This is a genomic window from Yoonia sp., assembly GCF_017854565.1.
GTDB lineage: Bacteria > Pseudomonadota > Alphaproteobacteria > Rhodobacterales > Rhodobacteraceae > Yoonia.
Genome location: NZ_JAFMHJ010000022.1, coordinates 1 through 55,241, shown reverse-complemented (window position 1 = coordinate 55,241; position 55,241 = coordinate 1). Strand labels below are relative to the sequence as shown.

General features: G+C 60.2%; 52 protein-coding genes, 1 tRNA gene and 1 rRNA gene. 22 read left to right on the top strand and 32 right to left on the bottom strand.

The window, feature by feature from the left end:
• The 5 genes from QZ196_RS10505 to QZ196_RS10485 all read right to left on the bottom strand — a co-directional run.
• Nucleotides 1-853, bottom strand: a 16S ribosomal RNA gene (locus QZ196_RS10505); the annotation flags it as partial.
• Between the two features lie 669 nt (nt 854-1,522).
• Entirely contained in the window at nt 1,523-2,164 is a 642-nt protein-coding gene (gene msrQ, locus QZ196_RS10500; RefSeq protein ID WP_296426177.1) for a protein-methionine-sulfoxide reductase heme-binding subunit MsrQ, read from the bottom strand.
• Between the two features lie 4 nt (nt 2,165-2,168).
• Nucleotides 2,169-3,098 (bottom strand): protein-methionine-sulfoxide reductase catalytic subunit MsrP, encoded by a 930-nt coding sequence (gene msrP, locus QZ196_RS10495; protein ID WP_296426174.1) that lies wholly within the window; start codon nt 3,096-3,098, stop codon nt 2,169-2,171.
• Nucleotides 3,099-3,268: 170 nt separating this feature from the next.
• On the bottom strand, nt 3,269-4,084 hold the full coding sequence (locus tag QZ196_RS10490; protein WP_296426172.1) for a hypothetical protein: 816 nt from the start codon (nt 4,082-4,084) through the stop codon (nt 3,269-3,271).
• 120 nt (nt 4,085-4,204) lie between these two features.
• On the bottom strand, nt 4,205-5,674 hold the full coding sequence (locus tag QZ196_RS10485; protein ID WP_296426170.1) for an FMN-binding glutamate synthase family protein: 1,470 nt from the start codon (nt 5,672-5,674) through the stop codon (nt 4,205-4,207).
• 268 nt (nt 5,675-5,942) lie between these two features.
• Between QZ196_RS10485 and QZ196_RS10480 the strand changes: the two genes are divergently transcribed.
• Both QZ196_RS10480 and QZ196_RS10475 read left to right on the top strand, forming a co-directional pair.
• The gene (locus QZ196_RS10480) at nt 5,943-6,419 is read left to right on the top strand and encodes a fasciclin domain-containing protein (protein WP_296426184.1); all 477 of its coding nucleotides are present in this window, start codon (nt 5,943-5,945) and stop codon (nt 6,417-6,419) included.
• A gap of 75 nt (nt 6,420-6,494) precedes the next feature.
• Nucleotides 6,495-6,989, top strand: a complete 495-nt coding sequence (locus QZ196_RS10475) for a fasciclin domain-containing protein (RefSeq protein WP_296426169.1) — start codon at nt 6,495-6,497, stop codon at nt 6,987-6,989.
• Nucleotides 6,990-7,045: 56 nt separating this feature from the next.
• Here QZ196_RS10475 and clpB read toward each other — a convergent pair whose 3' ends face one another.
• On the bottom strand, nt 7,046-9,661 hold the full coding sequence (clpB, locus tag QZ196_RS10470; RefSeq protein ID WP_296426167.1) for an ATP-dependent chaperone ClpB: 2,616 nt from the start codon (nt 9,659-9,661) through the stop codon (nt 7,046-7,048).
• 213 nt (nt 9,662-9,874) lie between these two features.
• Between clpB and pyrF the strand changes: the two genes are divergently transcribed.
• Nucleotides 9,875-10,564, top strand: coding sequence for an orotidine-5'-phosphate decarboxylase (gene pyrF, locus QZ196_RS10465; RefSeq protein WP_296426166.1), 690 nt, complete (start codon nt 9,875-9,877; stop codon nt 10,562-10,564).
• A 60-nt stretch (nt 10,565-10,624) separates the two neighbouring features.
• Here pyrF and QZ196_RS10460 read toward each other — a convergent pair whose 3' ends face one another.
• Nucleotides 10,625-10,909: a hypothetical protein gene (locus QZ196_RS10460; protein WP_296426165.1), complete on the bottom strand. Its 285-nt coding sequence runs from the start codon at nt 10,907-10,909 to the stop codon at nt 10,625-10,627.
• Between the two features lie 2 nt (nt 10,910-10,911).
• Entirely contained in the window at nt 10,912-11,802 is an 891-nt protein-coding gene (locus QZ196_RS10455) for an SPFH domain-containing protein (RefSeq protein ID WP_296426163.1), read from the bottom strand.
• A 200-nt stretch (nt 11,803-12,002) separates the two neighbouring features.
• Between QZ196_RS10455 and QZ196_RS10450 the strand changes: the two genes are divergently transcribed.
• The gene (locus QZ196_RS10450) at nt 12,003-13,256 is read left to right on the top strand and encodes a DNA polymerase IV (protein ID WP_296426162.1); all 1,254 of its coding nucleotides are present in this window, start codon (nt 12,003-12,005) and stop codon (nt 13,254-13,256) included.
• A 73-nt stretch (nt 13,257-13,329) separates the two neighbouring features.
• On the opposite strand, the gene QZ196_RS10445 is transcribed toward QZ196_RS10450, so the two are convergent.
• Nucleotides 13,330-14,187, bottom strand: a complete 858-nt coding sequence (locus QZ196_RS10445) for an N-formylglutamate amidohydrolase (protein WP_296426161.1) — start codon at nt 14,185-14,187, stop codon at nt 13,330-13,332.
• A gap of 163 nt (nt 14,188-14,350) precedes the next feature.
• On the opposite strand from QZ196_RS10445, the gene QZ196_RS10440 reads away from it, so the two are divergent.
• A tRNA-Val gene (locus QZ196_RS10440) sits at nt 14,351-14,425 on the top strand.
• 67 nt (nt 14,426-14,492) lie between these two features.
• Nucleotides 14,493-14,618: a type B 50S ribosomal protein L36 gene (ykgO, locus tag QZ196_RS10435; protein WP_072746485.1), complete on the top strand. Its 126-nt coding sequence runs from the start codon at nt 14,493-14,495 to the stop codon at nt 14,616-14,618.
• Nucleotides 14,619-14,757: 139 nt separating this feature from the next.
• Here ykgO and QZ196_RS10430 read toward each other — a convergent pair whose 3' ends face one another.
• The 9 genes from QZ196_RS10430 to QZ196_RS10390 all read right to left on the bottom strand — a co-directional run bounded on the left by QZ196_RS10430 (nt 14,758) and on the right by QZ196_RS10390 (nt 23,821).
• A complete protein-coding gene (locus tag QZ196_RS10430; protein ID WP_296426181.1) occupies nt 14,758-15,954 on the bottom strand; it encodes a phenylacetate--CoA ligase family protein in 1,197 nt (398 codons plus the stop codon).
• A gap of 14 nt (nt 15,955-15,968) precedes the next feature.
• Nucleotides 15,969-16,820, bottom strand: a complete 852-nt coding sequence (locus tag QZ196_RS10425) for an ABC transporter ATP-binding protein (RefSeq protein WP_296426151.1) — start codon at nt 16,818-16,820, stop codon at nt 15,969-15,971.
• A 191-nt stretch (nt 16,821-17,011) separates the two neighbouring features.
• On the bottom strand, nt 17,012-18,295 hold the full coding sequence (locus QZ196_RS10420) for an ABC transporter substrate-binding protein (RefSeq protein WP_296426150.1): 1,284 nt from the start codon (nt 18,293-18,295) through the stop codon (nt 17,012-17,014).
• A gap of 82 nt (nt 18,296-18,377) precedes the next feature.
• Nucleotides 18,378-19,454 carry a branched-chain amino acid ABC transporter permease gene (locus QZ196_RS10415; protein WP_296426149.1) on the bottom strand — a complete coding sequence of 359 codons (1,077 nt, stop codon included), beginning with the start codon at nt 19,452-19,454 and terminating at the stop codon, nt 18,378-18,380.
• The gene (locus tag QZ196_RS10410; RefSeq protein WP_296426148.1) at nt 19,454-19,708 is read right to left on the bottom strand and encodes a hypothetical protein; all 255 of its coding nucleotides are present in this window, start codon (nt 19,706-19,708) and stop codon (nt 19,454-19,456) included. Before QZ196_RS10410 ends, QZ196_RS10415 begins: the two co-directional genes overlap by 1 nt.
• A 3-nt stretch (nt 19,709-19,711) precedes the next feature.
• Entirely contained in the window at nt 19,712-20,698 is a 987-nt protein-coding gene (locus tag QZ196_RS10405; RefSeq protein WP_296426147.1) for a branched-chain amino acid ABC transporter permease, read from the bottom strand.
• 89 nt (nt 20,699-20,787) lie between these two features.
• Nucleotides 20,788-21,609 (bottom strand): ABC transporter ATP-binding protein, encoded by an 822-nt coding sequence (locus QZ196_RS10400; protein ID WP_296426146.1) that lies wholly within the window; start codon nt 21,607-21,609, stop codon nt 20,788-20,790.
• On the bottom strand, nt 21,606-21,860 hold the full coding sequence (locus QZ196_RS10395; RefSeq protein ID WP_296426145.1) for a hypothetical protein: 255 nt from the start codon (nt 21,858-21,860) through the stop codon (nt 21,606-21,608). The genes QZ196_RS10400 and QZ196_RS10395 overlap by 4 nt, the downstream gene beginning before the upstream one ends.
• Nucleotides 21,857-23,821, bottom strand: coding sequence for an AMP-binding protein (locus QZ196_RS10390; RefSeq protein WP_296426179.1), 1,965 nt, complete (start codon nt 23,819-23,821; stop codon nt 21,857-21,859). The genes QZ196_RS10395 and QZ196_RS10390 overlap by 4 nt, the downstream gene beginning before the upstream one ends.
• A 219-nt stretch (nt 23,822-24,040) precedes the next feature.
• Between QZ196_RS10390 and QZ196_RS10385 the strand changes: the two genes are divergently transcribed.
• Both QZ196_RS10385 and QZ196_RS10380 read left to right on the top strand, forming a co-directional pair.
• On the top strand, nt 24,041-25,963 hold the full coding sequence (locus QZ196_RS10385; protein ID WP_296426143.1) for a PAS-domain containing protein: 1,923 nt from the start codon (nt 24,041-24,043) through the stop codon (nt 25,961-25,963).
• Entirely contained in the window at nt 25,960-26,661 is a 702-nt protein-coding gene (locus tag QZ196_RS10380; protein WP_296426141.1) for a response regulator transcription factor, read from the top strand. The genes QZ196_RS10385 and QZ196_RS10380 overlap by 4 nt, the downstream gene beginning before the upstream one ends.
• A gap of 32 nt (nt 26,662-26,693) precedes the next feature.
• Here QZ196_RS10380 and QZ196_RS10375 read toward each other — a convergent pair whose 3' ends face one another.
• The 6 genes from QZ196_RS10375 to QZ196_RS10350 all read right to left on the bottom strand — a co-directional run bounded on the left by QZ196_RS10375 (nt 26,694) and on the right by QZ196_RS10350 (nt 32,615).
• Entirely contained in the window at nt 26,694-27,899 is a 1,206-nt protein-coding gene (locus tag QZ196_RS10375; protein WP_296426139.1) for a hydantoinase/carbamoylase family amidase, read from the bottom strand.
• 252 nt (nt 27,900-28,151) lie between these two features.
• Nucleotides 28,152-28,466, bottom strand: coding sequence for a DUF3775 domain-containing protein (locus tag QZ196_RS10370; protein ID WP_296426138.1), 315 nt, complete (start codon nt 28,464-28,466; stop codon nt 28,152-28,154).
• A 78-nt stretch (nt 28,467-28,544) separates the two neighbouring features.
• Nucleotides 28,545-29,276: an SDR family NAD(P)-dependent oxidoreductase gene (locus tag QZ196_RS10365; RefSeq protein ID WP_296426136.1), complete on the bottom strand. Its 732-nt coding sequence runs from the start codon at nt 29,274-29,276 to the stop codon at nt 28,545-28,547.
• 32 nt (nt 29,277-29,308) lie between these two features.
• Nucleotides 29,309-30,565, bottom strand: a complete 1,257-nt coding sequence (locus QZ196_RS10360; RefSeq protein WP_296426134.1) for an MFS transporter — start codon at nt 30,563-30,565, stop codon at nt 29,309-29,311.
• Nucleotides 30,562-31,326 (bottom strand): DUF1365 domain-containing protein, encoded by a 765-nt coding sequence (locus QZ196_RS10355; RefSeq protein WP_296426132.1) that lies wholly within the window; start codon nt 31,324-31,326, stop codon nt 30,562-30,564. Before QZ196_RS10355 ends, QZ196_RS10360 begins: the two co-directional genes overlap by 4 nt.
• On the bottom strand, nt 31,323-32,615 hold the full coding sequence (locus QZ196_RS10350) for an FAD-dependent oxidoreductase (RefSeq protein WP_296426130.1): 1,293 nt from the start codon (nt 32,613-32,615) through the stop codon (nt 31,323-31,325). Before QZ196_RS10350 ends, QZ196_RS10355 begins: the two co-directional genes overlap by 4 nt.
• Before the next feature lie 114 nt (nt 32,616-32,729).
• Between QZ196_RS10350 and QZ196_RS10345 the strand changes: the two genes are divergently transcribed.
• The 8 genes from QZ196_RS10345 (at nt 32,730) to QZ196_RS10310 (ending at nt 39,191) form a co-directional block, all read left to right on the top strand.
• Nucleotides 32,730-33,380: a sigma-70 family RNA polymerase sigma factor gene (locus QZ196_RS10345; RefSeq protein WP_296426127.1), complete on the top strand. Its 651-nt coding sequence runs from the start codon at nt 32,730-32,732 to the stop codon at nt 33,378-33,380.
• A gap of 6 nt (nt 33,381-33,386) precedes the next feature.
• Nucleotides 33,387-34,031, top strand: a complete 645-nt coding sequence (locus QZ196_RS10340) for a ChrR family anti-sigma-E factor (RefSeq protein ID WP_296426125.1) — start codon at nt 33,387-33,389, stop codon at nt 34,029-34,031.
• Nucleotides 34,032-34,171: 140 nt separating this feature from the next.
• Nucleotides 34,172-35,533 (top strand): homogentisate 1,2-dioxygenase, encoded by a 1,362-nt coding sequence (gene hmgA, locus QZ196_RS10335; RefSeq protein ID WP_296426124.1) that lies wholly within the window; start codon nt 34,172-34,174, stop codon nt 35,531-35,533.
• A gap of 35 nt (nt 35,534-35,568) precedes the next feature.
• The gene (locus QZ196_RS10330) at nt 35,569-36,519 is read left to right on the top strand and encodes an MBL fold metallo-hydrolase (RefSeq protein ID WP_296426122.1); all 951 of its coding nucleotides are present in this window, start codon (nt 35,569-35,571) and stop codon (nt 36,517-36,519) included.
• A gap of 12 nt (nt 36,520-36,531) precedes the next feature.
• Nucleotides 36,532-36,813: a hypothetical protein gene (locus QZ196_RS10325; RefSeq protein ID WP_296426120.1), complete on the top strand. Its 282-nt coding sequence runs from the start codon at nt 36,532-36,534 to the stop codon at nt 36,811-36,813.
• The gene (locus QZ196_RS10320) at nt 36,803-38,344 is read left to right on the top strand and encodes an FAD-dependent oxidoreductase (protein WP_296426118.1); all 1,542 of its coding nucleotides are present in this window, start codon (nt 36,803-36,805) and stop codon (nt 38,342-38,344) included. Before QZ196_RS10325 ends, QZ196_RS10320 begins: the two co-directional genes overlap by 11 nt.
• On the top strand, nt 38,341-38,544 hold the full coding sequence (locus QZ196_RS10315) for a DUF2783 domain-containing protein (protein ID WP_296426115.1): 204 nt from the start codon (nt 38,341-38,343) through the stop codon (nt 38,542-38,544). Before QZ196_RS10320 ends, QZ196_RS10315 begins: the two co-directional genes overlap by 4 nt.
• A complete protein-coding gene (locus QZ196_RS10310) occupies nt 38,541-39,191 on the top strand; it encodes an RluA family pseudouridine synthase (RefSeq protein WP_296426111.1) in 651 nt (216 codons plus the stop codon). Before QZ196_RS10315 ends, QZ196_RS10310 begins: the two co-directional genes overlap by 4 nt.
• 86 nt (nt 39,192-39,277) lie before the next feature.
• Here the strand turns inward: QZ196_RS10310 and QZ196_RS10305 are convergent, their stop codons facing one another.
• Nucleotides 39,278-40,036, bottom strand: a complete 759-nt coding sequence (locus tag QZ196_RS10305; RefSeq protein WP_296426109.1) for a hypothetical protein — start codon at nt 40,034-40,036, stop codon at nt 39,278-39,280.
• A gap of 113 nt (nt 40,037-40,149) precedes the next feature.
• Entirely contained in the window at nt 40,150-41,583 is a 1,434-nt protein-coding gene (locus QZ196_RS10300) for an aldehyde dehydrogenase family protein (protein ID WP_296426107.1), read from the bottom strand.
• 222 nt (nt 41,584-41,805) lie between these two features.
• Between QZ196_RS10300 and QZ196_RS10295 the strand changes: the two genes are divergently transcribed.
• Nucleotides 41,806-42,459, top strand: a complete 654-nt coding sequence (locus tag QZ196_RS10295; RefSeq protein ID WP_296426105.1) for a peroxiredoxin — start codon at nt 41,806-41,808, stop codon at nt 42,457-42,459.
• A gap of 333 nt (nt 42,460-42,792) precedes the next feature.
• Nucleotides 42,793-42,999, top strand: coding sequence for a cold-shock protein (locus QZ196_RS10290; RefSeq protein ID WP_296426102.1), 207 nt, complete (start codon nt 42,793-42,795; stop codon nt 42,997-42,999).
• A 91-nt stretch (nt 43,000-43,090) separates the two neighbouring features.
• On the opposite strand, the gene QZ196_RS10285 is transcribed toward QZ196_RS10290, so the two are convergent.
• The 3 genes from QZ196_RS10285 to rpsO form a co-directional block, all read right to left on the bottom strand.
• Complete coding sequence (locus QZ196_RS10285) at nt 43,091-43,711, bottom strand: L,D-transpeptidase (protein ID WP_296426100.1); 621 nt, start codon at nt 43,709-43,711, stop codon at nt 43,091-43,093.
• A 162-nt stretch (nt 43,712-43,873) separates the two neighbouring features.
• Nucleotides 43,874-46,006: a polyribonucleotide nucleotidyltransferase gene (pnp, locus tag QZ196_RS10280; protein WP_296426098.1), complete on the bottom strand. Its 2,133-nt coding sequence runs from the start codon at nt 46,004-46,006 to the stop codon at nt 43,874-43,876.
• A 240-nt stretch (nt 46,007-46,246) separates the two neighbouring features.
• The gene (gene rpsO / locus QZ196_RS10275; RefSeq protein WP_296426096.1) at nt 46,247-46,516 is read right to left on the bottom strand and encodes a 30S ribosomal protein S15; all 270 of its coding nucleotides are present in this window, start codon (nt 46,514-46,516) and stop codon (nt 46,247-46,249) included.
• 393 nt (nt 46,517-46,909) lie between these two features.
• Between rpsO and QZ196_RS10270 the strand changes: the two genes are divergently transcribed.
• The gene (locus QZ196_RS10270) at nt 46,910-48,397 is read left to right on the top strand and encodes a calcium-binding protein (protein ID WP_296426094.1); all 1,488 of its coding nucleotides are present in this window, start codon (nt 46,910-46,912) and stop codon (nt 48,395-48,397) included.
• A gap of 63 nt (nt 48,398-48,460) precedes the next feature.
• On the opposite strand, the gene QZ196_RS10265 is transcribed toward QZ196_RS10270, so the two are convergent.
• Nucleotides 48,461-49,354, bottom strand: a complete 894-nt coding sequence (locus tag QZ196_RS10265) for an alpha/beta hydrolase (protein ID WP_296426092.1) — start codon at nt 49,352-49,354, stop codon at nt 48,461-48,463.
• Nucleotides 49,355-49,400: 46 nt separating this feature from the next.
• Nucleotides 49,401-49,913 carry a DUF1643 domain-containing protein gene (locus tag QZ196_RS10260; RefSeq protein ID WP_296426090.1) on the bottom strand — a complete coding sequence of 171 codons (513 nt, stop codon included), beginning with the start codon at nt 49,911-49,913 and terminating at the stop codon, nt 49,401-49,403.
• A gap of 97 nt (nt 49,914-50,010) precedes the next feature.
• On the opposite strand from QZ196_RS10260, the gene QZ196_RS10255 reads away from it, so the two are divergent.
• From QZ196_RS10255 to mnmH, 3 genes are read left to right on the top strand one after another with little or no spacing between them, the layout of a single operon-like run.
• On the top strand, nt 50,011-50,817 hold the full coding sequence (locus QZ196_RS10255) for a TIM barrel protein (RefSeq protein ID WP_296426088.1): 807 nt from the start codon (nt 50,011-50,013) through the stop codon (nt 50,815-50,817).
• Between the two features lie 53 nt (nt 50,818-50,870).
• Nucleotides 50,871-51,755 (top strand): NAD(P)-dependent oxidoreductase, encoded by an 885-nt coding sequence (locus tag QZ196_RS10250; RefSeq protein WP_366510966.1) that lies wholly within the window; start codon nt 50,871-50,873, stop codon nt 51,753-51,755.
• Nucleotides 51,756-51,767: 12 nt separating this feature from the next.
• Nucleotides 51,768-52,805: a tRNA 2-selenouridine(34) synthase MnmH gene (gene mnmH / locus QZ196_RS10245; protein WP_296426081.1), complete on the top strand. Its 1,038-nt coding sequence runs from the start codon at nt 51,768-51,770 to the stop codon at nt 52,803-52,805.
• Nucleotides 52,806-52,811: 6 nt separating this feature from the next.
• Here the strand turns inward: mnmH and selD are convergent, their stop codons facing one another.
• Entirely contained in the window at nt 52,812-55,022 is a 2,211-nt protein-coding gene (gene selD / locus QZ196_RS10240; protein ID WP_296426079.1) for a selenide, water dikinase SelD, read from the bottom strand.
• Nucleotides 55,023-55,241 lie beyond the last annotated feature (219 nt).

Below are 55,241 nucleotides of genomic sequence, written 5' to 3'. Positions count from 1 at the left end.
AGTTTTAATCTTGCGACCGTACTCCCCAGGCGGAATGCTTAATCCGTTAGGTGTGACACCAAAGGGCAAGCCCCCTGACGTCTGGCATTCATCGTTTACGGCGTGGACTACCAGGGTATCTAATCCTGTTTGCTCCCCACGCTTTCGCACCTCAGCGTCAGTATCGAGCCAGTGAGCCGCCTTCGCCACTGGTGTTCCTCCGAATATCTACGAATTTCACCTCTACACTCGGAATTCCACTCACCTCTCTCGAACTCAAGACTACCAGTATGAGAGGCAGTTCCAGGGTTGAGCCCTGGGATTTCACCCCTCACTTAATAGTCCGCCTACGTGCGCTTTACGCCCAGTAATTCCGAACAACGCTAACCCCCTCCGTATTACCGCGGCTGCTGGCACGGAGTTAGCCGGGGTTTCTTTACCAGATACTGTCATTATCATCTCTGGCGAAAGAGCTTTACGACCCTAAGGCCTTCGTCACTCACGCGGCATGGCTAGATCAGGCTTGCGCCCATTGTCTAAGATTCCCCACTGCTGCCTCCCGTAGGAGTCTGGGCCGTGTCTCAGTCCCAGTGTTGCTGATCATCCTCTCAAACCAGCTATGGATCGTCGGCTTGGTAGGCCATTACCCCACCAACTACCTAATCCAACGCGGGCCAATCCTTCACCGATAAATCTTTCCCCCGAAGGGCGTATACGGTATTACTCTCAGTTTCCCGAGGCTATTCCGTAGAAAAGGGTATGTTCCCACGCGTTACTAACCCGTCCGCCGCTCGCCCCGAAGGGTGCGCTCGACTTGCATGTGTTAGGCCTGCCGCCAGCGTTCGTTCTGAGCCAGGATCAAACTCTCAAGTTGAAACGTCTTGCGACGTGTCCTTGACGTTCGAACCTCTGCACATCGTTCCATGATGCTCCGGCTAGGAAACACCATAAAACAGTCTTTCTGTTTGTTGTGCTTCAGGTTTCAAAAGAAACCGAAAGCCGTCCAAACAGTGAAGCTGACACTAGATCATCGGGCCAAAACCCTACTAGCGCGATATACAGACGTTGATCCATCGAATGAACCAAACCGCCCACATATCTCTTCAGTAACCAGCAATGTCAAAGAGCGCGAGGCAATACAAATCCGAGATGCGCCGTAACTTGTGGCGCGCCCCGCCTGCATTCCCTCGATTTTATTCTCCGCCTCAAAGCCGCCGCGTCTCCACCGCAACCCCTTGGCGCCCCGGATGCAGCATCTCTGCGCCTCCGGTGACGGCGTATCTACGAGCACCGAACCAGACCCGCAAGTGCTTTTTTCCAGAAAGATGAGATTTTTTGCGCCAGGGGCGTTTTTTCTCATATTTTCATGGTGTTGCGCATGACGACATTCGGTCCGGCAGGGCACTTGGCAGGGCGATGGGCATATCGGACCGGCGCTGAAAACCGGTGCATCTTACCCAGATACCCCAGATATTGGGTTATCCCCAGAACTGTCCCCAGATGTGGAATCTGCGCTGCGTGAATTGCGACCGAGTCGGGTGGTTCAACGCCTGCCAAAGCCCAAGGCAGGCCAGAATCGGATCGCCAACAGCCCCACGATGATTCCCAGATAGATCAGTGGTTCGATCTGAAAGCCCTTCGCCAGCCACACAAAGTGCAACGCCCCCAGCACCGCCGCCGGGTAAACGAGCTTGTGCAGTTTGCGCCATGCCGCCCCCCCCAATTTACGGACGGACCAGTTGTTCGACGTCAGCCCAAGTGGGATCAGCATCAAGAACCCCGCCATCCCGATGGTCACATATGGGCGTTTCAGGATATCGGCCCAGATTGCCGATGCCGTCTGTACGTCCAGAACGGCCCAGACAAGGAAATGCGCCAAAAGAAAGAAGAAGGTCAGCACACCGATCGCGCGCCGGAACTTCATCAGATTGATGCCCAGCAACTTGCGCAGCGGCGTGACCGCCAATCCGGCCACCAGAAGTTGCAGCGACAACTGTCCATACCTGTGTTCCAGCGCCTCGATCGGCTCCACCCCCAGACCGCCTGTCGCCGCCAGCCAGAACAGCCAGCCACCCCATGCGGCCCCGATGACGTAGAGAGGCCACACCGGCACACGGCGCAGCGCCCCGTTCAGAGGCGCCACCCATGTCTGCCCGTCGCCGCGAATGGATGAGGTATCGGTCATCGGATCAGTGGAACTCGTTCAGGTCCATGCCCGCGTACAAGCTGGCGACCTCGTCCTCATAGCCGTTGAACATCAACGTCGGGATCCGTGACGCAAACAACCCGCCGCCGATCCGCCGTTCTTCGGCCTGGCTCCAGCGTGGGTGGTCTCGGTTCGGGTTCACATTGGAATAGAACCCGTATTCCTGGGTCGAATATGTGTTCCATGCCGTCCGCGGCTGTTCATCGGTCAAGGTGATGCGCACGATCGACTTGATTGATTTGTAGCCATACTTCCACGGCACCACCAAACGGATCGGCGCGCCGTTCTGGTTTGGCATTGCCTCTCCATAGATGCCCGTCGCCAAGATCGTCAGGGGATGCATCGCCTCGTCCAGACGCAAACCTTCGCGGTAGGGCCAATCGATAATGGGATAGGCAAGCCCCGGCATCTCTTCGGGGCGCATGGCGGTTTCGAACGCGACGTATTGCGCACCCTCCTGCACGCCAACACGATTAAGCAGGTCGGCCAACTCGAAACCGTTCCACGGCACCACCATCGACCACCGCTCGACACAGCGCAGGCGATAGATGCGTTCTTCGACGGTCATGCCCTCCATGATCTGGTCAAAGGAATAGGTGCCGGGGTTGTCGACCATGCCATCAATCACGATCTCCCAAGGCGCGGTCGTCAGCGCACGGGCATAGCGCGCCGGATCGTCCTTGCCGGTGCCGAATTCATAGAAGTTGTTATAGGTCGTGATCTCTTCGAGCGAATTGAGCGTCAAATCCCACGCCCCGCCGGTTTGCGCGACGGCCTGCGCGTGCGCCGCCCCCCCGATCAGGCCGGCACCCAACATCGCGCCGCTGCCCATCATGATCTGGCGACGGTTCAGATAGACCTCCCTCGGGGTCACGTCGTCCCGGGTCAGATCGGAATTATAGCGGTATGCCATGCGGGTCTCCTTGGTTTGCTTGACTGCAACCTGCCCCAAGACATGGGCGTTTCCCAAGGGATGACATCACTTCTCACGAAAATTTCAGGATCACGTCATCATCGCGTGTGCCGCATGACGGCCTTCACGGCGCCCGATCCGAGACGGATCGGGCGCCGCCCCGTGCCGCGTCAGTTGCCGCAATAGGCGATGGGCCAGCCGCTTGGCACAACGCACATCGCGCGCCAATGTGTGACGTCATCATTGCGCGCATAGATCATCGCATAGCCACGCTGTGGTTGCGGATACATCGTCAGCGCCCCGCCACCCGGCGCGAACGACACCAGCCCCCCACCCGATGCGCGCGCGATATACCGTTCGCCCGGAACCAGAACCACGGTTTCCGACTGGATGTTCCAGATCGGCGACTGTGGCCCCGACCCGTCGGTCAACCCGTGATAGATCGTATAGGTGCCGGCCTCGAACGCCATGCCGCCGGTGACCAGCAAGCCCAGTACCCCGCCGGGCTGCGTTGCATAATGACGTTGGTCGTTGGTGATCCGCGTCCACGGCGCATAGGTGTCGGGCGATCCGCCCGCACCGGTGTTGCCACCTTGCTGGCTGCCGCCGCCAATTAGCGCCGCAGGGTTGCTGCAATCGTTCGCATCCGTGCCCGGCGCACAGGCCGTCGTCATGTGCCCCGGAACCGTCGGGTCGTCGCATTCCCCGTCATTGGCCCAGATACAACTGTTCGGACCACCGGCAGCACCGCCCGACCCGCCCGAGCCGCCGCCAATTAGCGCCGCAGGGTTGCTGCAATCGTTCGCATCCGTGCCCGGCGCACAGGCCGTCGTCATGTGCCCCGGAACCGTCGGGTCGTCGCATTCCCCGTCATTGGCCCAGATACAACTGTTGTCGCCCAGCTGCGCCATCGCGGGGGTGCCGAACCCCGCCACCACGGCCAGCCCCAAGCCAACCAACATCATTGAAATCCATTGCTGTCGCATCACGCACCCTCCTTTGCCCTGTCGTGCGGGGGCGATGAATCGCGCCCCATGGCAAGGATAAGGCATCGCGCACTGCGGCCCTCTGACGACCATCAGACGCCGCGCGCGAAATGGCGTCGATCAGCTTGGAAACATCTCGTTCATGGGTTTGCTGGTGCCATCGGGCTGCACCAGCCGCACATGCCTGCGCCGCAACAACCGTGGTTCCGACACGCCGACGGAATGGGCAATCGTCTCAACTTCTTTGACAATTCCCTTGCCATACGCCGCCACGCGCCTGTCCTTGTCCTCCACCACCAGCCCCTTCTGAAACCGCGGGTCGTGCGTGGTGATGCCGGTCGGGCAGGTGTTCTTGTTGCATTTGAGCGCCTGAATGCAGCCAAGGCTGAACATGAAGCCCCGCGCGGATGTTACAAAATCGGCCCCAGCCGCCAGCGCCCAAGCCACATCGCCGGGGTTTACCAGCTTGCCGCTGGCCACCAGCCTGATGCGTTCCTTCAGCCCGGCGCGGTTGCGCAGGTCCGTCAACAGCGGCAGCGCCTCACGGATCGACATGCCCACCAGATCCATCAGCGGCATGGGCGCGGCCCCGGTGCCGCCTTCGCCTCCATCAAGCGTGATGAAATCAGGCGCGCTTTCGATCCCCCGCCTGATGATGGCATCAAACAGGTCGCGAAACGGGTCCAGCCCGCCCATGACCGTCTTGATGCCCGTTGGCTTTCCCGTCACGGCGCGGACATGGGCGATCATGTCCAACAACTCGTCCGTATTGCTCACCTCCCGGTGACGGTTGGGCGAGATGCTGTCCTCTCCCACCTTGATCCCCCGGATCTTTGCAATCTCGGGCGTGATCTTGGCACCGGGCAGGATGCCGCCCTTTCCGGGTTTCGCCCCCTGCGCCAGCTTGATCTCGAACATCTTGACCTGCGGGTGCTCGGCGATGGCGCACAGCTTGGCGTCATCCAGATGGCCCTGCGCATCCCGCACCCCATACTTGGCCGTTCCAATCTGAAACACGATGTCGGCCCCGCCTTCCAGATGATAGGGCGACAGGCCACCTTCGCCGGTGTTCATCCACATTCCGGCCTTCGCTGCCCCCCTGCTCAGCGCCAGAACCGCAGGCCGGGATATCGCGCCATAACTCATGCCGGAAATGTTGAAAAAAGAGGTCGCATTATAAGGTGTCACAGCCTGCGGCCCGATCACCATCGGTGTGGACTTGGCAAACTGGTCATCCAGCGGCGGAAAGGGGGCGGGCGTGAACAAGGGTGTCCCCACCACACTTATATTGCGCGTCGATCCGAAGGCGCGGGTATTGTCCTGCCCGTCTCCCGCATGCATGACCCAATCGCGTTGCGCCCGGTTGAACGGCAGCTCCTCCCGATCCATTGCAAAGAAGTACTGCCGAAAGAATTCGCCAAGCGCCGAGAAAAGCCCCCGGAACCGCCCGATGACAGGATAGTTCCGGCGGATCGCGTCGGCGGTCTGCACCCTGTCGATGATCCCGATAATCACCAGCGCCAACACCGCGCACCCGATCACCAGCCAGAATGCCAGCGCAAGCGCCTCGAAATAGGGGGTCATTGTCATGCGTCTTGTCCTTTTATGATCGCCGCATCATCGCCAATGCGGCCCCCAAGTCCAGTGACGGTTGAAACAGTCGATAACGCCCGGTCACATGATTTCACGGCAAATTGACTGGAACGGAAAAAACCGTGCGGCTTAGGCGGAAAACGCGCTCGGTCAAGGGCACCAGCGCCATTCTGCCGATCTTGAAACACCACGACCCCACGTCATTTGCCTGATCGACGGGGCGCTCACTGCCTCGATCGCATCACACCTAGGAGTTTTGTCCATGATGATCCGTCGTACGCTTCTCGCACTTGCAGCATCCACCGCTCTCGCCGCTCCCGCCTTCGCCGATGCCCACTCCATGAACATCGTCGACACCGCCGTTGCTGCCGGCAACTTCACCACCCTTGCCGCCGCTCTGGAAGCCGCTGGCTTGGTCGAAACACTGACCGGCGAAGGCCCCTTCACCGTGTTCGCACCCACCGATGAAGCTTTCGCAGCCCTGCCCGAAGGCACTGTCGAGGCCTTGTTGGCTGACATTCCGACCCTGACGGCAATCCTGACCTACCACGTCGTTGCCGGGACCGTGATGTCCACCGACCTGACCGATGGCATGACCGCTACAACCGTCAACGGCGCGGACATCACCATCGGCACCGAAGGCGGCGTGACCGTGAATGACGCAAACGTCACCACCGCCGACATCGTGGCATCGAACGGCGTGATCCACGTCATCGACGCCGTCATCTTGCCGCCGATGTAAATAGACCATTACGGGCGGGGCAGACATGTCCCGCCCGTTTCTTTTTCATCACCACAAGAAACAGGAGGAACACACATGAACCGTCGCCAATTCTTTGCCGCCTCCGGGACCGCGGTTGCCGCGGCTGCCCTGTCGGCTCCAAGCATTTCCTATGGTCAGTCTGCAACAATCGTCGATCTGGCCGTCGCCACCCCCGACCTGTCGACGCTTGTCGCGGCCGTAACCGCCGCCGGGCTGGTCGAAACACTGTCCGCCCCCGGCACCTTCACCGTATTCGCGCCGACCAACGCGGCGTTCGATGCGCTGCCCCACGGCGTTCTTGACAGCTTGCTTGCGGATACCGCCGCGCTGACCAACGTCCTGACCTACCATGTATCGGGCAGCTATTATCCCGCCTCTGGCCTGCTGGGTCAGTTCGGGCGCGTCCCGACCGTGCAGGGCAGTTTCATCACCGTCGACGGGCGCGGGTCGGGCGTTGTCCTGAACCGCACCATCAACGTTACCACACCCGATGTGCTGGCCTCCAACGGCGTTGTGCACATCATCGACGGCGTTCTGCTCCCACACTGAGCTTAACTCAGGCCCGAATGGAAAACGCCCCCGGCTTCCCGGGGGCGTTGTCGTATCTAGTGGACCACCGCATCATCCGGCTTTGGTCTGTTGCTGGCAGCAACCCTGCCACCAACCAACAACCCATCCGGCCCGGCGCTGACCGAAAGCGTATCACCATCCTTGACGTCACCGGCCAGAATCAACTCGGCCAACTGGTTCTGCAGACTGTTCTGGATCACCCGCTTCAGCGGCCTTGCCCCAAACACCGGGTCATAGCCTTCGTCGGCCAGCCATGTCCGCGCAGCATCATCCAGCAACAACGCGATCTTGCGTTGTGCCAACCGCTTCTGCAGCAGCCCGATCTGAATATCCACGATCGCGTCCATGTTTTCACGGCTCAGCCGGTCGAACACGATCATGTCGTCCAGCCGGTTCAGGAACTCGGGCCGGAAATGGGCGCGCACGGCATCCATGACATTGCGCTTGGCGGTGGCCACATCGGCCCCATCCTCAAGCTGGCTCAAGGCCTGCGACCCAAGGTTTGACGTCAACACGATCAGCGTCTGCTTGAAATCGACCCGGTGTCCCTGCCCATCTGTCAGAATACCATCATCCAGCACCTGCAACAGGACGTTGAAGACCTCGGGGTGCGCCTTCTCGACCTCATCGAACAAGATCACCTGATAGGGCCTACGCCGCACCGCCTCGGTCAGCACGCCACCCTCATCATACCCGACATACCCCGGAGGCGCGCCGATCAACCGTGATACGGAATGCTTCTCCATGAACTCGCTCATGTCGATGCGCACCATCGCGCTATCGTCATCGAACAGGTATTCGGCCAATGCCTTGGTCAATTCGGTCTTGCCCACGCCGGTTGGCCCCAGAAACAGAAAGCTGCCAAGCGGGCGGTTTTCATCCTGCAACCCTGCCCGCGCTCGGCGCACGGCGTTCGACACCGCCGTAACGGCTGCGTGCTGGCCAATGACCCGGCGACCCAGCTCTTCTTCCATCCGCAGCAGCTTTTCCCGCTCGCCTTCCAGCATCTTGGACATCGGAATGCCGGTCCACCGTTCAACCACGGCGGCAATCTGTTCGGGTCGCACGGCTTCCTCGACCATCAGGTCATCTTCCGCCGCCTCTGCAACCGCCAGCTCCTTCTCAAGCTGCGGGATCACGCCATAGGAAAGCTCGCCGGCTTTCGCCAGATCGCCGTTTCGCTTGGCCTGCTCCAACTCCGCGCGGGCATGGTCCAGCTTTTCCTTCAGTCCGCGCGCACTTTCCAGCTTATCCCGTTCAGACTGCCATTGCGCGGTCATTTCGGATGAACGTTCCTGCAGGTCGCCCAGCTCTTTCTCGATCTTTACCAGACGGTCCTTGCTTGCGGCATCGTCCTCTTTCTTCAGGGCCTCCGCCTCGATCTGCATCTGCAAGATCTGTCGATCCAGCGCGTCCAGCTCCTCGGGCTTTGAATCGACCTCCATCCGCAACCGGCTGGCGGCCTCGTCCATCAGGTCAATCGCCTTGTCCGGCAGAAACCGGTCGGTGATATAGCGCGCCGAAAGGGTCGCCGCCGCCACCAAAGCCGCATCCGAGATGCGAACCCCGTGGTGCAACTCGTATTTTTCCTTGATGCCCCGCAAGATCGAGATGGTGTCTTCCACCGTTGGCTCATCCACCATCAGCGGTTGGAACCGGCGGGCCAACGCCGCATCCTTCTCCACATACTTGCGGTATTCATCCAGCGTCGTGGCCCCGATGCAGTGCAATTCCCCGCGCGCCAGCGCCGGCTTGATCAGGTTAGCCGCGTCCATCGCGCCGTCCCCCTTGCCCGCACCAACCAGCGTGTGCATCTCATCGATGAACAAGATGATGTCGCCCGCAGCGGCGGTAATTTCCGACAAGACGGCCTTCAGCCGCTCCTCGAATTCGCCGCGATACTTCGCCCCGGCAATCAACGCGCCCATATCCAGCGCCATCAGCGTCTTGTTGCGCAGGCTTTCGGGCACGTCACCGTTCACAATCCGCAGCGCCAGACCCTCCGCAATCGCGGTCTTGCCTACGCCCGGCTCACCAATCAGCACCGGGTTGTTCTTCGTCCGGCGGCTCAGCACCTGCATGGCGCGACGAATTTCCTCGTCACGACCGATGATCGGGTCGATCTTGCCCTCCCGCGCGGCCTCGGTCAGGTCGCGGGCATATTTGTTCAACGCCTCATAGCTATCTTCGGCGCCCGACGTATCCGCGGTGCGCCCCTTGCGCAGATCGTTGATTGCGGTGTTCAGCGCCTGCGCGTTGACGTTACCGGCCTCCAATGCCTCGCGGGCCTTGGATTTGACCATCGCCAGTGCCGTCAGAATGCGCTCGACAGGAACGAAACTGTCGCCCGCCTTCTGGGCAACCTTCTGTGCCTCATCCAGCACCTTGGCCGTCTGGCCATCCATATAGATCTGGCCAGCATCGCCCGTGACCTTGGGCATCTTAGCCAACGCCAACTCGACGCTTTCGCGCACCCGCGCGGCGTCGCCACCGGCGCGACCGATCAGGTTCGCGGCCATGCCCTGATCGTCATCCATCAGCGCCTTGAGCAGATGTTCGGGTGCCAGTTTCTGGTGATCTTCGCGCTGTGCGATTGTCTGCGCGGCCTGCAAGAACCCGCGCGCGCGGTCCGTGAACTTCTCCAAGTTCATGTGTCTTCTCCTTATCAAAGCGCCCGCCATCGCCACGCCCACATTCGGCACGCGGCATTTGCAAGCCTCATGTAATCAGATGGGAACGTCGTTGCGTTCCATCAAGTCTGCGCCAACCCAATCCGCGACCTGCCGACTTTTTTTCCGCGCCCAGTGGACAGGCCAACGCCCGCCTTCTAAGCAAGCCCCATATCGCAAGCCGGGGGAAAACAAATGACAGATGACCGCTTGATCGTGGCCCTCGACGTGCCTGACGCAGTGACCGGGCTGGACCTTGCCGAACGCATTGGCGATGCCGCGAGCTTTTACAAGATCGGCCTTGGCATGTTGACAGGCGGCGGGCTTGCCTTGGCCAACGAGCTCAAGCAAGACCACGGCAAGCGGATCTTTCTGGACATGAAACTGTTCGACATCGGCTCCACGGTCGAAGCGGCCGTGCGCGGGCTGTCGCGGTTCGACCTTGATTTCCTGACAGTGCACGGCGACCCCCACGTGGTGCGCGCCGCCGTTCAGGGCGCATCGGGCAGCAACCTGAAAATCCTCGCGATCACAATCCTCACATCGCTTGACCGCGCCGATCTTGACGCCTGTCTGATCCGCGATGGCGCGGTGCCTGATCTTGTGATTGACCGCGCGGGCCGCGCCTTTGACGCCGGGGCCCACGGCGTCGTCTCCTCGCCGCAAGAGGCCGCGGCCATCCGCGCCCTGCCCGAATCTTTTGAAAAACTGATCGTGACACCGGGCGTGCGTCCGGCAGGTGCCGCCTTTGGTGATCAAAAACGGGTGGCCACCCCTGCCAGCGCTATCGGCGGCGGGGCCGATCATATCGTCGTCGGTCGTCCGATTTGGCAGGCCGCCGACCCGCGCGCGGCAGCCCAAGCCGTTCTGGCCGAACTTCCCTGATGTCCGCGCGAGCCTGACTGCGGCGCGCCACGCCGCCACGCCCCCGTCAGGGGCATGGCGTCAATTGTCGTTGATATCGTGATCGAAGGTTTTGACCTGCCCGCGCCGCACGCCCAGCCATTGCCGCAATCCGCCCCACGCAATCAGGGACATCACTGCAAATACCAGCAGCATCATCGGCAACGACGCGCCCAGCCAAAGTGCCAGCGGCCCACCGACGAACAAGATGATCCCCACCAATCCAGCGCCAATCGCGAACCCCAACAGGACAAAGCTTGGCAACAGCACCTCGCCGATTGCCAATACCAACGCCGCTGCCCCCCAAAGCCACCATTGATCCCACATGATCAGCGCCCTTTCAGCATCTGGAATGCCTTTCCAAATGCATCCACGGCATCCGCTGGCACGATGATCGTCTGCGTCCCCGCACCCTGCGCGACCTTGCCAATCGCCTTCACCTGCTCCAACGCAATGTTGTATTGCACGGCTTCCAGCCCGCCCTTGGCGATCGCCTCGGCCACCACTCCGGTCGCATATGCCTCGGCGTCCGCCTCGATTCGGCGCGCTTCAGCCTCCTGCTTGGCGGCATAAAGCTCACCATCCGCCTGCAGTTCCACCGCCCGCTTCTGCCCTTCTGCGCGTGTCACGGCCGCGCGGCGTTCCCGCTCGGCGTTCAACTGCTGCAGCATTGCGTCCCGCGTGGCTTGGTCCAGATTCACATCCAGCAACTCTGCCCGTGTCACCTCGATGCCCCAGTCGTCGACCGCACTTTCGACCATCGTCTTGATTTCGGCGATCAACTGGTTGCGGTTCGATTGCACCTCGTCCAGATCCATCTTGCCAATTTCGGCCCGCACGATGCCCGCGACAGTCGTCGCAATGGCGCCGTCAACATCGCGGATCCGGTAAACCGTCCGCTCCGGCTGCAAGATGCGGTAGAACACGCTGGTATCGATCTTGACCAGAACGTTGTCCTTGGTGATGGCGTCTTGTTCCGCATTGGGCAATTGCCGCTCCAGAATAGACACACGATGCGCGATCCGGTCCAGAAACGGCACGATGAAGTTGATGCCCGGCCCCAGCACCGACTTCAGCCGCCCGAACCGCTCCACCACATGCTGCTCGCTCTGCGGCACGATGCGGATCGACATGTAGATGCACAGAATGATGAAAAGCGCCAACAACAGCACCACAAGGTTGCCGCCGACGATATCGGCAATCAGCTGTTCCAAATCCATGAAAGAATCCTCATTTTTCATGGCTGGAATATGAGGAGTTTTCGCCCATGCGCAAACCCTTTGGCGCACGACGGCGTTGATGCGTTGCAGCATGGCACCGCATCTCCGTCGCCCGCGCCCCCGAACCACACGGCACCGTCACCCGATTTTCAAATCGCCCGCTTTCAGCCTGCGCCGTTCGGCCGTATCGTTCCTTCATCATGCCCGCCCTTTGCCGCGATTGCCTGCACATGTTCGACACCGGTCGCCGCTGCCCCGCGTGCGGCAGGCCCCGGATCATGTCGCACCCCGAACTCTGGGATCTTTCCATCGCCCATATGGATTGCGATGCTTTCTACGCGTCTGTCGAAAAACGCGATAACCCCGACCTGCGCGACAAGCCCGTGATCATCGGCGGTGGGCGGCGCGGCGTGGTCTCCACCGCCTGCTATATCGCGCGCATCAAGGGCGTGCGGTCCGCCATGCCGATGTTTCAGGCGCTTAAGCTCTGCCCCGAAGCAGTGGTCGTGCGTGGCCGCATGGATGTCTATGCCGATGTCAGCCGTCAGATCCGCGCCATGATGGAGGATCTGACCCCGGCAATCGAGCCGTTGTCGCTGGATGAGGCGTTTCTGGATCTGTCCGGCACCGCACGGTTGCATGGAAAACCCCCCGCAGCGCTGATGGCCGGCCTTGTAAAGCGCATGCAGTCCGAACTTGGCATCACTGGCTCGGTCGGCCTCAGCCACAACAAGTTCCTCGCCAAACTCGCTTCAGACCTCGACAAACCCCGCGGTTTTTCGGTGATCGGCAAGGCTGAAACCGTCGATTTCCTCACCGACAAACCCGTGCGCATGATCTGGGGTATCGGTCCGGCGGCACAGGCCAGCCTCGACAAGGTCGGCATCCGCACCTTCGCCGATCTGCGCCGGTGGGATGAAAAATCCCTGATAACGCGATTTGGCCAAACCGGTCTGCGCCTGCACCAATTGGCGCGCGGCGAAGATGCCCGCCGCGTCAAACGCGACCGGGCCGTCAAAAGCATCTCGAACGAAACCACGTTTTCCGACGATATCGGCAATCCCGATATCCTCGACGGCCATATCTGGCGCTTGTCCGAAAAGGTCGCTGACCGGGCCAAGGCGCGAAATCTGGCCGGGCGCGTCGTCACCCTCAAACTCAAGCGCGCGGATTTCTCCGCGATCACCCGCCGCACCAGCCTGTCAGACGGCACACAGATGGCCGATAGCCTGTATCGCATCGCCCGCGCGCTCTTTGATCAGGTCGATCACCGCCTGCCCTATCGCCTGCTTGGTGTGGGTCTGTCCGACCTCATCCCTGCCGCGCTCGCGGATCGATCGGGCGACCTGCTCGACCCTGCGCAATCCAAACGCCTTGCCGCCGAACGCGCCGCCGATGCCATCCGCACCCGTTTTGGCGCCGATGCCATCCGCAAGGGGCGCGCCCTGCGATAGCGCCGCGCCGGTGGCATGCCGCCCCCACCAAACCCACAATCGTATGGGCTTCGGGCCTTGCCGCCGCGCCGTGCTACTCCGCCGCCAACGGCATCTGCCCCGACCGCGAGGCGATCACCTGCCCCAGAACGGCGGTGATAATCGCTTTAACGTCTTGGAAATTCGCATTGGGCCTGACTTGCCGCTCGTTCATGTAAAGCGCGCGATCAATCTCGATCTGCACCGCATGCTGGCACCGCGCAGGCCGGCCATAGGTCTGTGTCACATAGGCACCCGCAAACGGCGCATTGCGGCTGACCACAAGACCTGCGGCGCCAAAGGCGGCCTCCAGCTCCTCGACCAGTTCCGTGCTTGCCGACGCACCGAACCTGTCACCCAACACCACCTCGGGCCGCCGCTGCCCCGGCCGTGCAACGTTTTCCAGCGCTTCATGCGGCATGGAATGGAAATCAAGCAGCACCGCTTCCCCGAATCGGACATGCGCCTCCTGCATCAGGCCGCGCAGGCAGGCGTGATAGGGGCGCCACACCTCTTCGATCCGCGTTTCCGCCTCATCCAGCGTCAGCTTGCCGCGATAGATCATGCGGCCATTCGCAACGACGCGCGGGATCACGCCCAGCCCGCTGCTGATCCGCGGATTCTGTACCGTGCGCGTCACACCATCCACCACCGCCGGGTCCATTTCCTCGGCGGCACGGTTGAGGTCCACGTAGGCGCGGGGAAACTCGGCAGCCAGCATCGGCGCACCCAGCATCGGCGCCTCGCTCACCAGCATATCCATGAACGCATCTTCCGATGATCTGATCGTGCGTTCGTCCAGAACGGTCCGGCGCGTGAACGCCCAAGGATAGTGACGCCCCGAATGCGGCGAGGCCACAACCACGGGGGTGCTGATCTCACTGGGCAACTCCAACCGGTAGGGCGTTCGCATCAAGGTGGTTTCCAATCCCGTTCGCATAAAGATATAGCCGGTTTTCTCTGGTTGCCAAAAGCCCTTGAACCCCTGATCGACTCCTTTTATAGACCAGCCTCACCCGGGCCTATGCCGCCCATCGGGCCAACGGCCTTGTGTATCGGCAAAATCCAGGTGTATCGGGCGATTAGCTCAGCGGTAGAGCACTTCGTTGACATCGAAGGGGTCACAAGTTCGAACCTTGTATCGCCCACCATTCCGGCCTTGTCCGCAAGGCCACCAACCCAAGGCGCATCGCCGCGCCGCGACGAAGGAGATAGGCCATGAAGGTCAAGAACTCACTCCGCTCGCTCAAAGCGCGCCACCGCGATTGCCGCGTCGTGCGCCGCAAGGGCCGCGTCTATGTGATCAACAAGACGCAGCGCCGGTTCAAAGCCCGTCAGGGCTGAACGCTGGTTGAGAGCGAAAAAGGCCGCCCTCAGGGGCGGCTTTTTTGTATCTGAAGGTTTGGGCGCGTGCCCGTTCATCGCCGCCAACTCCGGCCGCAAGTCCGCGCACCGATCATCCCGTGCCGCAGTCGGCCAGATTTCAATCGTAGACGCGTTGGTCGTCGATCACCTTGCCATCATTGGGTAGGCTGCCCGGCGCCACGATCTCGATATTGCCTTTCAGCTTCAGGCTTTCGGCCGCACTGGCGGCATAGGCCGCCGCGTCGCCACCAGCCGCCTCCACTTGCACCGTCATCGCGTCCATCTCACCGTCACGCGTGACGATCACACGGGCGCGAGCAACTTCCGGGTGCTTGGCCACGAAATCCGCCACCTGTTCGGGGCGCACGAACATGCCCTTGATCTTGGTGGTCTGGTCGGCACGCCCCATCCATCCCTTGATGCGCATGTTGGTCCTCCCGCAGGGGCTCTGCCCCGGCAGCATCGCCGAAAGATCGCCGGTGGCGAACCGTATCAACGGGTAATCGGGGTTCAACGTCGTCACCAGAACCTCGCCCACCTCGCCCACCGCGACCGGGTCGCCGGTGCCGGGGCGCACGATCTCCACGATCACGCCCTCGTCGATGATCATCCCCTCCATCGCGGGGGACTCGTACGCAATATTGCCCAGATCGGCAGTGGCATAGCACTGCAGGCACGCAATGCCACGCTCCGCGTATTCCGCCCGCAGGCTGGGAAACAACGCGCCGCCACCGACGGCCGCCTTGGTAATGCGCAGCTGCACACCCATCTCGCGGGCCTTGTCCAGAATCACCTTCAGATAATCCGGCGTCCCCGCATACCCGGTCGACCCCACATCCCTTGCCGCCCGAACCTGCAATTCGGTCTGCCCCACGCCCGCAGGCAAAACCGTTGCGCCCACAGCCCGCGCACCGGACTCGAAAATCATGCCCGCAGGCGTCAGGTGATATCCGAAACAGTTCTGCACCACATCGCCGGGGCCAAACCCCGCAGCATGCAAGAACCGCCCCATCCGCCACCAGTCATGGGTAACGCCACCCGGCTCGTAGATCGGGCCGGGGCTTTGAAACACATGCGCCACGTTCTGCACGGGAATGCCGCCAAACGGCGGTGCCGCGGCCTGCCATTCACCCAGCTGCGATTTCCGCAACACCGGCAGCCGCGCCAGATCGGCCAGATCCCCGATCGCGGCGATGCCGGGCAGGCAGGTATCGGGTGCCGCCATCACGCGCGCAATCTGCGCCTGCAAACCCGCCAACTGCTCCGCCGCCCGCTGATCCGCGCTGCGTGTCTCCAGATCGTCAAAATGGATCATCATCGCATCTTTCATCAGCTCAACCACCGCTTGCGACGACGATAAGACCGGACCTCGCGGAACGATTTGCGCCCGTCGTCGGACATGCCCAGATAGAATTCCTTCACATCCGGATTTTCCCGCAGCTCCGCCGCCGGGCCTTCCATGACGACCCGCCCGCTCTCCAGAATATACCCCTGATGTGCAAAGCGCAGCGCCACGTTGGTGTTCTGTTCCGCCAGCAAGAAGCTCACGCCTTCCTTCTCGTTCAGGTCCTTCACGATCCCGAAAATCTCCTCCACCAACTGCGGGGCCAACCCCATGCTCGGCTCATCCAGCAAGATCGTCTCGGGCTTGGACATCAACGCCCGGCCAATCGCCGTCATCTGCTGTTCACCGCCACTGGTATATCCCGCCTGGCTTTTGCGGCGCTCCCTCAGACGCGGGAAATAGGCATAGACCTTCTCAAGGTCCGCCTCGATCGCGCTGCGACCGTCTTTTCTTGTGTAAGATCCGGTCAGCAGGTTTTCCTCGACGGTCAGATGCTCAAAGCAATGCCGCCCCTCCATCACCTGAATGACGCCCCGCTCCACCAGATCCGATGGGCTCAAATCCTGCACCCGCTCGCCACGGTAATGAATGGTGCCCTTGGTCACCTCCCCGCGCTCCGAATGCAGCAGGTTCGAAATCGCCTTCAGGGTCGTGGTCTTCCCCGCGCCATTGCCACCCAGCAGCGCGGTAATGCCGCCCTTTGGCACCGACAGGCTCACGCCCTTCAAAACAAGGATCACATGATTGTAGATCACCTCGATATTGTTGACCTCCAACAGCGTCTCGGTCGCACGTGCGGCGCCTGCGCTTTCGGTCTTCGTCGGCTGATCCAGCATCCCCGGTCTCCCGTTCACATCTCGTTAAGGTTAACGTGCCCCGGCGCCTGTTTTCGGGCCGCCCCACATTCCCCCAGATCAAGCCCGGCGCGCAGCGGTCCCCGCACAATCCCGGCCCTGACTTTTTCTTGGCAAAAATACTCGATAAAGGTTCCGGCGGCGGCACGCGTGCCGCCGCCGGAAAGATCGCATCAGCTTGGGTTACATTGGCTGCCGATGTTGTTTTCAGCAGCATACTGTGCCGAATCTTCCATGATCAGCGGTGTGGTCACGCTGTCGTCGGGTGCGATGAAATCGGTCAGGGTCACCCATTCGGCGGCCTCCGCGTTCCACTGCTGCATACGCGCCATGCCGGTGCCGCCGTGGTCTTCGCACGAGACGGCGAACTCCGGCCCGATCCCCGGCATGCCCAACGCATCCATCCGCGCATTGGTCATGTTCAGCGCTTCCATCCCGTCCCGCATCATTGCGGCGTCAATCTGCGCCACGCCGTGGATTTCCTGCGCGGTGCGGGCAGCTTCTGCGGCCAGCATCGCGGCATACATGCCACGGGTATACAGAACCGACCCCAGGTTGCTGCCGTCGCCGGCGGCCAAACCCGCGTCAATCACAAGGGTCTGGATCTCGTCGAACACAGGCAAGTCACCCAGAACGTTCATGTTCAGCGCCCGGTATCCGTTCGCGTCCATGCCTGCGGGGGTCACGTCATGCTCGGCCCCGGCCCACCAGTTACCGATGAAATTCTCCATCGGGAAACGGATGTTGGCGGCTTCCTGGACGGCGACCTGGTTCATCACGCCCCAGCCCCACATGATCACGTAATCGGGCTGACTACGGCGGATCTGCAACCACTGGTTTCCCTGTTCCTGACCGGGGTGGTCGACCGCAAGCTGTTCCAGGTTGAAGCCATGCATTTCCGCCAGCGTTTCCAGCGTGCGGATCGGCTCTCGGCCATAGGCGGAGTTATGATAAAGTAGCGTGATATCGCGCCCCTCAAGGCTGCCGTCGTTTTCCTCCAACAGGTAATTGATGATCACCGACGCCGCGTCCCAGTAGTTCGCGGGGTAGTTGAACACATGGCTGAACACGTCGCCGTTCGCGGCGGATGTGCGGCCATAACCCATCGTGTGCAGAGGGATGCCATCGGCCGTCGCGCGCGGGATCAACTGATAGGTGATGCCGGTCGACAGCGGCTGATAGACCAACGCGCCTTCGCCCTTCGTGCTCTCGTAGCACTCCACCCCACGCTCGGTGTCATAGGCGGTTTCGCACTCGATCACGCGGGTCATCACACCGCCGATGCCGCCATCACGCTGGTTCAAAAGCGTAAAATAATCCTGATACCCGTCCGAAAACGGGATGCCGCCGGCGGCATAGGCGCCGGTCCTGTATGACAGGTCGGGGAACACAAGGTCCGCCAAGGCGGGGCTTGCGGCCATCAAGCTGGCGGTTGCCACGGTCAAAAGTCTCTTCATCGGGGATCCTCCCTTTAGGTTTATCCGATATTGCGTCTCCGCCGGGGTATCCCCCGGTCTTGTTTTCTGCGGCCCTCCCGCCTCAATGCGGGAACGGCCACAACCTTAGTTTATCCTTCAGCAGCGCCCACAGGCGCGCCAATCCGTGCGGTTCGACAATCAAGAAGAACATGATCAGCGCCCCGACGATCACGAACTCGAAATGGGTCGCCAGCGCCGTATCCCATCCCATGACCCCGGTCAGGATGTTGCGCAACAAGACCGGCAACAACACCATGAACGCGGCACCGGCGAAGCTTCCGAAAATGCTGCCAAGCCCCCCGATGATGATCATGAACAACACCAGGAACGACTTGACGATTCCATAGGCCGATCCCACCTCGACCGCGCCCAGATAGACGGTGAACAAAAGCGCCCCGGCGATCCCGACGTAAAAGCTTGAAACCGCAAAGGCCGTCAATTTGGCCTTCAGCGGGTTCACCCCGATGATCTCAGCCGCAATATCCATGTCCCGAATGGCCATCCATTGCCGTCCGATGGACCCGCGCGTCAGGTTCCGCGCGATCCAGGCCAGCACGAAGACGAACCCGAAACAGAACAGGTATTTCACCCACGCCTCTGCATTCGGCCCGGTCACCGCGATACCGAACAGGCTGCGTTCCGGTGCCGATATCTGGCCAGACGCCGAATAGTTGAAGAACCACGGCACCTTGTTGAACATCCAGATCAAGAAGAACTGCGCGGCCAACGTCGCAACCGCCAGATAAAAGCCCTTGATCCGCAAACTGGGCAGGCCAAACGCCAACCCCACCATCGCGGTCATGAACCCCGACAACAGGGTGATGCTGATCATGTCCAACCACGGGAACGCCGTCATCAGCTTATACGAGGTATAGGCCCCCACTGCCATGAACCCGCCGGTTCCAAGGCTGACCTGACCGCAATATCCCGTCAGAATATTCAACCCCATTGCCGCGATCGCATAAATCAGGAACGGGATCAGAATGGCGCTTGCCCAGTAATCGTTGATCACAAAGGGCACGACACCCACCCCGATCAGCAGAACCGCGTAATACCGATACCGATCGAACGCGATCGGAAACGTCTGGTTATCCTCGGCGTAGGTGGTCTTGAAATCACCCGCTTCACGATAAAACATCAGGCCTGCTCCCTTACCATCATCACGCGGCCCACCATCCCCACAATCAGGCCAACGGGCGTCAGTATCATCGGCCATACGGTCATGTCGCGCTGCCCAAACAGCTCTGCCGCCGCGAACAAGCCCGCGAACCAGAAGATGCCAAAACCGATCGTGGTGATCAGCGCCCAGCTCTTCTTGGCGGTGCTGCCCCCTTTGGAAAACGCCGGGCGACCGACATTGGTGAACAAATTGCGCGGGTCAAGTTGTGCCATGCCTCATACCCTCTCGATGATTTTTTCGCCAAACAGGCCCTGCGGACGGAACACAAGGAACACCAGCGCCAGAACATAGGCGAACCAGTTCTCCGTCGCTCCACCGATCATCGGCCCGATCGCAAATTCGAACAACGCCTCGCCGACCCCGATGATCAGGCCGCCCACGATGGCACCGGGGATCGACGTGAACCCGCCCAGCATCAGCACCGGCAGCGCCTTCAGCGCAATCAGCGACAGCGAGAACTGCACGCCCGATTTCGAGCCCCACATGATCCCCGCCACAAGCGCGACGATCCCGGCCAGCGACCACACCAGAACCCAGACGTAATTCAACGATATCCCTACCGACAGCGCCGCCTGATGGTCATCCGCCACCGCCCGCATCGCGCGCCCGTTCTTGGTGTATTGCGAATAGGCAATCAGGCCCGCAACCAGCACGGCGGCAATCATCGCCGCCCAGATATCCAGATTGTCGATGAAGAACCCGTAGCCGAAGATATTGAAGGTCGCCTCGTCAATCGCATCGTTGATGCCCTGCGGCAGGCCGACATCAAGGTTTCTGATCTCCGACCCCCACATCAGGTCCGAAATCCCCTCCAGAAAATAAGCAAGGCCAATGGTCGCCATGAACAAGATGATCGGCTCCTGCCCGACCAGATGCCGGAAGATGAACTTTTGCACGAACAAGGCAAAGCCGATCATCACCACCACGGTCAGCAAGATCGCGAAAAACGCAGGCACCTCCCAGCCGAAGTAGTGCAGGTCTGTCCCAAAAATCTCGTTGATCAGATGCGCGAACGGAACACGGCCTTCCTGAATGCCGACCAGCGTCATCGCCGCGAACAAGGCCATCACGCCCTGCGCATAGTTGAAAATGCCCGACGCCTTGAAGATCAACACAAAGCCCAGCGCCACCAGCGCATACATCACCCCGGTCATCAGACCGTTGAGCGTGACCTCCATCGCGAAAATCAGTTGATCAGGCATGGGTGCCTCCGTCGATGTGAATAAGGGGCGTATGCATCAGGTGTGCATGGGCTGTGCATCGATTGTGCATGGTCGTTTTCACGCTGTGCTCAGTCATGGGACACCCCCAGATAGGCGTCGATGACTTCCTGATTGTTGCGCACCTCTTCGGGCGTGCCGTCACCGATCTTCTTGCCGTAATCCATGACCACCACGCGGTCCGAAAGGTCCATCACCACGCCCATGTCGTGCTCAATCAGAACGATGGTCGTGCCGAATTCATCATTCACGTCCAGAACGAAGCGGGACATGTCCTCCTTCTCCTCCACGTTCATGCCCGCCATGGGTTCGTCCAGCAGGAGTATCTTGGGTTCGGCCACCAGCGCGCGGGCCAGTTCCACCCGCTTTTTCAACCCATAGGGAAGGCGGCCAACCGGCGTCTTGCGAATGGCTTGAATCTCAAGGAAATCAATGATTTCCTCTGCTTTCTGCCGGTTCGCAACCTCTTCGCGCTGCGCTTTCCCCCACCAGAATGCCTGATCCAGAATGCTGGCGTTCATGTGGTTCAACCGCCCGGTCATGACGTTGTCCAGAACCGTCATTCCCTCGAACAGGGCAATATTCTGAAACGTCCGCGCTATGCCCTGACGCGCCACCTTATAGGGCCGCATCGGTGGGCGTTTGGTGCCCTTGTAGATCACCTCGCCCTCTTGCGGGTTATAGAACCCCGAGATGACGTTCAGCATCGATGATTTTCCGGCCCCGTTCGGCCCGATGATCGCACGGATCTCACCCTCGCGAATGTCGAACGAGATATCCTTGATCGCCACAACCCCCCCGAAACGAAGGGTAATATTGCGCATCTCCATCACAACGCCACCAATCTGACGCCCGTCCGCAGTGACATATCCATCGTGGCTCAGATCGTTCATTCCGCCCTCTCCCGCACCCCTTGGGCCGAGCGGAAAATCAACGCTCCAACCAGTCCGTAAATCGCCAATGCAATCACCGCCCAGACAAAACTGTTGGCCCAGACATCAGGCATGCCAAACACCAGTGCCGCGACACCGCAGATGCCAATCGCCCCCCCCTGCAAGACCGCAGCGCCCTTGATCACATAGCGCCCCGCGACCCAACTGGCCGCGAACCCAAGCAAGAACAGCATCACCGCGATCAAGCTCATTCCGCAGCCACTTTGTGATGATCCACCTCGGCCGCAACGGCCGCATCGCACAGTTTCAGCGTGGCCGTGATCTTGCCTTTGCGACCATCCTCATAGGTGACCTCGGTTTCGGTGTACTGTTCTGATTTTCCACTATAAAGTGCCTCAATCAGATCAGCGAACTTCTCCTCGATGATGCGGCGGCGCACCTTGCGGGTCCGCGTCAACTCGCCATCATCTGCGTCCAGTTCCTTATGCAACACAAGGAACCGGTGAACCTGGCAGCCCGACAACATCGCATCCTCGGCAACGCTGCGATTGACCTCTTCGACGTGGCTCTTGATCGTTTCCAGCACCATCGGATGGCTCGCCAGTTCCTGATACGAGGCGTAGGCGATGTTGTTGCGCTCGGCCCAATTTCCCACTGCCGTCAGATCGATATTGATGAAGGCGGTGCAGAATTCGCGCCCGTTGCCGAACACGACCGCCTCCAGAATATTCGGGAAAAACTTGAGTTTGTTTTCAACATATTTCGGTGCAAAGAGCCGCCCGTCGGCCATCTTGCCCACATCCTTGGCCCGGTCGATGATGCGCAGGTGGCCTGAGCCCTCCTCGATGAAACCGGCGTCGCCGGTGGCGACCCAGCCTTCGGCATCTTTGGTGTCGGCGGTGCTTTCGGCGTTCTTGTAGTATTCGACGAACACACCCGGCGAACGGTAAAAGACTTCGCCGCTTTCCGCGATCTTGATCTCGACCCCCGGCGACGGCACCCCAACAGTATCGGGCCGCACCTCGTGATCGGGGTGCTGTGTGATGAACACGCTGGCCTCTGTCTGACCATAAAGCTGTTTCAGGTTGATCCCCAAAGCGCGATAGAAATCAAAGATTTCAGGGCCGATCGCCTCACCCGCAGTATAGCCAACGCGTACACGGCTCATGCCAAGCGTGTTTTTCAGCGGGCCAATCACCAACAGGTCACCAAGCTGGTATTTAAGCCAGTCCAGCATGCCCACCGGTTTGCCATCCAACATGCGGGGCCCGACCTTTTTCGCGTGATCCATGAAGTAGTGGAACATGCGTCTCTTGAAGGGGCTCGCATCCTCCATCCGGATCATCACGGATGTCAGCAGGTTTTCGAACACACGCGGCGGGGCGAAATAGTAGGTCGGTCCGATCTCACGCAGATCGGTCATCATGGTGTCGGCGGATTCAGGGCAGTTCACGCAAAACCCTGTCCAATAGGCCTGACCGATGGAAAAGATGAAATCGCCCACCCATGCCATCGGCAGATAGGCCAGCACTTCATCATGGGGGTCCAGCCGATCAAACTCGGACGAAGCCTTGGAGGTTTCGATAATGTTGCGGTTGGAAAGCACGACACCCTTGGGCTTGCCCGTGGTCCCGGAGGTGTAAAGCATCACGCAGGTGCTGTCGTAGTCCAGCTCGGCCTCACGCGTGGCCAACTCATTCTCGAACCGCTCCCGCGCAGCACGACCTTCGGACTGCACGCTGGCCAGAGAATGAAGCTTGGTGTGGTCGTATTTCCGCAGGCCACGGGATTCATGATAGATGATGTGATCAATGTGCTGGATCCGTTCCTGCACCTCGATGACCTTGTCCACCTGCTCCTGATCTCCGGCGATGATGAACCGCGCGCCACAGTGTTCCAGCACATAGGACATCTCTTCTGCGACCGCGTCTTGATAAAGCGGCACGGGAATGGCCCCGACCTTTTGCGCGGCGACCATCGACCAGTATAGCGCCGGCCGGTTACGGCCGATCACGGCGACATGGTCTCCCCGCTCAATCCCAAGCGCCAACAAGCCAAGGGCCATCGCCTCGATTTCGTCCGCCGCCTCGGCCCAGGACCAGGTTTGCCAAATCCCGAATTCCTTTTCGCGATACGCCGGCTTGGAGCCGAATTGACCCACATTGCGCAGCAAGAGCGCGGGAACGGATTGGGGTGCACCCTTGGGCGCCATCACAGTGGACAAACTTCTTCCTCCCTTCGCCGGTTGAATCACCGACGTCCACGGCGGCCTCATATGGTGGGCCAGACTCGTTGCCTTTACCGTGACATAAAATTTGTGGCCGTCAAATTTTTCCTGACTATTGCCCAATCCTTTCGAATTGTAACAAGCCGCCGTGCGCCTTGGCCCGACGCGCCCCCGGTGTTAGCCATAAGCGGGGGAGGACATGGCATGCCGCATCGTATCGGGACCGATCATCTGACACGCGCGGGGCTGAACCTGATCCAGCAGGCGCTGACGATCTATGACGCCGATCTGCGGCTTGCGGTTTGCAACCGGCCGTTCCGCCAGATGTTCGGACTTCCGCAATGGCTGGTAACGCCCGGGGCATCGTTCGCGGATACGATACGCTATCTTGTTGAAACCGGCGAATACGGCCATGTCGACGACCCCGAGGGGTTTGTGCGGGACCGGCTGGAGGCCGCACGCGCCTTTGTCCCGCATTACATGGAGCGTACCCGCGCCAATGGCCGCGTGATCAGTGTCGAAGGCTCCCCCTTGGCCGAGGGCGGGTGGGTCACGGTCTACACCGACATCACCGCGATCAAGCAGCAAGAAACATTGCTGCGTGCCCGATCCGAAGAATTGTCGGACCAACTGCTGACACATGCGGAACGTCTGGCTCAGACAAACCGCGCGCTGGAAGCCACGGTTGGCCAACTGGAGGAGGCCAAGCGCGAATTGACCGAAGCCGAGGCCCGTATCCGCCTGACAACCGAAATGGCGCCCGCCCATATTGCCCACGTCGATCGGGATGGCGTGTACACCTATACCAACCGCCGCCTTTCCGCAGTCCTTCCCGGTAGGCCCAGTGATATCGTCGGGCTTGGATTTGCCGAGGCACTTGGCGTCCCCACCGCAACACGGCTGCGTCCTTATCTGGATGGTGCGATGGTCGGCGAGGCAAGCGTGCTGGAATTCACCGATACGGCAAGTGGCAGGCGCATCCGCACCGCGTTTACACCCGATCAGGCAGAACCGAACGCACCGATCAACGGGGTCTATCTGCTGTCAACAGACGTCACCGAGGAGGCACAGGCCCGCGCTGCCTTGGCGCAGACCCACAAGCGCGAACTGGCGGCGCAACTGACAAGCGGGCTTGCCCATGATTTTGCCAACTTGCTGACCATCATTCTGGGCCTGCAGGGGCGGCTGGAAAAGATGCCCCTGCCCGTTGCAGCGCAAGAACTGACTGGCGCGACCAAGGCGGCCGCACGGCGCGGCGGCGTATTGCTGGACAAGATCGCCCGCATGTCTGGCCCCCAAGAACTGCATCCCGTCCCGACCGACCTTGTCGAATTCCTTGGAAACTTCACGCCCTTGGCCCGTGCACCTCTTCCGGACGGAATCTTACTGCAGATCGACAATCAGGCCGAGGCAAATCTTGTGATGCTGGATGCCGGATCGCTTCAGGACAGTTTGCTGAACCTTGTCCTGAACGCGCGCGACGCCATCGGCGCGACTGGCAAGATTGCGCTGTCGGTCCGCGAAGTTCAGGGAACCTGGCTTGAATTTGTTGTCACCGACACCGGGCCGGGATTTTCCGATGCCGCGCTTCATGCCGCGCTTGACCCGTTCTTTACAACAAAGGGGGATGGCGGATCAGGGCTTGGACTTTCGATGGTCTATGATCAGACAAAATTGTTAGGCGGGCAGGTTCTTTTGGCAAATGATCCAACCGGGGCGCGGGTCGCCCTGAGACTGCCGTTGAAGCTCGCCGTGGCCAATACGCGGCCCCTGTTGATCTTGTTGGTGGATGATACGGCCGACATTCGGACCAATGTCCGCGAAATGCTGACCGATCTCGGCCATCAAGTAATCGAAGCGGAAACGGCTGACGAGGCGTTGACACTTGCCGAATTGCCAGACCTTGACTGGATCCTATCCGACATTCGGCTTGCCGGGGAAACATCGGGGGTGGATTTGCTGAACAACATCGCGGTGCACCATACGCATCTGCGGCTTGCCCTGATGACATCCTTGCCACTGACGGATGATCTTCGGCAGGCTGGCGCGGCGCATTGGCCGGTTTTGTCAAAACCACTTGATCTTGGTGGCCTGCATCACCTTTTGACCAGCGAGGTCGCGGCGTGACCGCCCCACTTGTGACAATTCTGGATGACGAGCCCCAGATCCGGGCGCTGCTCTCAGATGCACTGAGGGAGGCGGGGTTCCGAACAGCCACCTTTGCCCGTGCCACCGAATTCGAGGCGGCCCTGAAATCTGCAACACCTGATGTCTGCCTTGTGGATCTTGGCTTGCCTGATCGCGATGGGTTGGCGGTCGTCCATCGTCTGGCGCTGGAATCCGGGGCGGCGATCATCATCATCTCTGGGCGGGCGCAGGTCCAAGACAAGGTTACAGGGCTGGAGCTTGGTGCAGACGACTACATCATCAAACCGTTCGACCCTGCAGAAGTCGTGGCCCGCATTCGCGCCCGTCTGCGCAGCGCCGCACCACGAGAAACGCGCCAGAACGTGGCACAATTCAACGGTTGGGTTGCGGACTTTGACCGTTACATCCTGATCTCGGAGGATGGTGCCGAAACCGCCTTTTCCCACGCCGAGGGCGAGGTGCTCCGCCTGTTTCTAAACGCGCCCAAACGACTGATTTCACGTCAGCAGATGCAGGAAGGCCTTGGCGGTGCTGCGGGGGAAAGCTTTGATCGTGCCATGGACGTGCGCATATCGCGCCTGCGGACCAAGCTTGGTGAAGACCCCCGAAACCCACGTCTGATCAAGACGATCTACGGGGCGGGCTATATCTTTCTTGGCGATGTCAGTTGGCGCTAGGCGGCAGGTGATCAACCCTGCCCGTCAGCATGTCAGGAACGCTGGTCGGACAGGCCGGAAACGGCTTCGGCAAGAACCTGCAAGCCGATCACCAGATCAACCTCGGCAGTGTCTTCATCAAAGCTGTGGCTGATCCCGTTGATCGACGGCACGAACAACATGCCAACCGGCATCAGCCGCGCCACGTTCGACGCATCGTGCAGCGCCCCGGACGGCATCGCGCGCCATTTGCCCGGCGCAATCTTTTCGGCGGCAGCAGACAGGGCGGCCTGCATCGTGGCATCCATCGGCATCGGCGCCAAGTCCTGGCGCAGTCGGGCGGTCGCAACATCCAAGCCACTCTCGCGGGAAACGTCATCCAAGAGGTCGATAATCACCCGCTCCATGCGATCAAGGCGGTCGACATCCCCGTCGCGCCATTGAAGGGTGAACGTCGCCCGCCCCGGCACGATCGAGGAAGCGTTCGGATGAACGGTAATGTGCCCAATCGTCCAGACCGACTGCGGCGTCACCACGTTTGCAAAACGGTCGGGCAATCGCGCCGCAATTTGAACGGCACCCTGAAACGCATCCTTGCGCAGGGCCATTGGGGTCGTGCCTGCATGGTTTTGCTGGCCGGTGACCGTGACCTGCAACTGGCGCAGGCCAACGATGGCGGTAACGACGCCGATCGCCTCATGCGCCTGATCCAGGATCGGCCCCTGCTCGATATGCATTTCCAGAAACCCTGTGAACCGCGACGGATCGACAAAGTCACCCGCTGTGTCGGCGACCGCCTGCCGGGCATCGCCAAACCGGACGCCATCCGTTGCCGTCAGTTCATCAGCCTGCACGAGATCAAGCTTCCCTGACCAGATGGAACTGCCAGTCAGCGCACCAAACCGCCCCTCTTCATCCTGAAAGCTGACGACAGATACCGGGGGGCCACCGGCCTCCTGCGCCGCGCGCGCCACCTCAAGGGCCGACATCACCCCAAGCGCGCCGTCCAACCAACCGCCTTCAGGCTGCGTATCAGAGTGAGAGCCCACCAAGATCGACTGCCCCGGCGCAAGTCCGAACAGGTTACCCGCCGGGTCAAGATGGGGAGTAAGCCCCGCCTCGGCCATCCGGTCAGCCAACCATTTGCGAGATGCGACATCCGTATCGCTGAAGGCGCGGCGGCGCACCCCGGTGCCATCCGCGCCGAACTGGCGAAGGGCATGCAGGTCGGCAAGAAATCGGGCGGGATCAGGGCGCATGTCGTTCCTCCATCGTCATTCTGGCGTAATCGCAGGTTGCTGTGCTACGGTCCAGCGATGGATATGATCGCGTTAGCATTTTATGCCATTGTCTGTGCGGTGCTTTCGTTGGCTGCGCCGCGGCTTGGCGCACCATTGGCTCGGTTTGGAATTGGCGCCGCCGTGGGATTGCTTGCTGCCGCAACACTTCCGGTCTTGCGGCAGATCATCACTGGATGACTTTGCTTCCCTGCTTAGCCAGATCAATATCCGCTACAGCAAATCCTGTTCATCATCCGTGATATCAAGACCAAGCGCTTCCATGCCGGCCTCCAGATGGTCGGCGAAATGCGGGCTTCCCAACAGGTAGTCGGCGGTCGGCGTTGTCGCCTCCTCTTTGGCGGTCGTCAGCGCCTCGTCCCAATCTTCGGCATCGAAACTTCCACGGCCGATCCAGAAGATCGCGATCAACTCTGCCTGCTCGTCTTCGTTCAGGGCATCGATAAAGGCCCGCAACTCCCGTTCGGCCCGCCGCATTTCGTGACCCATCAAGACAATCTGAGCCACTTTGCGTTCTGAAATTTCCATGGTCTGCGCCCTCCCTAGTCCAAGACTTTCGAGAACCATGCCACCAACCCGTCCACGCCCGCCTTGATCCTGCTCAAATCACGAGAATAGGCGGTAGTAAGCCCAGTCCGGCAAGAACTGGCTTGCCCGGAACATCAGACCAAAGGCGGTTGGAAAGCTTTTCTTGAACTGATCCGTGCCCATGTGTTCGAACATTTCCTTGGCGGCGTCTTCGGGTTCCATGATGAAGGGCATCTTGAAGTCGTTCTTCTGTGTCAGGCGGGTTTTCACAAATCCGGGGTTTACGACCTGCACGGCAACGTTCGTTTTGCGCAAATCCGCATACATTGATTCCGCAAGATACATCAGACCCGCCTTGGAGGCGCCGTAGCCGATCGCGCCGGGCAGACCCCGAAACCCCGACAGGCTGCCCGTCAAAACGATGTGGCCATGGCCTCGGTCAACGAACGCGGGCACCACATGACCAAGTACACGCGCGGCACCCGTCAAGTTGATATCGAACATTGCCGTCACTTCTTCGGCGTTCCATTGGGTTGCTGGTTGCGGCCAGTAGACACCCGCAAGATAAATCATGCCATCGATGTCACCCACCTCGGTCACGGCCTCGGCAACCGATTTCGGGTCTGAAACGTCGATCGGCACATAGGATGCGCGCCCCGGCAGCTCTGCTACCAACTCTTGCAGCCGATCCTCTGACCGGGCCGAAACGATAACTTCAACTCCGGCGCGGCTCATGCATTCGGCAACCGCGCGCCCCAACCCCTCGGACGCCCCGATCAGCCAATATCGTTTCCCATTCCAGTCCCGCATCGCATCCACTCCATCATTCTCGTAAAATAGCTTTATCTCTCCACCTGCGACCGCAGAGGCCCGCCCGCGTCGTCCGCCAGTGGCGTTGCGGCCAATAGCGCAATCGCCAGCAACTTTAGCGCGCAAGGCACGACCGCATACAAAAGCGTCAAGAGCCGCAATGCGTCTTGGTCATTCTCTCCCCCGGGGACAAACCCCGCACCTTCCAACGCCGGAAGCAAGGCGACGGCTGCGAACGCAAGCGAGAGTTTCGAGACAAACGCCCACAACCCGAACGCCGCGCCCGCATCAGGGGCAACGGTTTCCATTCGCCGCGCGAACGCTGCCGGCAACAGCGTCAGGTCCGCACCAAGCGCGGCACCTGAGGCAAGGCAGATCAGCGCAAAGGCAAGCGTATCGCCGGGCCCCAGAAACAGCACCATGCCAAAGGCAAGGATGGCCAGCGCCATAGCGAACAACAGGGCCTGCCGGGTTCCAATCCTGCTGGCAACGCGCGACCAGACAGGCGCAGAGACCGCCGCCGCGAGGAAGAACAGCAACAGCAAAGGCCCCTCCCACCCCGGTGCGCCGAGAACGCTTTCGACGTAAAACAGGAACAGGGTGGACGAAACGGCGACAGGAATTGAATTCAACAGAGCAATCAACAGCAACCGCCGCGCGATGGGATCGGCCAGAACCACCCGAAACCCCATGCCGCCCAGTTCGCCACCATGGCCCCATTCACCGCGCATCAGTGCAAGGGCCAGCAAGCAGACCCCAACAAAGCCCACGGCGAATGCCGCGAACGGCGCGCCGATAACGATCAGGGCGGTCGGCGCAACAGATGCCACACAGACCCCCAGAAGCGCGCCGGTTTCGCGCCATGATGCCAGACGCAGATAACCTTTGTCGCCCAAGTGCGCCGCAGTCTGGACGCCCTCCGCGTAGAAACAGATCGTCAGGAATGAGAAGCTGGAAAAAAGGCCCGTCAGGGTGAGGGCGAACCACCACAGCGGTGCAATCGGTGGCACAACGGCGAACAAGCCGACCATCGAGAGGGCCAGAACCAAGACACCGATGCCAACCGCCAGGCCCCGCCACGCACGCGTGATCTGCGCCAGCCAGCCCAACACCGGATCCTGCACCACGTCGAACAGGCGAAGCGCGAACAGAATGCCCGCCAACGCAGTCAGTCCGATGCCGTATTCATCAACGTAGAACTTTGGCGCGTGGATATAGATCGGCAATCCAGCCGCCGCCAGCATGGCCGCAAAGACCGCATAGCCGTGAAGCCGGGGTGATTGCCTCACCGCGACACCTCGTCAGAGGGTGGCATGGGGCGCGCACGATACTTCGCGCCTTTCCACCACAACTTGATTGCCTGCCAATGGATCAGGCCCAAGACCCGTCGCGCGCCAAGGGGACGGCGGATCGCAGCACGCAGAATCGCGCCATTTGTCAGCGGCACACGCCGCCCGGTAAGCGTGGCCATCAGGCCCTCGGAACCAGTGGAATAATCGATCCAGATACCGATTCGATCCGGCCGAATGTCGAACCGAAAGGTGTATCCACCTTCGATGGGTTGAAAGGGCGACACGTGAAAGACTTTGGTGGCCGTCAAGGTGTCAGCCCGGTCGATGGGCCGATGGTCCGCATGGATGCAAAGGTAGGAATGTCTGTCGCCAAAGGTATTCGACACTTCCGCAATCACGGCGCGCAGCTTGTCATCCACGTCATGGGCCAGCCAGAAACTGACTGGGTTGAATACATGCCCCAGCATACGTGGCTGTGCCAGCAATTCCAGCTTTCCTGATGTAACTTCTGACAGTCCGTGCGCCGCCAGAACCTCTCGTGCCCACGGCGCGCCGCGCCCTGCCTTGGGCGGCCCGCCATGGTCACTGTCCCAAAGCGAGGTCAGATTGGCGCGATTCCGACCGAAAAGGCGCGGGGTTACAACCGGGGCTTCGGCATCAATGAGTACGTAGTCGATGCTGTATTTGAAGGCATTTTCAACATCGCCGCGCCGCCCGTGAAAGGTTTCACCGGCGATATGATCGACACCGTCATTCACGCTGCCACAACGGCATTGTCACGTTGCGCAATCGCCGCCACGACATCAAGAGCGCTCGCATAGCCATCTTCATGGAAGCCGTTTTTCATCCATGCCCCGCAGTACCATGTTGCATTGGAGCCATTGATATCACGGATCGTCCCCTGTGCGGCAAGTGCTGCAAGATCATAGACAGGATGGGCGAAACTTGCCGTATCAAAAATCAGCTTGTCGTCGATCGGCCCGCGGCTGTTCAGTGTCACGAAAAGGGGATCGCTTTCGGGTATGGGTTGCAGGCAATTCATCCAATACGTCAGGTCGATCGGTCCCCCAGTGTGTCCGGGCCGTTCGGTGTAATTCCAACTGGACCACGTTTTGCGCCGCTGAGGCATGGCACGGCTATCGGCGTGCAAGACGGCAGTGTTTTCCTGATATCGGATCGCGCCAAGGGCAGCCGCTTCCAACGGTGTCGGATCTGCCAATAGAGCGAGGGATTGGTCGGAGTGGGTCGCAAAGACTACCTCGTCAAACAGATCAGGATGACCCCCGCGGACGACCTCGACCCCTCCGCGAACGCGGCGCACGGCTTGGACCGGGGCCGCAAGGTTGATTTCCACGCCACGCCCACGCATCGCGCGCTCCAGCCGTTTCACGTATTCAACGGAACCACCCTGAACGGTCCACCACTGGTGCTGCCCAGTCGCACTAAGCAAAGCGTGGTTGCGAAAAAACCGGACCAACGCCTGCGCGGGGAAATCCATGATCTCCTCTTTCGGGGTCGACCAGATGGCACCCGAAATCGGCAGGATATAGTAGTCGCGGAACCACTGGCCCATGCCCATCTGATCCATCAGTTGGCCCAAGGTGATGGAACTGTCGGTTGCCACCTTTTCCGCCTGAGTGTTGAAGCGGATCAAGTCCCGGATCATTCGCAGAAAACCCGGCTTCACCAGATTGGATTGCTGCGCAAACAGTGCGCCGACGCTACGCAACCCATATTCCATCGCACCCCCGTTGATAGAGGCCGCAAAGCTCATGTCACTTTTGGCGACCGGCACGTCCAAATCATCGAAAAGCTTGGTCAGATTGGGGTAATTGGCGTAGTTGAACACGATGAAGCCGGTATCGACCGGCTGATCACCGTTCCTGCCCGCAACGATTGTCCGCGCATGGCCGCCAAGGCGGGGCTCCGCCTCGAACAAGGTCACTGCGTGATCCAGCGCCAGATGGTACGCGGCACCCATCCCCGATATTCCACCGCCAATGACGGCGATACGTTTCGGTGTAACGGCAGAAGTTTCGAATGGCACTGAATGCTCCCTGGTCATCAACGATTCTTGCGTTGACAGGGATACGCGCCGTGCCGTGGCATAGATCAAAGAAAATTGTTTGATCCGCTCTAGGGATTATCCCGTATCATGTCTATGATGTTGGTGAACGACCATGCGATCAAAACAACCGGGGTCCTGGCAGATGTTCATCTGGCAAAGTCAGGACTGTTGCGGGAAGCAAAGCGTGGACAGGCCGTGACAGCACATGACCAAAAAGAAGCGCAATGGGTTGCCCGTGTGGCTGCCATTGCGCGCGATCAGGACCAAAAGGCGTTTGCCGAACTTTTTCGGCATTTCGCGCCGCGGGTGAAGGCGTTCTTGATAAAGTCAGGGGCAGACCAGAGCCTTGCGGAAGAATGCATGCAGGACGTGATGGCGACGCTTTGGCGCAAATCACATTTGTATGACCCGTCGCGGGCGTCCGTGGCGACATGGGTCTTCACGATTGCACGCAATCGCAAGATCGACCTATTGCGCAAATATGCGCGCCCCGAACCTGAAGACCTTCCATGGGGGCCCGAGGCCGCGCCGGATCAGGCTGATGCAATTGCGCTGCAACAAGACAGCACACGCCTGGCCGAGGCCATCCGGACCCTACCCGAGAAACAGCGCAACTTGATTGAGCGCGCCTATTTCGGCGATTTGACCCACAGTGAAATCGCCGCCGAGACCGGTCTGCCCCTTGGCACGATCAAGTCGCGGATTAGGTTAGCACTCGACCGGTTACGACACGCAATGACCTGAGGCACGATGACGACGATCAGACACCATATCACAGACGACTTGCTGATGGGCTATGCGGCTGGCATTTTGCCACGTGCATTTGACCTTGTGGTCGCTACCCACGTCTCCCTAAGCGACGAAGCGCGCGCGCGCTTGTCAAGTTACGAAGCGATCGGCGGCGCCGTTCTGGATGACGCCGGAGAGGCGGATCTGGACAGCAATAGCTTGGAAAAGACTTTGGCACGCATTCAGGGAATGCCCATGCGTGAGCCCAGTCATAATCGCGGCCGTGGCATCTTTCCGGGTCCGCTGTATTCGATGGCCGGTGGTGATCCAGACGACATCAAGTGGCGCAGCCTCGGTATGGGCACCAAGCAGTGCATCTTGCATTCAGACAAGGATGCCAGTGCCCGTTTGCTTTATATTCCCGCAGGTCAGGCGATGCCGCAGCACAGCCACCGCGGAACTGAAATGACCTTGGTTCTGCAGGGGGCTTATCGTGACGAGTCCGATCGCTTTGCCCGCGGCGATATCGAGATTGCCGATCAGGATATGAAACACACGCCCGTCGCCGAAGCGGGGCAGGATTGCATCTGCCTGATTGCGACAGACGCGCCGCTGAAATTCAGCGGCCTCTTGCCACGCATTGCCCAGCCTTTTCTGGGCATCTGAACTTCGTCATCTCGGTAATTTGTGCGCCCGCCAGCCTCATGCTGGTGGGCGCTTTTCGTTTGACTGCGGCGCGCTTGGCTTGATCTCGTTGCAAATGCAATGATAGCCTTTGGTATAGTATCAACGCGACGGAGATCCCGATGAACAGGCAGAGCGCGCCCCATGATCTGACCTCGGACGGCACGGGGTCTGGACCCCACGCGGGCTATATGCCGGGCTTTGGAAATGACTTCGAGACGGAAGCCCTGCCGGGCGCTTTGCCGCAGGGCATGAACAGCCCGCAGAAATGCAACTATGGCCTTTATGGCGAACAACTGTCGGGCACCGCATTTACCGCACCCAGCCATCAGAACGAACGCACCTGGTGCTATCGTATCCGCCCCTCGGTCAAGCACTCTGGCCGTTATGCACGGATCGACCTGCCCTACTGGAAGTCCGCGCCGCATGTTGTGGACGACGTCATGTCGTTGGGCCAATACCGTTGGGACCCGATCCCGCACAGCGACGCGCCGCTGACTTGGTTGACAGGAATGCGCACGATGACGACGGCGGGCGACGTGAACACACAGGTTGGCATGGCCAGCCACATCTATCTGGTCACCAAAAGCATGGAGAATGCCTATTTCTATTCGGCCGATAGCGAACTTCTGGTCGTCCCGCAGGAAGGTCATCTGCGCTTTTGTACCGAGCTGGGGGTGATCGACATTGCGCCACGAGAAATTGCCATCATCCCGCGCGGTCTTGTCTACCGGGTTGAAATACTGGAAGGGCCCGCGCGCGGCTTTGTCTGCGAGAACTATGGCCAGAAATTCGACCTGCCCGGACGTGGCCCGATCGGCGCAAACTGCATGGCCAACAGACGTGATTTCAAGACACCCGTCGCCGCGTTCGAAGACCGGGAGACCCTGTCGACCCTGTCGATCAAATGGTGCGGCCAATTTCACGAAACCCAGATCGGGCATTCGCCGCTGGATGTGGTCGCTTGGCACGGTAATTACGCGCCCGTGAAATACGATCTGACCACCTATTGTCCCGTCGGTGCGGTTCTTTTCGATCATCCAGACCCGTCGATCTTTACCGTCCTGACTGCACCCTCTGGCGTGGAAGGGACGGCCAACATCGACTTCGTGCTGTTTCGCGAACGCTGGATGGTGGCCGAAAACACGTTTCGCCCGCCATGGTATCACAAGAACATCATGTCCGAGTTGATGGGCAACATTTATGGCCAGTACGATGCCAAGCCGAAAGGCTTCGTTCCGGGCGGCATGAGCCTGCACAATATGATGCTGCCACACGGCCCTGACCGCGATGCCTTTGAAGGCGCATCAAACGCCACCCTGAACCCGCACAAGCTGGACAATACCATGTCTTTCATGTTCGAAACCCGTTTTCCGCAGCACTTGACCCGCTTCGCCGCCACCGAGGCCCCGCTTCAGGATGATTACATCGACTGCTGGACTTCGCTGGAAAAGAAGTTCGACGGCACGCCGGGTAAGAAGTAAAACCCGCCGAAAACAACAATCGGAAGGAACAGCCATTGCAAGCAGGCTTCGCAAGCGCAGGTGACATGATCGAAAAACAGACCAGCTTCATCGAAATCGGAGATGGTTTGTGGGCATTCACGGCAGAGGGAGATCCGAATTCCGGTGTCATCATCGGCGATGACAGTGTGATGGTCATCGAGGCACAGGCGACCCCACGCTTGGCGCGCAAGGTAATCGCGTGCATCCGCGGCGTCACTGACAAGCCCATCAGCCATCTTGTGTTGACCCATTATCACGCCGTCCGCGTCTTGGGTGCGTCAGCCTATGGCACGCCTGAAATCATCATGTCCGATACTGCGCGCAGCATGGTCGTAGAACGCGGGCAAGAGGATTGGGACAGCGAATTCGACCGCTTTCCCCGTCTGTTCGAAGGGCATGACGAAATCCCCGGTCTGACGTGGCCGACCACCACCTTCAGCGATGCGATGACCGTCTATCTTGGCAGCCGCCGCGTCGACATCATGCACTTGGGGCGGGCACATACCGCGGGCGATGCTGTGGTCTGGGTGCCCGATGCCGAGGTCATGTTTACCGGCGATATCGTGGAATATCATTCAGCCTGCTACTGTGGCGATGGCCATCTGACAGAGTGGGGCCAGACGCTGGATAATATTGCCAGCTTCGACCCGCAGGCTATTGCGCCGGGGCGTGGTGACGCGTTGGTTGGTCGCGATATGGTGAAAGCCGCCATTGAAAGCACGCGTGATTTCGTTGACAGCACATATCGGCCTGCGGCAAAGGTCGCAGCTCGGGGCGGCAGCCTGAAAGATGCATGGGTGGCCGTGCGTGCCGCCTGCGACCCCAAGTTCCGGGACTACGCAATCTACGAACACTGCCTGCCATTCAACGTCGCGCGGGCCTATGATGAGGCGCGTGGGCTGGACACACCACGGATCTGGACCGCAGCCCGCGACAAGGAAATGTGGGCGGCTTTGCAGGATTAGAGGAACCACGACATGGCAGGTGGCGAAATTATTCGACTGGTGCTGATGACGCTCGTATTTCTGGCGTGGAGCTTCATGATGTTTCGCATGTTGTTCACCATCCGTCGTCGGGTGGTGGATGAAACGGGGGTCATGTTTCCGGGCCCCTTCTGGTTTCTGACGGGCCTGCGGCAATGGCTGACTTCGCCTCAGGATCGGACAGATCGGCGAGCCCTTTTCTTCCTGACGTTCGTCATGTTCGCGATGATTGCGATGCAGGTCTTGGCTGCCCGAGGGGTGCCCGATGCCATATGACTACGCGCCGTTCCCCTATACCGCACCGGCGGGTTTGACAGAACCGGAACCGCGCCAAAGGGTCGTGATCGTGGGGGCCGGACCGATCGGTTTGGCCATGGCACTTGAATTGGCACAGCACGGTGTGTCGTCGGTTGTGCTGGACGATAACAACGTGGTGTCCGTTGGCTCTCGTGCAATCTGCTGGTCGAAACGCAGCTTGGAGATTCTGGATCGACTGGGCGTGGGGGCTCGCATAACCGACAAGGGCGTGACTTGGCAGGTGGGGCGCACATTTCATCGCGCCGCAGAAGTGTTCTGCTTTGATTTGCTGCCCGAGGATGGGCACAAGATGCCTGCTTTCGTGAACCTGCAGCAATACTATGTCGAGCAGTTTCTGGTGGAGGCATGTCAAGCCAACCCGCTGGTCGACCTGCGGTTCATGAATCGGGTTACAGCTGTAACCCAGAACGGGTTCACAACGGTGGAGATCGAGACGCCGGATGGGGCATATACCCTTGAATCCGAATACCTTCTGGCCTGTGACGGCGCAAAATCGCCCCTTCGTCAGATGCTGGGACTGGAGTTCGATGGGGAGTTGTTCGAGGAGCGTTTCCTGATCGCCGACATTGAAATGCAGGGCGACTTCCCAAGCGAGCGGCGGTTCTGGTTTGAACCTGAGTTTCATTCCGGCCAATCCGCGCTTTTTCACAAACAGCCCGACAATATCTATCGGATCGACCTGCAACTGGGCTGGGATGCTGACCCCGAGGCTGAACGCCAGCCCGAGGTAGTGGTGCCGCGGATTGAAAAGGTCGTAGGGCATTCTGACTTCAGGCTCGACTGGGTCAGCGTCTATTCGTTTCAATGTCGGCGGCTGGCGCGGTTTGTTCATGACCGCGTGATATTCGTGGGTGATAGCGCGCATGTCGTCAGCCCTTTTGGTGCGCGCGGCGGCAATGGCGGGTTGCAGGATGTCGATAACTTGGGATGGAAGCTTACCGCCGTTCTGGATGGAACCGCACAGCCCGGTCTTTTGGATAGCTATGATCGGGAACGCACGTTTGGCGCGGATGAGAACATTCGCAATTCAACCCGGGCAACGCGGTTCATGACCCCTGCGGATGGGGTGGAACGCCTGTTTCGCAATCAGGTGCTTGCACTGGCAAGCAAGGCTGATTTCGCCCGCCCCATGATCAATTCCGGACGTCTGTCAAAGCCCTGTGTATATCCGACCCAAGCACCCGATGATTCACGCCTGCCCGAGATGACCCGCCCCGGTGCGGTGGCCCAAGATGCCCCGGTTGGCAATGGCTGGTTGATGGATGAACTGGGGCGGCGGTTTGTGCTGCTTTGTCTTGGGAGTGACACGCCAGAGGTCTCGGGAATTGATGTGATCAAATTTGACCCAACCCAGATGTTGCGGGCGCGTTATCTGGGCACCGCAGACCGCGCGATCTATCTGATCCGGCCCGATCAGGTCATCGCAGCCCGTTGGGTGGATGCGGACGCGGGCATGATCGAGACAGCATTGTCAGCGGCCCGCCAATGACCCTGATCACGTCACCAAATATTGCACAGGCCGATGAATTCTACGCGGAGCTGCTGGCAGCACACAACGGCCTGTCGGATGCGCAAAGCCATGCGCTGAACGCCCAATTGGTCCTGATCCTTGCAAACCATGTTGGCGATCCGAACACCTTGAAAGAGGCCCTGACGCTGGCACGACAGGGGTTCGACACACCGCCATGATCACGCTGAATTATTGCCCACCAGATACGCCGCTGAACATCGTTCATGAGGATCATGAGCTTATTTTGGTGAACAAACCCAATGGTTTGCTAAGCGTTCCGGGAAAGGGCGAACACCTTGCCGATTGCCTGATTGCACGCCTGCAGGCGGCCTTCCCCGAGGTACTTTTGGTACACCGGTTGGACATGGATACGTCGGGGGTGATGGTGTTCGCGCGAACGGCGCATGCGCAGCGTCATCTGGGGCTGCAGTTTGAAAAGCGGCAGATGAAAAAGACCTATGTCGCAAGGGTTTGGGGACATGTGCGCGAAGACACGGGAACGGTTGACCTGCCGCTGATCGTGGACTGGCCGAACCGCCCGTTGCAGCATGTGAACCACGAAACGGGAAAGCCCGCGCAAACCGATTGGCGGATCATAAGGCGCGATGGAAACACAACGCGCATAAGGCTTTACCCGAAAACTGGGCGATCGCATCAGTTGCGGGTGCACATGCGCGAGATTGGCCACCCGATTTTGGGTGATCCGTTTTACGCGACCGGTGAAGCACGCGATTTTCCCCGCCTGATGCTGCATGCCGAAAGCCTGAAACTGCGTCATCCAGACGGGGGCGAAAGCATGAGTTTCCGGGCCAAGGTGCCATTCTGACGGCGTATGACTTTGGTATGCATGCGGTATGAAAATGATGCATACGCCCGCACCATGTAAACTGCGCGGCCGGCAAAGGCCGGTAATCAGCGGGCCGCGCGGCGCGGCATTGGAACGGCGGCAGGTCGTGACGCCGAATGCGCCGCCAACCAAAGGTCATCCACCGCGCGCAGGGCGGCGGGGTCGAAACGGTCGACCTCGTCCCAATAGCGACCCGATGGAACCATGTAACCAAGCGTTGCCTCGGCGGTCTGGGCGGCGGCAAGGGCGGTAGGATCGGGCGCGACGGGCTTGATCGCTGCAAGGCCGGTGACACTCGTGCGCGGGAACAACAGGCGGCTGTTATCTTGCGACAGGTTCACACAGGCGCACCCCCGTTCGGCCGCCAGCAACGCAAGGCGCGCCGATTTCGCCTCGAGGCTTTGAAGCGTGAGATCATCGCGCAGCGGGTCAGCGGTGCCAGTCCCGTAGAAATGAGTGTTGCCCCTTGCCGGATAGACCATATCGCATCCGACAAACGCCATCACCGCCGGGCGAAGCGCTGCCAGCGCCCAATACCCGGCAGTGAATGCCATGGTGCCGCCTGCATAGACGAACCCGCCAAACTGGTTTTGAATGGGAACGTACTGATCAGCCTCGACCAGCGATTGGCCCGGCTGGACCACGGTCGGGTGGCGATCGGCGGGAAAATCCTCCGGAAAGATACAGATGTCCCAATCGGGACGGACGCGCCATGCGTTGTTGATGGCAACGATGTGGGTGAAATGCGCTCGGTCCCATGCAGTTGCCCGAATCGCGTTTGGGCCGCTGCCGATGATCAGAACGGTTGTGTCATCTGCTGTCATTGACAGAATTCCGGGCCACGCACGCGGGTTTGGTGCCGCTTTGAAGTAGTGGCCCGGATTGATCTGCCAAGAGGAAATGGCGCAATTGCCATGATTTTCCCAGCCTGATGAGGTTAGTCCCAGTCAGAAACCGTCTTTACCTCAAGGAATTCATGGAGGCCAAAAGCACCGCCTTCCCGCCCGTTACCCGACTGCTTGAACCCGCCAAAGGGAGAGCCCTTGCCAAAGCCCACGCCATTGCCTTCGACCATCCCCGAACGCACGGCCCGCGCGACGCGGCGCAGTTTGCCCTTGTCAGTGGTCTGGATGTAGTTGGTCAGGCCATAGGGCGTATCGTTCGCCATCTGGATAGCGTGCGCCTCGTCTTCGAACGGGATTATCGACAGCACAGGGCCAAAGATCTCCTCGTGGTAGATCGTCATGTCGGGGGTGACATCGGCAAAGACCGTGGGGCGGATATAGTAACCCCGATTCAGGTTACCGGGCCGACCGGTGCCCCCGGCGACCAAACGCGCACCTTCATCAATGCCCGTCTGGATCAAAGCCTGAATCTTGTTGAACTGCACCTCGGACACAGCCGGGCCGATATGGCGGCCTTCCTCATGGGCGGGGCCGACGGTGGTGGCGGCGGCAGTGGCGGCGGCAATTTCCACGGCTTCTTCGTAGCGGGACCGTTCGACCATCATCCGCGTCGGGGCATTGCACGACTGGCCAGTATTGCGGAAACAACGAATTGTTCCCGATTTCACGGCATTCGCGGCGGCGTCGGCAAAGATGATATTCGCGCCCTTTCCACCCAGTTCCAAGCTGACCCGCTTGATGGTGTCTGCAGCCGCAATGGAGATCAGGCGGCCAGCACGCGTGGACCCGGTAAAGGAGACCATATCCACATCGGGGTGCGCCGACAGGGTGGACCCAACACCGGGGCCATCACCGTTCACCATGTTGAAGACACCGGCAGGTATGCCAGCAGCATCCACGATCTCGGCAAAGAGGATCCCCGAGAGCGGCGCAATCTCGGAGGGTTTCAGAACCATGGTGCAACCGGCCAAAAGCGCGGGGGCGCATTTCAGCACGATTTGGTTCATCGGCCAGTTCCATGGCGTGATCAGGGCGCAGACTCCGATTGCTTCGTGAAAGATCCTCTCGCCCGGGGCATGAGCGCCAAGCGGGTGATCCCATTCAAAGGATTTGGCGGCATCAAGAAAGCCGTCAATATGCCACGTGCCCGCGCTCACCTGCTGTTGGCGGGCAAGGTCGATAGGTGCACCCATTTCAAGGCTGATGGCGCGGGCCATGTCCTCGGCCCGCGCTTCGTAGATATCGCGCACGCGCTGTAGGGCGGAGATACGGTCTGCCACGGGTGTGTTCGACCAGCCATCAAATGCCGCGCGAGCGGCAGCAACGGCAGCATCGGCATCGTCCGCGGAGCCAAGCGAAATGGTTTCGCAGACCTCTTCGTTCGAAGGGTCGATGACCGGGAAATCATTGGCCGTTACCGGCGCGACCCACTGGCCATTGATATAGAAATTGCGAGCATTTTTCATGGACAGTCTTTCCTTTTTTTCAGCCGGATCGTTGCATTGGCACAGGGGCGGCGCAAGAGGGACCGCCTGCATTATCGCAAACCGGCAGAACAGGTGTTCGATGCCCGACAGTCCAGTGGAATGCTGCTCCCTTTTTTCGCAGGATTTGACGTCCACCCGTGCGGATGCGGCAGCGAGCGCATATATCACTGCCAGTTTAGCAATCGAAACCAGGAGACCCCGATGGCACTGCGTATCAATGACACGATTCCGAACCTAACGGTTGAGACAGATCAAGGCAGCTTTGCCCTGCATGACTGGATTGGCGACAGCTGGGCCATCTTGTTCAGCCACCCCAAGGATTTCACACCGGTCTGCACCACGGAATTCAGTGCGGTCGCCCAATTGGCGGACGAGTGGAAAAAACGCGGAACTAAAGTGCTGGGTATCAGCGTGGATGGCGTTGATGAGCACAAGAAGTGGAAGGTCGACATCGAAGCCGTCGGCGGCGCGAAGGCGGGCTTTCCCATCGTGGCCGATGACGGGCTAAAGCTGTCCAAAGCCTTGGACATGTTGCCCGCCGACGCCTATTTGCCCGATGGTCGCACCCCGGCAGACAGTGAAACGGTGCGGGTCGTCTTCATCATCAGCCCCGACAAGAAGCTAAAGCTTTCGATGACCTATCCGATGAATGTCGGCCGAAACTTTGCCGAGGTGCTGCGGGCACTGGATGCGCTGCAGACATCGGCAAAGGAAAACATCTCCACCCCCGCGAACTGGGTGCCCGGTCAGGATGTGGTGGTGCCTATGTCCGTGTCCGACGCGGATGCAATTGCCAAATACGGCAGCATCGACACCAAGCTTCCCTATCTGCGGATGGCAAAGCTGCCGGGCTAGGCCACGCGATTCGAACAAAAACGTGCGGCCCCGGCGATTCGGGGCCGTTTTCTGTTTGTGGCCATTCCTGCACTTAAAAGCACGGAAAGTGCGGAATAAACCCCTTAAACTCATGACCATGCAGTGAAAATCACCCGCGCCGACGTTGATGCAGGGCTGCCGTTCAAAGAAATATGCTGTAATTTGCTTGCTATTTTCCGCCAAAAAGCCCATGTGACCCATGCGACGTTACATATATCGGCGATACTGCTCCTTTCGGCTCAGTCTTTCGATCTTACAATGACTTAGCCGACCTGCCGCATTCCGCGGGCAGCAAACTTAAGGAGAACGACGATGGCTACTGGCACCGTCAAATGGTTTAACACCACTAAAGGCTTCGGCTTTATCGCACCCGACACTGGCGGCAAGGATGTGTTTGTTCACATTTCCGCCGTTGAGCGCGCTGGCCTGACCGGCCTGGCAGATGACCAGAAGGTAAGCTACGATACCGAATCCGGCCGTGATGGTCGTGAGAGCGCGGCAAACATCGTTCTGGTGTAATGCCCGCCCCCATTACTGGGGATACGGTTTGAGATAAAAGAAAGGCGCACCGGAAACGGCGCGCCTTTTTTGCGTTTTCCGCAATCGACGTTCAGGAATGCAGAACGGCTGTCGATCCCAACTCCACATCTTCAGCCAGCCGGATGATGTGCTCGTTCACAAGGCGCACACAGCCGGAACTGGCAGAGGTGCCGATTGACCATGGCTGCGGCGTCCCGTGGATGCGCAGGTAGGTGTCATTGCCACCAAGATAGAGATAGAGCGCGCGGGCGCCGAGCGGATTTTCCGGGCCGCCGGGGACACCATCGGCGTATTGCGCGTAAACTTCGGGCTCACGTGCGATCATGTTGGCGGTCGGCGTCCAAGATGGCCAATCCACCTTGCGGCGAATGGTAAACGTGCCGGGCTGATAAAGCCCCAACCGGCCCACGGCCACGCCGTAACGCATCGCAGTGCCGTCCGTTCCAATGTGATAGAGATAGCGCGCAGTCGGGTCCACGTGCACATCGCCCGGCGTCAATCCGCGATTGTGGGAGACGCGCGTGGGCATGAAGCGCGGGTGCAGGCCCCACGGGTTGTTGCCATTTGGTTCGGCACGCTCGATCGTGTCGTCAAATTCGATTCCAACCGCGTCCTGCGCAAAGGCGGGGGCCATGATTGGCCCAGAAAACAGGGCTGTCGACGTTATGATGAAATGGCGGCGAGTCAGCATTGATCGTCCTCGGGTTTGGCAGCAAATATCAGTCAGCAGTTGTCATGCATTGAAAGTTGGCCTGTGGACAAGTGCCAGCAGGTCACTTTTGAGTTAGGTTACAATCATGAAACCCCGGCGCATGCGCCGGGGTTTCATTTTTTTCACAGAGATGTCAGTCGATTACTCGTCTGCTTCCTCTTTCTCCAGCTCTTGACCAGTGGTCTGATCGACCATCTTCATTGCAAGGCGAACCTTACCGCGATCATCAAACCCAAGCAGTTTCACCCACACATCTTGCCCTTCCTTGAGCACATCGGAGGGGTGATTCAAGCGGCGATTCTCAATCTGGGAGACGTGCACCAGCCCATCGCGCTTGCCAAAGAAATTCACGAAAGCGCCGAAATCCACGATCTTGACCACGGTGCCTTTGTAAATCTTGCCTTCCTCGGGCTCGGCCACGATCGAATAGATCATGTCATAGGCCTTTTGGATGGCATCGGCATTGGCCGAAGCGATCTTGATTATGCCATCGTCATTGATGTCGACCTTGGCACCGGACACTTCCACGATTTCACGGATGACCTTGCCGCCAGAACCGATCACTTCACGGATCTTGTCGGTTGGGATCTGCATGGTTTCGATCCGGGGTGCATGAGCAGAGAAGTCGCCCGCGCCGGACAGTGCCTTGTTCATCTCGCCAAGAATGTGCAGACGACCCGCCTTGGCCTGCGCCAGAGCCTTCTCCATGATCTCGGGAGTGATCCCGGCGATCTTGATATCCATCTGCAGCGAGGTGATGCCCATTTCGGTGCCGGCAACCTTGAAGTCCATGTCACCCAGATGATCTTCGTCACCCAGAATGTCAGTCAGAACGGCATATGAGCCGTCTTCTTCAAGGATGAGACCCATCGCAACACCGGCAACTGCCGATTTCAACGGCACACCCGCGTCCATCATGGACAGGGAGCCGCCGCAAACGGACGCCATGGAAGAGGACCCGTTGGATTCCGTGATCTCGGACACAAGCCGCAAGGTGTACGGGAAATCGGTTGGAGCGGGCAGGACGGCCTGAAGCGCGCGCCATGCCAGTTTCCCGTGGCCGATTTCACGACGTCCCGGAGGGCCCACACGACCCGCTTCGCCCACCGAATACGGAGGGAAGTTGTAGTGCAGCAGGAAGTTCGACTTGTAGGTCCCTTCCAGCGCATCGATCATCTGTTCATCATCGCCGGTGCCAAGCGTGGTCACGACAAGACCTTGGGTTTCCCCACGGGTGAACAACGCCGAACCGTGCGTCCGGGGCAGAAGCCCGGTTTCGCAGACAATGGGGCGAACCGTATCCAGCGCGCGGCCATCGATACGCTTACCTGTCTTCACGACGTCACCGCGCAACACCGAGGCTTCCAGCTTTTTCAGGGCGGAGCCAAGGTTTTCGTCGCCCTGCTGCTCTTCGCTCAGTGCGGCAAGGATATCGGCCTTGGCTTTTGCAACTGCACCTGTGCGCTCTTGCTTGTCGGTGATTGCGTAGGCCGCGCGGATCTTGTCCTCACCGGCGGCTTTCGCAGCGGCATAGAGATCCGAGTAATCGGCAGGTTGGAAATCAAACGGCTCTTTTGCGGCAACTTCGGCCAGATCGATGATCAGGTCGATAACCGGCTGGATTTGCTGGTGCGCGAAGGTAACGGCGCCCAGCATCTCTTCCTCGGTCAGTTCGTAGGCCTCGGATTCGACCATCATGACGGCGTCTTTGGTGCCGGCAACGACCAGATCAAGGCGCTGATCGGGGTTCATCCGCAGCAGCTTCATATCGTCGACGGTGGGGTTCAGGATGTATTCGCCACCCTCGTAACCCACGCGGCACCCGGCGATCGGCCCCATGAAGGGCGCGCCCGAGATCGTCAGCGCAGCGGACGCGGCAATCATCGCAACGATATCGGGATCATTCACCAGATCATGCGACAGCACGGTGCACATGACGAGGACTTCGTTCTTGAAGCCAGACACGAACAGCGGGCGAATGGGGCGGTCGATCAGACGCGCGGTCAGCGTCTCTTTTTCCGTCGGACGCGCCTCACGCTTGAAGAAGCCTCCGGGCACCTTGCCAGCCGCATAGTATTTTTCTTGATAATGCACGGTCAGGGGGAAAAAGTCCTGCCCGGGCTTTGGTTTCTTGGCAAATGTGACGTTTGCCATAACCGAGGTTTCGCCCAACGTCGCGATGACCGAGCCATCGGCCTGACGGGCAATCTTGCCGGTTTCCAGAGTCAGCGTTTCTTCGCCCCACTGGATGGATTTCTTAACTTCGTTAAACATCTATCGTTTCCTGTCTGGGAGCGCTCCCGGCCCCTGCCGGGTCTCCCGTGATGATAGCGGCCCCATTGCCGCCGACCCCTGTTCCTTCGTGCGAACGCCGGGGTCAAAGCGTCACGTCTCAGATAACGCGCGTCATATACGCATTCGCCGGTTTTGAAAACCGGCGAATGCGAACCTCGCTAAACACAAAACCGCGCCCCGGAAGGGACGCGGCTTGCAAGACTTCAAGGTTTGGTGCGCTTAGCGGCGAATGCCGAGGCGCTTGATCAATGACTGGTAGCGGCCTTCGTCCTTGGCCTTGAGATAATCGAGAAGCTTCCGGCGCTGTGCCACCATCATCAAGAGACCACGACGGGAGTGGTTGTCTTTCTTATGGGACTTGAAGTGCTCGGTCAGGGTAGAGATGCGGCTAGTGAGGATAGCAACCTGAACTTCGGGCGAACCGGTGTCGCCCTCCTTGGTTGCGTATTCCGTCATCAAGCGGCTTTTTTCTTCGGCAGTAATCGACATCGGGGTCTCCTTTGCGAGATTGATGAAAAAGTATGGCGCAAGCCGGGATGTCGTCCAGCAGGGCCCGTGGAGATGTCCCACCGCGCACGAAATACGTGGAAGGATGGGGGCGTATACGTCGGTTGCCATGAAAAGGGAAGCACGGTTTTACGCGGGGCGGGCGCATTAACCAATATGCATTAATCCACGGCGTTTTCGCCAAAATGGCGGTATTCAGGCGTGAGCCGGTAGGGATTCTGGTAAGGTTCAGGCCGCAAGGTCGCCACGCGCTTTTCCGCCACGGACCGTGTTCGGGGCAGGGGCATCGTCAGAAGGACGAGGACGAGTTCGCGGCTCCAGAGTGCCTCGAAACGTCTCGGTCTGATTTCTTTTCATCGCCGAAGGATGCGTGCCATGCTTGCTGCAAGCGGATTGCTGACACTGCTGTTAATGGGCTTTCTGGCCGAAAGCATGATGGCTGACTCAAGGTCGGACGATGGCGATGACACAACCGATGATGAAGGTAACGCGGCAGACGATGACACGCCGGGGCAAGTCAGCGAGCTTTCTCTGAATGACTTTTTGTCCAGCAGCGATGACGACGACCTACTGATTGGAGGGGCGGGGGACGACACGCTTAACGGCGGCGCCGGCGCCGATACGCTGGATGGCGGCGCGGGCGATGACTGGATGCACCTTGGCGGCAGCGACATGGCCAGCGGAGGCGATGGCGCGGACACATTCGTGGTAACCGCCACCGCCGAGTTGGAAGACGGGGAGACACTTCCTTGCGTCACTGATTTCCTGATCGCGACCGACCGATTGATCCTGGAGTTCGATGGCACCGAGGCAGACCTGCCCGAGATCACGCTGGATATGGAAAGCGAACCGGGCAGCACCTTCGTACTTGCCAATGGGTTACCGGTTACTTTTCTGGACAATATCGATGGACTGACTCCCGAAATGATCGAGGTTGTTATGCTGGACCCCCTGACGCCAACTGACGGCGCCGACAGCCTGATCGGGACCGATGGCCAAGACACGCTGGATGGTGGTGACGGCAACGACACTCTGGATGGCTACGCAGGCGACGATCTGCTGAATGGCGGCACCGGCGACGACATGCTGCGGGGGCGGACCGGCGTCGACAGTATCTTTGGGGACGAAGGCGAAGACGCTATCACCGGCGGTATCGGCAATGACCTGATCGATGGCGGCAGCGGCAATGACGCAATCTTCGGCAACGAAGGCGATGATACGCTGTCAGGCCAGCAGGGTTCGGACGAGATGTATGGCGATGAAGGCGACGACAGCCTGCATGGCGGTGCGGACGATGATTTCCTGTCCGGCGGTGACGGCAATGATTCGGTTACCGGCGGGGCGGGCAATGACATGTTGTTTGGCAATGCCGACGACGATCTGCTGATCGGAGAGGATGGCAACGACTTCCTACAAGGCGGTTTTGGGGCCGACACGCTGGAGGGCGGGGCAGGACATGATCGTCTTGACGGTACATTCTCGGGGAGGTCGGGCGCATTTGGCCCGATAGATGAAGATGCCGGTGATCTGCTGTCTGGCGGTGACGGCGACGACACGATCATTGCGGGTGCAAATGACACGGTGATTGGTGGGGCGGGTGCGGATACCTTTATCGGCGGCAGCTACATCGCGACCGGCGCTGCGGCGTCGGAAGTGTTGGATTTTCATCCGGATGACGACCGGATCGAGGTGATGATCGACCCACAGTTGACGCCGGACCCGGTGATAACCGTGCAAGACTTTGCCGACGGCACGGGCGCGCACATCTTGCTGAATGGTCAGGTCATCCTGAACGTTGCCGGGGCGCAGGGGCTGGACCCGGCCAACATCATGATCCGAGAGGTCGAGATGGAACCTGCGTAATGGCGCAAGGGCGCGCGTTTTCGGCAAGCAAAAACTGCGAACACCCGCGCCATTCCGTCCGGTTCAAGTGATGAAGTGCGGCAGCACTGCCTGCAGTACCGCGTCGGGGACCTCCTCCATTGCGAAGTGGCCGGTCTGAGTAATCTCAACCCCAGTCAAGTTGGTGGCCCAGGCCTGCCATAACGCAAGTGGTTTGCCAGTGCGGGCGGGAAACCCGCCTTTGGCCCAGATAAACAGGGTCGGGGCGGCGATTTGCGCGCCCGCCGCCCGATCGGCCAGATCAAGCACCCGGTCCAAGGTTGCCCCGGCACGATAATCATTGCACATGGCCGCGATCCGGTTGGGATCGGCGGCCTGTCTCCGATAACTGGCAAGGCCCGCATCCGTAAAGGGGGACAGATCGCCCACATGGGTCCACGCGGCGAGTGTCCAATCCATGTATCCCGGCCCATCAGCGGAAATCATGCGTTCGGGCAGCGGCCCGGGTTGGGCAAGGAAGGTCCAATGATAGGCCTTGAGCGCAAGATCGGCGTCCCAAGACGCCCAGAAATCCCCTGTCGGAACAATCTCGATGATGCCGAGCCTGTCAAGGCGGGCAGGATGATCGAGCGCGAAACGATAAGCGACACGCGCACCTCGGTCGTGGCCGAGCACATGGGCAGTGTCGTGGCCCAGCGCATCCAGCAGGCCCACGATGTCCAACGCCATCTCGCGTTTCGAATAAGGCCGGTTGTCAGGGGTATTTTCGGGGATGTCGCTTTCGCCATAGCCTCGCAAATCAGGGATGATGACGCGGAAATTCTCTGCCAGACGAGGCGCGATCTTGCCCCACGTATTGTGGTTCTGCGGGTAACCATGAAGGAGGACGAGCGGCGGCCCCTCGCCTGCCTGATGCACCGACAGGCGCGTGCCGTTGGTGGCAATCATGGATTGGGTGAAACCCTGAATATCTGACATGCTGTTCCCCTGTTTGTGAAGACGGTGACGCGGCAACACGACGCCGTCAATCGGGCAACCATGGGCCGGGCCGCACGGCATATCCTATGTAAAGTGGATGTTTGGGATGGCCGCCTTTCGACAGACCAAGATGGTAAAGCGGCACGTCAGCCGCGCGTAGCATCGCCGCAACCTGTGGGCCGCGGTTCAGATGTGCACCATGCGTGCCCCAAGCACACACCACCTGATCCGCCCAAGACAAACTTGTGATGATCGCGGCATCGTTAGCCGGGCCGATCGGATCCGCGGCGGCGCGCATGTGCTTGGGATCGGTATCGCGCCATGCAAAGATGTTGAGAACACGGAAAGCCCCGAAACCCAGCGCACGGGCGCGCCGCTCGCATCGTTCGACGGTAGGATCGTTCTGAACCTCGGTCGCGGTTGACGGGTTCAACATGATGAAGAGCGCGCGCTTGCCCTCAGGCGCCCAGACCCGCGTGAGGGAATAGCGATAGCGTTCGCAGGGGGAATAGACCGCAACACTTGCGGCGTCGCCCTTGGTGTGGGTCCGCGTAATCATGTGACGGTTATGACCGCATCGCACGGCAAGGTGAAGGGATACCCCCTGTCGCACCGCAGGGCTTGCCGGATGCGACGGAATTTGCGACGCACGACATATGCCCCGCTTTGCCGCCAACCTGTCGATGCTGTTTCAGGATCTTTCGCTGAGGGAGCGCATGACGCGTGCGGCGACGGCAGGATTTCGTGGGATCGAGGTCCTGTTCCCCTATTCGGACCTGTCTGCGGCGCAGATGGCCGAGGCGTTGGCTGACGACAATCTTGAGCTGGTCTTGATCAATGCGCCAGCCGGTGACTGGGCGGCGGGGCAACGCGGTCTTGCGGCCTTGCCCGGTCAAGAGCGTGCGGCGCGCGACAGCATCGCCGCGGCACTGGATTATGCGAGAACAACACGGTGCCCACGCGTTCACGTCATGGCGGGTCTCTTGCCCGACGATGTCCCCCTTTCCGTGGCCGAAGACACCTTGGTGGGAAACCTCCGCCACGCCTGTGCCTTGGCCAAAGACATCACCATCCTGATCGAGCCATTGAATACCTTTATCGACATGCCGGGTTATCTGCTGAGTAGCTCAGATCAAGCGCTCCGGATCATGGCACGCGTCGGCGCGCCCAATCTAAAACTGCAATTCGATATCTACCACATGCACATCATGGAAACTGCGGGGGCTGACCGGATTACCGCGCTGCTTCCAGACATCGGGCATATCCAGTTGGCAGATCATCCGGGTCGGCATGAACCGGGGACCGGAGAGATCGCGTTCGGTACACTGCTGCCGTCCCTCGACGCCATGGGTTACGTCGGGTGGGTGGGGTGCGAGTATCGCGAGAAGTTGGGGCTGGGGTGGGCCGCGCCGTGGTTGGGAAACGGCGGATTGCCGCCACTGGCCCACTTACCTTTGGACTGATAGAGCATGTGCAAAGCAAAGCATTATGCACACTATTTTGCAGGAGAACGACAATGGCAAAACTTGCATTCCTCGGGCTTGGGGTCATGGGCTACCCAATGGCCGCACATCTGGTGAAGGCTGGTCATCAGGTCACTGTTTACAACCGCACCGCCAGCAAGGCCGCAGCGTGGGCCAAGGAAAATGGACAAACTCACGCAGCCACCCCGCGCGAAGCTGCCTTAGGCGCAGATTTCGTTATGGCCTGTGTCGGCAACGACGATGACCTGCGTTCGGTCGTGTTGGGTGACGACGGCGCATTGGCCGGCATGGCCAAAGGTGCGATCTTTGTAGATCACACGACAGTTTCGGCAATCGTGACACGCGAACTGGCGGCACAGGCTGCTGAAAAGGGTATCGGATGGGTCGACGCGCCGGTGTCGGGAGGACAGGCAGGGGCGGAAAACGGCCAGCTTGCCATCATGTGTGGCGGCGATGCGGTGCATTTTTCCGCTGCCGAGCCAATTGTCGATGCCTATTCGAAGGCGACGGTTCATTTCGGGGATGTGGGCGCAGGGCAGCTTACCAAGATGGTCAATCAGGTATGCATCGTCGGCGCGGTACAAGCCATTTCCGAAGGCCTTTATTTCGCGATGAAGGCGGGACTGGACCCCAAGAAGGTTGCAAATCTGGTCAGTCAGGGGGCGGGCGGTTCTTGGCAGTTGGCCAACCGTGCCAGCACGATGGTTGATAATCATTTCACCCATGGGTTCGCCGTGGACTGGATGCGCAAGGACTTGGACATCGCCCTGACGCAGGCCGACGCTATGGGTGTAAGCCTGCCGGTGACCGCGCTGGTCGATCAGTTCTACGCCGAGGTACAGCAAATGGGTGGCGGGCGCTGGGATACATCCAGCCTGATCCAGCGGTTCCGCCGCATGCATGGCGAGGATATGTAGCGCCCCTTGGCAATGACCCTGACCGATCTGGCATCGCTCCGGCGGTTTGATACCATCATCGACGTGCGGACCCCGGCGGAATACGCCGAGGATCACGTGCCCGGTGCGATCAATCTACCTGTCTTGTCCAATGAAGAGCGCGCCCGCGTCGGCACGATTTACAAGCAAGAAAGCCCCTTCGCCGCGCGCAAGATCGGCGCCGCGTTGGTTGCACGCAATGCTGCGGCCCATATCGAAGACCGGCTAATGCAGCATGGCGGCGGATGGCAACCGTTGGTCTATTGCTGGCGTGGCGGTCAGCGCTCGGGCAGTTTCGCCAGTATCCTGCAGCAGATCGGCTGGCGGGCGGAGCTGATATCAGGCGGATATCAGACCTATCGACGGATGGTTTCGGCGCGGCTCTATGATCAGCCGCTGGGCCTGCGGATCGTGCGGTTGGACGGGTATACGGGCACGGCGAAAACCGCGCTGCTGTCCAAGGCCGCCGCACACGGTGTGCAGGTTATCGATCTTGAGGGGTTGGCCCGGCATCGCGGGTCGATCCTTGGGGACGTGGAGGGGCCACAGCCCAGCCAGAAGGGGTTCGAATCAGCCTTGTTGATCGAGATAAACCGGTGTGATCCCCGCCTGCCGGTTCTGGTCGAGGCGGAATCAAGCAGGATTGGCCGGTTGCGTCTGCCCCCGGCACTTTGGGCGGCCATGCAGGATTCGCCCCGGATGGTCATTGATGCGCCGGTATGCGCCCGGGCGGCCTATCTGGCACACGCCTATGCCGACATGTCAGCCGATCCCATAGCCCTTGCGCGACGCCTTGATGGGCTGCGCGGTCTGGCGGGGCATGCGACGGTCAACCAATGGCTGGCTTTGATGCATCAGGGGCAAATGGTGGAACTGGCCCAAGCATTGGTGCAGCAACATTATGACCCGGCCTATGCCCGCGCCCGAAAGGCGCAGGGCGGTGAGGTTTTGGCAACGCTGACGACCGACGCGCTGGACGATGCCGCGCTGAATCGGCTGGCGGCGGATATCAACCTGAGGCTGGCAACCTGAGGGTACCTAGACGAGGGTAATCCGTGGTGGCCCGGCAAGCACCTTGCCAATGACCGCCGCTGGGTGACCCAGTTCCTGCAGCGCCGCGACAAGCCTGTCCGCGTCATCCGCCGGAACCGCCGCAAGCAATCCACCGGCGGTTTGCGGATCAAACACCAGATCGGCCGAAGGCTTGGATATGATCGTGATGTTGTTCGCCAGGCTGGCCTGATTCTGCGCGAACAGTGTCGAGCGGATGCCCCGCGCCGCAAGAGATGCCGCACCGGGCAGAACCGGGATGTCCGCCAGATGCAATTGGGCACCGACGCCCGATGCCCTGCAAATCGCCGACACATGTCCGGCAAGGCCAAACCCGGTCACATCGGTCATGGCGCGCGCTTTGGAGCGCAAGACCTGCGCAGCATCGCCTTGGGGTGTTTGCATTTGCGCCCAAGCATTTGCCACATCACGGCCATCGGCCTGACCCCGCATCTCGGCGGCCAGAATGACGCCGGTGCCGATTCCACGGGTCAAGATCAAGGCATCGCCCGGCTGCGCGCCCGCAATCGTCAGGGCCTGCCCGTCCAGAAGCCCCGTGATCGAAAAGCCAACTGTCAGTTCGGCCCCCATGCTGGAATGGCCACCGACGATCTGTGCCCCTTGGGTGCCAAAGACCTCCGCTGCCGCATCCATGATCTCGGTCAGCCATCCACTTTGCAGACGTGCAGCCATGCGTGGCAGGACAACGTTTGCCATGACGGTCTGCGGCGTGGCCCCCATGGCCCAAATGTCGCCCAGTGCATGGGTTGCAGTCACACGTGCGACCAAGGCAGGGTCAAGGGCGAAGGCGCGCAGGTGGTCTGTCGTCAGCACCTGCAGCGCGCCGCCAACGCGGATCACCGCCGCGTCATCGCCCGGCCCCGTCATCACATCATCCCGCTGGCTGTCGGGCAACCGCGCCAAGGCATCGCTCAATGCGCCTTGGCCCAGCTTGGCACCGCAGCCGCCGCACGGTGCGGGGCCCGCCAGTTCCGCCGCAACCCCCCGCGCCGCGCCCTTGGGCGCAGGCGGTGTGGACATCACCGGCAAGTGGCCGAACTGATCCATGAAGTCGCGGTCAATCCGGTCTTTCCACCCCCACAAGCCAGCGCCTGTCACCGCCACACCCAGTTTTTCCGCCAGCGCCACCTTGCCACCAAGAGACACCAGTTTCAGGAAATCACGCTGTGGATGAAAACTGCGGCGTTGCAGGCCCACCAGATCAGCGCGAAGGTTCCATGCCAGAACGGGCGCGGCGCGCACCGCAAAAACTCCGGCCTTGGGGCGCGGTGCGTGCGTCAGGTGGGCACAATCCCCGGCGGCATAGATCCGAGGATCGCCAAGCGATCGCAGTTGCGCATCGACCGCAAGATAGCCATCGACGCACGGCAGACCGCTGTCCGCCAGCCAAGCCTGCGGAACGGCACCGGCGGCACCGATCGTCAGATCTGCGGGCACCATCCGCCCACCTTCCAGTTCCACCGCGTCAGGCAGCACCGCGACAGGGGCGGCCCCCTGAACCCGGCTTATGCCCAAGGCATCCATGGCCGCCAACAACTTGCGACGGGCGGACGGTGTTGCGCCAGACAGCACCTTCCCCCTGTCGATGACCGAAATATGTGCCGGGCGGCCAAGCGTGGCCAGTCGGTGAGCAACAGCCATCGCAATCTCGGCGCCGGCAACGCCGCCGCCTATGATGGCCACTTTCGCAGGTCCAGCCTGTTGGCAAAAGCTGTCCCAGCGGTCGGCCAGCCCGGCCAGCGGTTTGGCCGCGACCGCGTGGTCTGCAAAACCCGGAAGCTGGGCCATGTCGGATGTGACGCCGATATCGACAGAAAGCAGGTCGTAGGCAACGGAACCGCGTCCGGCCAGATGAACCAGCCCTGCGGCCGGATCGACGGCCGTTGCATGGTCGAGGATCAGACGCGCACCGGCAAAGCGGGCAAGACGCACAAGGTCGATTTCAAGCGCATCGCGGCTATAATGCCCCGCGATGAAACCCGGCAGCATCCCGGAATAGGGCGCGACGGGACCGGGGTTGATCAGGGTCAGCCGTGCGCCGGGAACCGGCCGCATCCCCCATTTTCGTAAAACAAGCGCGTGTGTATGTCCGCCGCCTACAAGCACCAGTTCCTTGACGAGGGGGGCAGCATCTGGCGCGTTCATGGCGATCCGGCGTTTGGGAGAAAAGTCTTTCATCGTGAGTAAACGGCACAGCCCAAGGGTCAACAGTCCATCGTATCGAAACCCCACACAATTATGCGACCCCGCCAACGCAAAGCCCCTCCCGGTTTGATCCGGAAGGGGCTGGCTGGTATTGGCGTGGGCCCCCGTGACGGGGCAGCCCACGAAGTCGCACTGGTGGATCAGTTGTTTTCGAGCGACTCAGCGGCAAGTGCGGCGAAGATATCTGCGCCG

What these genes read in the sequence shown, in the direction of transcription:
- msrQ (WP_296426177.1), bottom strand. Translation starts at nt 2,164, where the DNA reads ATGACCGATACCTCATCCATTCGCGGCGACGGGCAGACATGGGTGGCG.
- msrP (WP_296426174.1), bottom strand. Translation starts at nt 3,098, where the DNA reads ATGGCATACCGCTATAATTCCGATCTGACCCGGGACGACGTGACCCCG.
- QZ196_RS10490 (WP_296426172.1), bottom strand. Translation starts at nt 4,084, where the DNA reads ATGCGACAGCAATGGATTTCAATGATGTTGGTTGGCTTGGGGCTGGCC.
- QZ196_RS10485 (WP_296426170.1), bottom strand. Translation starts at nt 5,674, where the DNA reads ATGACAATGACCCCCTATTTCGAGGCGCTTGCGCTGGCATTCTGGCTG.
- QZ196_RS10480 (WP_296426184.1), top strand. Translation starts at nt 5,943, where the DNA reads ATGATCCGTCGTACGCTTCTCGCACTTGCAGCATCCACCGCTCTCGCC.
- QZ196_RS10475 (WP_296426169.1), top strand. Translation starts at nt 6,495, where the DNA reads ATGAACCGTCGCCAATTCTTTGCCGCCTCCGGGACCGCGGTTGCCGCG.
- clpB (WP_296426167.1), bottom strand. Translation starts at nt 9,661, where the DNA reads ATGAACTTGGAGAAGTTCACGGACCGCGCGCGCGGGTTCTTGCAGGCC.
- pyrF (WP_296426166.1), top strand. Translation starts at nt 9,875, where the DNA reads ATGACAGATGACCGCTTGATCGTGGCCCTCGACGTGCCTGACGCAGTG.
- QZ196_RS10460 (WP_296426165.1), bottom strand. Translation starts at nt 10,909, where the DNA reads ATGTGGGATCAATGGTGGCTTTGGGGGGCAGCGGCGTTGGTATTGGCA.
- QZ196_RS10455 (WP_296426163.1), bottom strand. Translation starts at nt 11,802, where the DNA reads ATGGATTTGGAACAGCTGATTGCCGATATCGTCGGCGGCAACCTTGTG.
- QZ196_RS10450 (WP_296426162.1), top strand. Translation starts at nt 12,003, where the DNA reads ATGCCCGCCCTTTGCCGCGATTGCCTGCACATGTTCGACACCGGTCGC.
- QZ196_RS10445 (WP_296426161.1), bottom strand. Translation starts at nt 14,187, where the DNA reads ATGCGAACGCCCTACCGGTTGGAGTTGCCCAGTGAGATCAGCACCCCC.
- ykgO (WP_072746485.1), top strand. Translation starts at nt 14,493, where the DNA reads ATGAAGGTCAAGAACTCACTCCGCTCGCTCAAAGCGCGCCACCGCGAT.
- QZ196_RS10430 (WP_296426181.1), bottom strand. Translation starts at nt 15,954, where the DNA reads ATGATCCATTTTGACGATCTGGAGACACGCAGCGCGGATCAGCGGGCG.
- QZ196_RS10425 (WP_296426151.1), bottom strand. Translation starts at nt 16,820, where the DNA reads ATGCTGGATCAGCCGACGAAGACCGAAAGCGCAGGCGCCGCACGTGCG.
- QZ196_RS10420 (WP_296426150.1), bottom strand. Translation starts at nt 18,295, where the DNA reads ATGAAGAGACTTTTGACCGTGGCAACCGCCAGCTTGATGGCCGCAAGC.
- QZ196_RS10415 (WP_296426149.1), bottom strand. Translation starts at nt 19,454, where the DNA reads ATGTTTTATCGTGAAGCGGGTGATTTCAAGACCACCTACGCCGAGGAT.
- QZ196_RS10410 (WP_296426148.1), bottom strand. Translation starts at nt 19,708, where the DNA reads ATGGCACAACTTGACCCGCGCAATTTGTTCACCAATGTCGGTCGCCCG.
- QZ196_RS10405 (WP_296426147.1), bottom strand. Translation starts at nt 20,698, where the DNA reads ATGCCTGATCAACTGATTTTCGCGATGGAGGTCACGCTCAACGGTCTG.
- QZ196_RS10400 (WP_296426146.1), bottom strand. Translation starts at nt 21,609, where the DNA reads ATGAACGATCTGAGCCACGATGGATATGTCACTGCGGACGGGCGTCAG.
- QZ196_RS10395 (WP_296426145.1), bottom strand. Translation starts at nt 21,860, where the DNA reads ATGAGCTTGATCGCGGTGATGCTGTTCTTGCTTGGGTTCGCGGCCAGT.
- QZ196_RS10390 (WP_296426179.1), bottom strand. Translation starts at nt 23,821, where the DNA reads ATGGCGCCCAAGGGTGCACCCCAATCCGTTCCCGCGCTCTTGCTGCGC.
- QZ196_RS10385 (WP_296426143.1), top strand. Translation starts at nt 24,041, where the DNA reads ATGCCGCATCGTATCGGGACCGATCATCTGACACGCGCGGGGCTGAAC.
- QZ196_RS10375 (WP_296426139.1), bottom strand. Translation starts at nt 27,899, where the DNA reads ATGCGCCCTGATCCCGCCCGATTTCTTGCCGACCTGCATGCCCTTCGC.
- QZ196_RS10370 (WP_296426138.1), bottom strand. Translation starts at nt 28,466, where the DNA reads ATGGAAATTTCAGAACGCAAAGTGGCTCAGATTGTCTTGATGGGTCAC.
- QZ196_RS10365 (WP_296426136.1), bottom strand. Translation starts at nt 29,276, where the DNA reads ATGCGGGACTGGAATGGGAAACGATATTGGCTGATCGGGGCGTCCGAG.
- QZ196_RS10345 (WP_296426127.1), top strand. Translation starts at nt 32,730, where the DNA reads ATGATGTTGGTGAACGACCATGCGATCAAAACAACCGGGGTCCTGGCA.
- QZ196_RS10340 (WP_296426125.1), top strand. Translation starts at nt 33,387, where the DNA reads ATGACGACGATCAGACACCATATCACAGACGACTTGCTGATGGGCTAT.
- hmgA (WP_296426124.1), top strand. Translation starts at nt 34,172, where the DNA reads ATGAACAGGCAGAGCGCGCCCCATGATCTGACCTCGGACGGCACGGGG.
- QZ196_RS10325 (WP_296426120.1), top strand. Translation starts at nt 36,532, where the DNA reads ATGGCAGGTGGCGAAATTATTCGACTGGTGCTGATGACGCTCGTATTT.
- QZ196_RS10320 (WP_296426118.1), top strand. Translation starts at nt 36,803, where the DNA reads ATGCCATATGACTACGCGCCGTTCCCCTATACCGCACCGGCGGGTTTG.
- QZ196_RS10315 (WP_296426115.1), top strand. Translation starts at nt 38,341, where the DNA reads ATGACCCTGATCACGTCACCAAATATTGCACAGGCCGATGAATTCTAC.
- QZ196_RS10310 (WP_296426111.1), top strand. Translation starts at nt 38,541, where the DNA reads ATGATCACGCTGAATTATTGCCCACCAGATACGCCGCTGAACATCGTT.
- QZ196_RS10305 (WP_296426109.1), bottom strand. Translation starts at nt 40,036, where the DNA reads ATGACAGCAGATGACACAACCGTTCTGATCATCGGCAGCGGCCCAAAC.
- QZ196_RS10300 (WP_296426107.1), bottom strand. Translation starts at nt 41,583, where the DNA reads ATGAAAAATGCTCGCAATTTCTATATCAATGGCCAGTGGGTCGCGCCG.
- QZ196_RS10295 (WP_296426105.1), top strand. Translation starts at nt 41,806, where the DNA reads ATGGCACTGCGTATCAATGACACGATTCCGAACCTAACGGTTGAGACA.
- QZ196_RS10290 (WP_296426102.1), top strand. Translation starts at nt 42,793, where the DNA reads ATGGCTACTGGCACCGTCAAATGGTTTAACACCACTAAAGGCTTCGGC.
- QZ196_RS10285 (WP_296426100.1), bottom strand. Translation starts at nt 43,711, where the DNA reads ATGCTGACTCGCCGCCATTTCATCATAACGTCGACAGCCCTGTTTTCT.
- pnp (WP_296426098.1), bottom strand. Translation starts at nt 46,006, where the DNA reads ATGTTTAACGAAGTTAAGAAATCCATCCAGTGGGGCGAAGAAACGCTG.
- rpsO (WP_296426096.1), bottom strand. Translation starts at nt 46,516, where the DNA reads ATGTCGATTACTGCCGAAGAAAAAAGCCGCTTGATGACGGAATACGCA.
- QZ196_RS10270 (WP_296426094.1), top strand. Translation starts at nt 46,910, where the DNA reads ATGCTTGCTGCAAGCGGATTGCTGACACTGCTGTTAATGGGCTTTCTG.
- QZ196_RS10265 (WP_296426092.1), bottom strand. Translation starts at nt 49,354, where the DNA reads ATGTCAGATATTCAGGGTTTCACCCAATCCATGATTGCCACCAACGGC.
- QZ196_RS10260 (WP_296426090.1), bottom strand. Translation starts at nt 49,913, where the DNA reads ATGATTACGCGGACCCACACCAAGGGCGACGCCGCAAGTGTTGCGGTC.
- QZ196_RS10255 (WP_296426088.1), top strand. Translation starts at nt 50,011, where the DNA reads ATGCCCCGCTTTGCCGCCAACCTGTCGATGCTGTTTCAGGATCTTTCG.
- QZ196_RS10250 (WP_366510966.1), top strand. Translation starts at nt 50,871, where the DNA reads ATGGCAAAACTTGCATTCCTCGGGCTTGGGGTCATGGGCTACCCAATG.
- mnmH (WP_296426081.1), top strand. Translation starts at nt 51,768, where the DNA reads ATGACCCTGACCGATCTGGCATCGCTCCGGCGGTTTGATACCATCATC.
- selD (WP_296426079.1), bottom strand. Translation starts at nt 55,022, where the DNA reads ATGAAAGACTTTTCTCCCAAACGCCGGATCGCCATGAACGCGCCAGAT.